Below are 57,671 nucleotides of genomic sequence, written 5' to 3'. Positions count from 1 at the left end.
AGCCAATATCAGATAATGGAGTACGGGTATCATTTATCTTCCTAGTGTTTATTTCTCTGATTTCATGTTGATAAGTTTTAGTCTGTCTTTAGGACTTGTCATAATCTGCTGTTTGATATCTTGGCGCTTAGAGCGGGTTACTCCACGATGCGCTAAGGTCACTGCAGATATTATTGCAACTAAAAGAAGAACCGCTGCAATTTCAAATGCAAGGACATAATCAGTATAAAGGACTAAGCCTATTCTTTCGGTATTAGACGGCGGATTTACCGGCGCTAAATAATTCTCATTGCTAGGTTGATAATTTTCTGTGGTCGGGCCTTTTTCAACGCCATTCGTAAAACTCCCCTCAGGTAAAGCAACAAGCAACAAACCGACAAGTAGGGCAACTAGGATGAGGGCGAAGGGTAAATATTTTAGAAAATGGGTTTTCATGGACTCCACATCAATATTGAGCATCATGACCACGAATAAGAACAAGGTCATCACTGCGCCCACGTAGACCAAAACAAGTATCAATGCGAGAAATTCAGCTTCTGCTACTATCCAAATTACTGCACTTGCGAAGAAAGTTACTACTAAAAAAAGTACGCAGCGTACCGGATTATTTTGAGTAATAACCATCAATGCCGACAGAATTGCTAATCCTGCGAATCCATAAAAAACAATCTGTAAAAATATGTCATGCATTTTCTAACCCCGTTAGCGCCATTCTTTATCGGCTTCTCTGTCTGCTGCTAATTTCTTTTCCATTAAATCACCTACGGCAAGCAATTTCTCTTTCGTCATTATATTTTGCCCACGTTCGCTTATATGATAATGGTGAATTGGTGTAACCACGATTGAATCAACTGGGCAAGATTCTTCACACAAACCACAGTTAATACATTTAAACATATCTATATCATAACGCGTAGTGCGCCGCGAGCCATCTGCTCTTGGCTCTGACTCAATCGTAATAGCTAGTGCGGGGCAGACTGCTTCACATAATTTACAGGCAATGCATCTTTCTTCACCATTAGGATAACGACGCAGCGCAAGTAACCCCCGGAATCGTGGTGACAAAGGAGTATGCTCTTCGGGGAATTGCACTGTTACTTTTTTCTTAAAGAAATATCTTCCTGTTACTTTCAAACCAGCTAATAGTTCCAGAAGCAGAAAGCTGCGAAGATAATGTCTGATGTATCGATATACTTTTTTCATTAGCCTGCTCAATTACTGGTTAAAACCACGGTTTAAGGTGTGTCATGACCATTAATGCTGTCACTACAATCCACACAATAGTCATAGGAATTAATACCTTCCACCCTAACCGCATTAATTGGTCATAACGGTATCTAGGGAAGGTGGCACGAATCCACAAATATACAAACAGAAAGAAAGAAATTTTTATTAATAACCAAACAAATCCTGGGACAAAAAAGAAAATATCTTGAAGTGTAGGTATTCCTTCAAACGGTGATAACCATCCACCAAGAAATAATATGGCCATGATTGTTGAAATAAGAATCATGCTGGCATATTCAGAAAGGAAAAATAGAGCAAACCCGATTGCAGAATATTCCACATGGAAGCCTGCCACAATCTCTGACTCACCTTCCGCTAAATCGAAAGGAGCTCGATTGGTTTCAGCGATTCCTGCAATCCAGAAAGTCATGAATAGAGGTAATAAGGGTAGAAACCACCAATGCCAAATACCGCCATGTTGTGACTCAACAATTTCACTCATGTTCAGGCTACCTGCGGCTAGTAAAACGCCAACAATCGAAAAGCCCATCGCAATTTCGTAGGATATAGTTTGGGCAGCACTTCGTAATGAACCGAACATGGCATATTTTGAGTTGGATGCCCAACCAGCAATCAGTACACCGTATACGCCTAAGGAGCTCAAAGCAAACAGGTAAAGAAGGCCAGCATTTATGTTAGCAAGAACGATACCTTGCGAAAAAGGGATTACAGCCCAACCCGCTAATGCCGGGGTCAATGCAAATAAAGGAGCTATCACAAAGAGATATTTGTTTGATTTTGTCGGAACAATAATCTCTTTTGTAATCAGTTTAAGTAAATCAGCAAAAGGTTGTAATAACCCTTTTATACCGACGCGATTAGGTCCTATTCGTACCTGAATATAACCAATGACTTTTCGCTCAGCATAAGTCAGGTATGCAACTCCAAGTAAAAGTGGAATCACAATGATTAGAATTTTTATAATTATCCACAGCAAAATGCCAATGTCTTGTAGCATATTTTTACCTGTTAGCGCTTGATTGTTATTGCAGCAAAGGAATAACCTAAGTCTGCGGTCTCCGGCATAGCATTTGCAACCCATATTACATCGGGTGCCATGCGCTCATCGCGTTTAAGCGGCAATGTTATCTCAATATCACCTTGAGATACAGTAGCAACTTCATCTAATTTCAATCGATTAGCCGTATTCGGATGTATTCTTATGCAGGCAGATTCCGCTGCAGCACAAGTTTGTAGTTCCTGTGCATGTCGCACTATCACATCGGCGCGATAGAGAGGCCATTCGCCGACACGAACTAGCTCTTGGTTATTAGCAGGAAGTGACTCGGGGAAGTAAGGCTCATATTTTGTTTCAGCAGTCATCGACGCTAACGACTTCATTTCATTGAGTATATCTTCTGAGGAAACATAATCAAAATCTTTGCAATGAAGCAAGTTGGCGATGACTCTTAAAATTTTCCACGCGGGTCGAGCTTCACCGTAGGGCTTTTGTGCACCTTTTACGGATTGCCATAGTTTGTCAACATTAATATAGGTTCCTGAGGTCTCTGCATAAGGCGCTATGGGTAAAATGACATCTGCATAATCATGCATAGACTCATTTTCAAAAGCGTTGAGCATAACCACAAATTCTGCTGCTAACATCGATTGTCTAGTACGGTAGGGATTAGCAAAATCAAACCCTGGCTCAACGGCTAACAAGAAATATCCTTTCAACTTAGCATCTAATGCTGCTTGTACATCGATGCCAGGGGTATTAACAGGCTTAGCCGCTGCTGTTCGATGAGGTAACATTCCTGCGAAACAAGCACCAGCACTGTTTGCCCCGGTTGTTAAGCGTAATACTTTGACCTGACTAGTTTCTTCGATGAGATGGACCAAAGTACGCAATAAGGAGGCATCAGGATGATTTTCGCAAAGGGCACCGGTAATTATTGCGGCATTAGGTTGTTTTAATGCTAGAGCAATAGCCTTCGTTGCCTTATCAGGCTCTAATCCTAGCAATAATTTTTGCACCTCTTCAGGCATGAGCTTAACGTCTTCTGTCATTGCAACAAGAAGCTTGGCTAGCTGCATAACCATTTCCTGTGGGGATACAATTAGCTTTTCACTGAGATCAAAACGGTAGTCATAATCAACTGGATTAATAGCATATAATTTTGCGCCATTTCTAAACGCTTTACGTGCACGAATGCCTGCTAAGGGTACTTCTCGATCAATATTACAACCTAAGATAAGGATTGCTTTTTGACTCTCCAGTTCACTGTATTTTAATGAGCTGCTAGGCATTGTTGCTTGGGTAGTTTGATCACGAAAATCAGTCTGCTGAATGCGGTGATCAAGATTATTCACCCCCAATTCGCGCATTAACTTTTGTAGTAAGTACTGCTCTTCAAGAGTCGACGAAGAAGATGAAAAGGCGGCAAATTGTTCAGGGCCGTGTTGTTTGATGACACGGCTTATCCCTTCTGCAGCAAATTTAAGTGCTGCTTGCCAATTTACGGTTTCCCATTGGCCATTTTTCTTGATTCTAGGTTGACTAGCTCGGGCATCAATATTAGTCAATCCCAAATAACTGAAGCGATCTCTATCCGAAAGCCAAGTTTCATTGATCTCTTCATTCTCCTTAGGAACTGCACGCATTAGTTCGTTGCGGCGAACATGTAAATAGACATTCGATCCTAGGCAATCATGTGGGGCCAGGCTGTCGTGTTGCGTCACTTCCCAAGCTCTTGCTGTAAAACGATAAGGCTTAGAAGTTAGAGCGCCCACGGGGCATAGATCAATTACATTACCAGAAACTTCTGAGGTGATGCTGTGCTGGATATAAGTTCCAATTTGCATATGCTCACCACGACCGGTAGCACCAAGCTCCCGTAATCCAGCAACTTCTTCTCCAAAACGGACACATCGTGTACAGTGAATACAGCGTGTCATTTCAGTGGCGATTAATGGACCAAGATTATCATCAGAAACAGAGCGCTTAGACTCTTTGTATTCTGAAGCATCATGACCAAAGCCCATGGAAAGATCTTGTAATTCGCACTCCCCACCTTGATCACATATCGGACAATCAAGAGGGTGATTGATTAAGAGGAATTCCATCACTGCTTGTTGTGAACGAACCGCTTCTTCTGACTTTGTAAAAACTTTCATGCCATTAGTAATTGGGGTGGCACAGGCAGGAACAGGCTTACGACTATTCTCTACCTCAACTAGGCACATGCGGCAATTTGCTGCAACAGATAATTTTTTATGGTAGCAGAAACGTGGAATATAAATTCCTGCCTCATCTGCAACCTCAATGATCATCTTGCCATTTTCTACTTCAAATGTTTTACCGTCGATTTCAATGGTAGCCATTGTTTAAACCTTCTCAATTATGCTGCGACGACCGAGCGTTTGTGCTTAATGAAATAATCAAATTCATGGTAAAAATGTTTGACAAAACTTTGTACGGGCCATGCAGCTGCTTCACCTAAAGCACAGATTGTTCGACCTTCAATTTTGTCAGCTACATTAGCAAGTTTTTCAATATCACCAGGCTCACCATGTCCTTCTTTTATGCGATGAATTAAACGCACTAACCAGCCCGTTCCTTCACGACATGGAGTACATTGACCGCATGACTCATCCATATAAAATTCTGAGATACGATACAGTGCATCAACCATACAAGTTGTCTCATCCATAATAATCACTGCACCTGAACCTAGACCTGAACCTGCTTTTTGAATGCTGTCGTAGTCCATATCAAGGTTCATCATGATGTCACCAGGTAGTACTTTCATAGAAGTTCCACCTGGAATTACTGCTTTAATCTTTCTACCTTCTCGTACGCCACCTGCCAGTTCTAACAGCGTTTTAAACGGTGTCCCAAGTGGAATCTCAAAATTTCCAGGCTTGTTAACATGGCCACTCACGCAAAAGCATTTTGTACCACCGTTATTCGGTTTACCTAAACGTAGAAACCACTCTCCGCCTTTTTCCATGATAACAGGAACAGAGGCAAAAGTTTCGGTGTTATTAATCGTTGTAGGTTTACCATATAAACCATAATTGGCTGGGAATGGTGGTTTAAAACGCGGCTGTCCTTTTTTCCCTTCAAGAGAATTCAATAGTGCAGTTTCTTCACCGCAAATATAGGCACCAGCCCCTAAGTGATTATATAAATCAAATCTAAAATCACTTCCTAAAATATTGTTACCTAATAGACCTGCGGCATAGGCTTCTTTTAGCGCGGACTCCATTCTTTCGTAAGGCAACCAAAATTCACCGCGAATATAGTTATAGCCGACAGTAGCTCCCATCGCATAACCGGCAATAGCCATACCTTCTATTAATTGATGCGGATTTCGGCTCAAAATTTCACGATCTTTGCAAGTGCCTGGTTCACCTTCGTCGGAATTACAAACTACGTATTTTTGTCCCGGTGAATTTCGATTCATGAAGCTCCATTTAAGCCCTGTAGGAAATCCTGCACCTCCTCGCCCACGTAGTGCTGAAGTTTTCAATTCTTCAACGATCTGCTGAGGCGGTGTTTGTTCTTTTAAAATACGGCGCCATGCACTATACCCACCTATGCTTTCATAAGCCTTAAGTGTCCAAGGTTCCTCTAAATGGAATGTTCGGTAACAGACTTGATTTTGTTCAACCATGACAACTACCTCTATCGTTCATTCGTACTGTTCCAAAACTTCGTCAACTTTTTCAGCAGTCAAGTTCTCGTGATAATTTTTATCAACTTGCATCATAGGTGCATTGACACAAGCACCAAGGCATTCAACCGACCGAAGAGTAAATCGACCATCTTTTGTTGTCTCGCCCAACTGAATGCCCAATTTTTTCTGTAAATGTTTCACGATTTCTGATGAACCAGTAAGTTTACAGGAAATATTTGTACATACATTAATTAGATGGCGTCCGATTGGCTTATGTTCATACATGGTATAAAAAGAGGCTACTTCATACACTGCAATCGGAGGCATTTCTAAGTATTCAGCAATAGCATCCATAAGCTCGGGCGTTAGATAACCTTTTTCTTCCTGAACTATTCGTAAAGCTGACATTACTGCCGATTGCTTTTCTTCTTTTGGATATTTTGCAATCCAAAGGTCAATTTCATCCACACTTGCAGATGATATTAATTGATGAAGTAACTGTGTTGATTTATCGGGCATTCTTTCTAACCTTTAATACGAATTAATTAAACGAAAAATCTCACTTGATTTATCGGTCAATTTCACCAAATACAATGTCTTGGCTTGCCAAGATTGCAACCCCATCTGCAAGCATATGGCCTTTCACCATTTCATCAAAACTGGATAAATGGGGAAAGCCTGGCGCACGAATCTTCATACGATAGGGCTTATTAGCACCATCCGAAACCAAGTAAATACCAAACTCACCTTTAGGCGCCTCTACCGCTGAATAAACTTCTCCGCGTGGTAAGCAAAATCCTTCAGTAAACAATTTAAAATGATGGATAAGTGCTTCCATATCATGTTTCATTTTTTCTCGAGTAGGCGGTGAAATTTTATAATCATCCACTTTTATTGGACCCGGATTATTGCGCAGCCACTCAATACATTGTCTTACGATCCGATTTGATTGGCGTAATTCTTCAACTCGAACCAAATAACGGTCATAGCAGTCACCCGTTTTTCCAACAGGAATATCAAACTCCACTTTATCATAAGCAGCATAGGGTTGTTTTTTACGTAAATCCCATGCGACGCCTGAAGCTCGCAGCATAGGTCCAGTATAGCCCCACTCCAGAGCTTGCTCTGCTGACATAACACCAATGTCAACAGTACGTTGTTTCCAAATACGATTCTCGGTAAGTAAAGCCTCATACTCGTCAACGCATTTCGGAAAACGTTCAGTAAACGCCCACAGGAAATCAAGCAATGAACCTTGGCGATGAACATTCAGTTTTTCAACCTCACGCTCGTCATGCCAGCGAGAAGGTTTATATTGTGGCATAGTATTCGGCAGATCTCGAGCCACCCCGCCTGGACGATAATATGTGGCATGCATACGAGCACCAGAGACAGCTTCATAGCAATCAAATAAGTCTTCACGCTCTCGGAAGCAATAAAGGAATACGGTCATTGCCCCGATATCTAAAGCTACAGCACCTAACCATAAGAGATGATTCAGTATTCTTGTTACTTCATCAAAGAGGGTACGAATGTATTTTGCCCGCAATGGTATCTCGATACCGAGCAATTTTTCGATTGCCATAACATAGGCATGCTCATTGCACATCATGGAAACATAATCGAGCCTATCCATGTAACCAATGCTTTGAATATAGGGTTTAGTTTCAGCTAACTTTTCGGTAGCCCGGTGTAATAAACCAACGTGTGGATCCGCGCGAACAATGGTCTCGCCCTCTAATTCCAGCACTAACCGCAATACACCGTGCGCAGCAGGATGTTGAGGACCAAAATTAAGGGTGTAATTTTTTAACTCAATCATTTTTCACCCCCTTGATGTTGGATATCAAGATAGCGGTTATCATTACGTATCACTTTAGGCACAAGTACTCTTGGCTCTATATCCACTGGTTCATAGATTACTTTTTGCAAGCTAGCATCATAGCGCATTTCAACATAGCCACTGAGAGGAAAATCTTTACGGAAAGGATGGCCAATGAAGCCATAATCGGTGAGAATTCGTCTTAAATCAGGATGATCTTCGAACAAAATACCATATAAATCATAAGCTTCTCGCTCAAACCAATTCGCCGCTTTCCAAATATTATGTACTGAAGGAACCACAAGCTGCGCCTCTTCGATAAATACCTTTACTCGTACACGCTGATTCAGTGTTGTTGATAATAAATGGTAAACCACTGCAAAGCGAGGCTTTGTCCTTGCATAGGCTTTGGCTTCTTGTCGCTCAACGCCGCGTGAAAATCCACTTTCGGTAGCGGATTCTGTTTCCCAATCGTACTCACCGTATAGTAAATAATCTACCGCACAAAGATCGATAAGTTGATCAAAGGCAAAGGCTTCATGCTGACGCAATTGATATAAAACATCTTTTAAATGCCCAACTTCACATTCTAGTGTAATCTCTTCCTTTTCCAAAGAAACACTAGAGATTTGCTCATTCAATTCTGTTTTTAATCGTTCAGCCAAGCTTGTTAATTTCGTCATCTGTTAGCACCTGTGCTGGTCTTATACTTCAATTACTTTTTTACGCCTGATCTTATTCTGCAGCTGAATAATACCGTAAAGCAAGGCTTCAGCAGTTGGTGGGCATCCAGGAACATAGATATCCACTGGTACAATTCGGTCACATCCACGTACTACTGAATAGGAGTAGTGATAGTATCCACCACCATTGGCGCATGACCCCATAGAAATAACCCATCGTGGTTCTGGCATTTGGTCATAGACTCTGCGCAAAGCAGGAGCCATTTTATTACATAAAGTTCCAGCCACTATCATAACGTCTGACTGACGTGGACTTGGACGAAAAATAATACCAAAACGATCCAAATCGTAACGTGCAGCACCAACATGCATCATTTCAACAGCGCAGCATGCGAGGCCAAAGGTCATTGGCCACATTGAGCCGCTACGTGCCCAACCAAGCAGCTTATCTACTGATGTTGTAACAAAACCAGTTTTCTGCAATTCAGCAACCGCCATAGCAAGCCTCTAAAAATAGTTTAAGTTAACAATAACAACTTGTGGGGCACTTGATAAAACTTTAACAGGAAATTAGAGACAATCACTCCCATTCAAGTGCGCCCCTCTTCCATTCAAAGATAAAGCCAATTACCAACAGGCCAAGAAAGATCATCATTGCGGAAAAGCCGAACCAATTAATCTTACGTAACACTACAGCCCACGGAACAAAAAAGGCAGTTTCTAAGTCAAATATAATAAATAGTATAGCAACTAGATAGAATCTTACGTCAAAAGGGATATGGGCATTTTCAAAGGCACCAAAACCACACTCATAGGGAGCGTTTTTTGCTTTATCTGGATTATGCTTACTCAATAACGCACCTGCACCCAGCATGACCAAGCCTATTATAAGGGCAAGTATGATAAAAATAAGTATAGGTAAATATAGTGATAGCATTTTTTTTCTCGGATTTAATGGTGCCGAAGGTCGGACTCGAACCGACACGGCTTACGCCACCGCCCCCTCAAGACGGCGTGTCTACCAATTCCACCACTTCGGCAATGTTAAGTTATTGTTTTCCGCTTGTACTGCTATCAACCGGTACTGGAACTTTTGATTCCGGTACAGTAGTTTGTTGAGGTATGACTTGTTGCCCTGTTTTTTGGTATTGAGAAGATACCAAATAAGACAGAGACAAGCTTGTAACAAAAAAAGTCAAAGCCAAACCACCGGTTAATTTAAATAAAAAACTTCCTGTTCCTTGGCTTCCGAACACCGTGTTCGATGCGCCAGAACCAAATGCGGCACCTATATCGGCACCTTTACCATGCTGTATTAATACTAATGCTATCAATACGATAGCTACCAGCACATGAATCATTAAAATCAATTGATACATTTTACGATTTCCACAAACTGTTGTGCATTAAGGGATGCACCACCAACCAAGCCGCCATCTACATCTGGCATAGCAAATAGTGAAGCAGCATTTTTTTCATTGACACTGCCGCCATATAAAATTGACAAATGGTGCGCATCGTCTTGGTCAAAGCCAGCTACTAGCGCTCTAATTGCCGCATGAACTTCCTGTGCTTGTTCAGGTGAGGCAGTTTGCCCCGTTCCAATTGCCCAAACAGGCTCATAGGCAATTACACAGTTTTTAAAACAATGCTTGCCTCTCTCTGTCACTGCAAGCAACTGTTTAGCAAGAACCTGCTTTGTAAGCTCTTGTTCTCGCTCCTCTTGGGTTTCGCCCACACAAAGAACCGGTATCATACCATGTTCTTTTACATGGTGGAATTTATCAGCAACAAATTTTTCACTCTCGCCAAATAAGTGTCTACGTTCCGAATGCCCTACTAAAACATAGCGGCAATCATAATCTCGTAGCATGGGGGCTGATAACTCTCCTGTAAACGCGCCAGCATCTTGGGGGTAGACATTTTGCGCCCCCCATTTAATCGAGCTTTCACATAAATATTCTTTAACCATGGGAATATAAATTGCCGGTGGGATTACCACACAATCGGCAGCTGTTTGCTGGTTCAATAAGCTCCGTAGCTGCTGTAATAAAGAACAGACCTGTTCGATACGGCCATTCATTTTCCAATTACCTGCTACAATTTTTTGCCTCATTCTACCCCCAGATTTGAGCCCACAGCTATCAAGTTAAATGCTTTTTGTCATTCAACTCTGTAGCCGCTGGATTACAGGTTGGGTCTTGGCCCAACATTTCACTCCAATGAGTTTCCCTATGGCTATAATCGGGCGGGACTATACAGCAAAGTTGTAGCAAATCCTAGCCTTCAGTAGGTTTTTTATCAATGACAAAGACCAGTCGCGCTTTATCAAAACGAACTGATCTTAATTAGGCCATTTTCCTGTTTATGTTTTGAGTTAAATGCTTTTCTCAAAATGAATAATCTCATTACTCAAGCGCTCTGCGTGAGATTGTACCTCTTTACTATTTTGCCCTTCAACCATCACTCTCAATAATGGTTCAGTACCTGAAGGACGCAATAAAACACGCCCCTCTCCCTCCAATTGATTTGACAGAATATCAACCATTTCTATCACTTTAGGGTTGGTTGCCAATAGATGTGCATTTTCTGTTTTGATATTAATTAAAGTTTGAGGCAATAAGTGTATCCCTTCACATAATTCTGCTAACGATTTTTCTTGTTTAACCATGCATGAAAGTACTTGTAAAGCAGCAATAATGCCGTCCCCAGTTGTTGTTTTATCAAGGCAGACGATATGACCGGAAGGTTCTCCGCCAATTTTCCAATCCCGTTCTTTTAAGGTTTCTAGAACATAGCGATCGCCCACTTTTGTGCGCAAAAACTGAACCCCGAGCTCTTTGATTGCTTTTTCTAATCCAAAATTACTCATTAAAGTTCCTACAACACCACCATGCAAATGTTCTCGCTGGTGGCGATCTTTCGCAATAATATAAAGAATTTGGTCGCCATCAACCAGACGACCCTCCGCATCGACTAAGATCACTCGATCGCCATCACCATCGAGGGCAACTCCAATATCCGCTTGGGTTTGTAAAACAAGTTGACGCATAGATTCCGGAGATGTAGAACCACATTTCTCATTGATATTAAACCCATCAGGCATATTACCCATGCTGATCACTTCGGCACCCAACTCACTAAATACATTAGGTGCAATGTGATAAGTTGCACCATTTGCGCAATCCACGACAATTTTTAAACCTGACAAACGTGTTAATGAAGCGATTGTTGATTTACAAAATTCAATATAACGACCGGGAGCATCTTTAATACGAGTTGTTTTCCCTAATTTAGCAGAGGTCACTGTTTGTAAGGGCTTTTCAATTTCTTCTTCTATCGCATGCTCCATCGTATCGGGCAATTTTGTTCCTTCCGCTGAGAAAAATTTTATTCCATTATCTTCGAATAGATTATGAGAAGCAGAGATAACAATCCCTGCATTGGCACGAAGTGTTTGTGTCAGATAGGCAATGGCCGGTGTAGGCATTGGACCTAACAAACTAACATCAATACCTGCAGCAGAAAGCCCTGCCTCCAATGCGGACTCCAACATATAACCAGATACTCGTGTATCTTTACCAATAATAATTTTTTTCCGATGGCCATTAGCAAGGACTCGACCGACAGCCCATCCAAGTTTTAAAACGAATTCAGGATTAATATTCGATAAACCGACTCGACCTCGGATTCCGTCTGTACCAAAATATTTTCTCTGACTCATTATATTGCCCTCGTCTTATTATTTTCACTCGCCTCATTGATAGCCTGCACCATGGTAAGCGCCTGATTAGTCTCAGCAATATCATGGGTTCTAATCATTGCGACTCCATGTAGTGCACTATACACGGCAATAGCCAGACCTCCGGCTAACCGCTTCTCGACAGAGCTATTTAGAATTACTCCAAGAGTACTTTTACGTGAAACACCAATCATTATCGGCAACTTATGCTGCTGAAATTTCGTCATTTGGTTAATTATGCGCATATTATGCTGAGGCGTTTTTCCAAACCCAAAACCTGGATCAAGTATGAGATTTTTACGCTTTATCCCAGCAGCTAAGCATGTTTCTATGCGCTGCTGAAAAAATAGATTAATTTCATCCACGACGTCTTGTGTATATTGAGGATTATTTTGCATATCCTGCGGAGCTCCTTGCATATGCATTAAACAAAGAGGCACATCCAACTCAACCGCCATCGCTAATGACCGATCAGACTGAAACCCCGATATATCATTAATTACAGACGCGCCTGCATGAATAGCTTCATGCATTACTTGTGCCTTTTTTGTATCAATTGATATACAAATGTCACTTCTTTTACGTATCTGCTGAATGACAGGAATTACTCTAGACAATTCTTCGTCGCAACTTATCGCCTGAGCTCCTGGTCTTGTGGATTCTCCGCCAATATCAATGAGGTCAGCCCCTTCGCCAATCATTTGCAGTGCTCGTTCTAGGGCATTTTCTGGTTGAAAATACAGTCCCCCATCAGAAAATGAATCAGGGGTAACATTAAGCACCCCCATAATAAGAGGCTTTTGTAGTTTATTAGTTAAGGCAAATGAACTATAGGATTCACACCATTGCTTAAATTGCGCTGTATTCACGGATTTCTCGACAACAAAAAACCATCAAGTTTGTTTTAGAAACTTGATGGTAATAATTAAAAATCAGAGTTCTAGGATGAGTGTTCACCAGCTGGGTGATCGATTGTTTTGCCATTGACCGGTTTAGACTTGGTGTCTTCGCCTTTTTTATCATGATCCAATTTCTTTGGCGCTTCCCAATCTTCTGGTGGGGAAGGAGCCTGTCCAGCCATAATTTCTGCTATTTGCTTGGCATCGATAGTTTCATACTTGATCAAACCTTCTGCCATTAAATGCAATTTATCCATATTGGCCAGAAGAATTTCTTTCGCACGTTGATAGTTTCTATCAACAATCTGTCTGACTTCTTCATCAATTTGCTGAGCAGTTTTATCAGAAATTTCTTTATGCTGGCTAACTGATCTACCTAAGAAAACTTCACCCTCTTCTTCACCAAAAGTAAGTGGTCCAAGATTAGAGAGACCCCAGGTAGTAACCATTTTGCGTGATATTTCGGTAGCACGCATAATATCGTTAGACGCACCGGTCGTTACACTTTCGCCGCCAAAAATCAATTCTTCAGCGATACGACCACCAAATAAACTAGACAACTGACTTTCCAAGCGTCTCTTAGAATGACTGTATCGATCTTGCTCAGGCAAAAACATTGTCACTCCAAGCGCACGGCCACGAGGAATAATTGTTACTTTATAAACTGGGTCGTGTTCGGGCACTAATAAACCAACAATAGCATGACCTGCTTCGTGGTAAGCCGTTAATTTTTTCTCATTTTCGTCCATCACCATAGAACGTCGCTCGGCACCCATCATGATTTTATCTTTTGCTTTATCAAGTTCAATAATGCTCACTTTTCGTTTATTCGCTCTTGCAGCAAATAAGGCTGCCTCATTAACAAGGTTTGCCAAATCAGCGCCAGAAAAACCTGGGGTTCCTCGAGCGATTGGTAAAATTTCAACGTTTTTATCGATAGGTACTTTTTGCAAATGCACTTTAAGAATCTGTTCGCGGCCACGAATGTCAGGTAAAGGCACAACAACTTGACGGTCGAAACGGCCTGGTCGCAATAAAGCTGGATCAAGTACGTCTGGACGGTTTGTCGCAGAGACTACGATGACCCCTTCATTCCCTTCGAAACCATCCATCTCAACAAGTAATTGGTTAAGGGTTTGCTCACGTTCATCATGTCCTCCACCAAGCCCTGCACCACGATGACGTCCTACAGCATCAATTTCATCGATAAAGATAATACAAGGCGCATGTTTTTTAGCTTGTTCGAACATATCACGCACGCGAGAAGCACCGACACCCACAAACATTTCCACGAAATCCGAACCTGAAATGGTGAAAAAAGGTACTTTTGCTTCTCCGGCAACCGCTTTAGCGAGCAAGGTTTTACCGGTTCCAGGAGGGCCAATGAGCAAAACACCACGAGGAATACGTCCGCCAAGATTTTGGAATTTAGTCGGGTCACGCAGGAAATCAACTAACTCCTTCACTTCTTCTTTCGCTTCATCGACACCAGCAACATCGGCGAAAGTGACTTTCACCTGGTCTTCACCCAATAAACGTGCTCTTGAACGGCCAAAGGACATCGCTCCTCGTCCACCTCCCCCTTGCATTTGGCGCATAAAAAATACCCAAACACCAATCAGGAGTAACATAGGGAACCAATTGATAAATAGATGCAATAAGAAGCTTTCTTGTTGTTTTTCTTGACCACTGACATCGACTTTAGATTTTAATAATTCGCCCAATAAAGCATCGTCTTGCATAGGCATATAAGTTACAAAGCGATGATTATTCTTTGTAACTCCTTTAATGACTTTGGAATCTTCGATGGTCACAGAGTTAACCATGCCTTGATCAACTTCTTTTAAGAATTGACTATAGGAAAGCTTTTCGGCTGAGGTATGGCGTGGGCCAAAATTACTGAATACCGAGACCAGTACGATAGCTATTATCAGCCATAAAAATAAATTTTTTACCATGTCGTTCAAAGCATTGACCTCAATTGTGACGTATTTCTACGACGTTAGAACGATAAAGTTACTATAAATTATAGCCCTTAGCCAGCAAATAGGTTTCGCGTGAGCGAGAACGTGAGGCTAAAGGCTTACGAATAACGACCTGCTTAAACTGAGAACGCGCTTGTTTAATGAGTTCGTCAAATCCAGCTCCGTGAAAAACCTTCATAAGCATGGCTCCCCCTGGTTTTAGCATTTTATTACCAAAATCGAAAGCCAACTCTGCTAAATACATAGCCCTTGGAATATCAACTGCAGCAGTACCACTCATATTTGGGGCCATATCTGATAAAAGCAAGTCTACTCCGTGTTCTGGTTCTAAATTTATTAATTCTTGGAGGACCGAATCCTCCCGAAAATCACCTTGGATAAAGCTAACCCCGGGTACAGCATCCATGGGCAGTATATCCAATGCAATAATGATACCACGACCATCTAGTTTTTCTGCAATGTACTGCGTCCATCCTCCTGGAGCAGCCCCCAAATCGACCACTGTCATACCAGGTTTTAGCAAACGCTCTTTCTCATCGACTTCTTTTAGCTTGTACACAGCGCGACTACGATAGCCTTCAGCCTGAGCTTTTTTAACATAGATATCATCAAAATGTTCGTGTAACCAGCGTTTACTACTTTTAGAGCGAGGCATAACGGTTATTATACAGATAAGAAATAGTGCATGATACTTAATTTTACTACCTTTTCCCAGAAAAACGTGCAATAATCCGCCATTTATACAATTAGCCCACATGAATACAGCATTTAAGCAAGCTTTAAAAGCTAAAGCACATCATTTAAAACCAGTCGTTCTAATAGGCGCCAAAGGTCTCACCGAGGCTGTTATTGAAGAAACCAATGTTGCCTTAATCGCCCATGAGCTTATTAAGGTCAAAATTAATGGGGCTGAAAAAGAGGATAGGCAGCATATGGCTACAGAACTTTGTACCCAATTGCAGGCTGAATTGGTTCAACTCATTGGCAATACGGCAATTATTTACCGCAAAAATGAAGAGAATAGTTAGTTCTTTGCCGCTCTTCAATTTGGTTAGGCTAGAGAAAACTCGTTTGTTCCTTGTACCTGTCAGCTGATCTACAGCCTCCTCTAGTTCCCTGCGGACGCAAGGCCTGTCTACCCGCAGGCTTTTGTAAGCAGGCATCAACCATCCATAGCACTCTTAAAGCACCTCCTTGTGCTTCAAAAGCCTGCGGGTAGACAGGCCTTGTTTATGGGCTATGGGGGTGTGGTTGCGATCTTGGGTCCACATCATTACAAGCAAATATACCAGGTTGAGAGGTTATTGCAGCTTGCAAATGATAATGATTATCATTTATATTTAATCCTATATCTATCTTTTGGAGTAAAATATGGCTTTAGCTTATGGTGGTTTCCAGGGTTTGAATCATCAATTGCGATTTCTATTATTCGAATTAGGGATTGGCCTTCCTCAACACTCCATCGATAGTTTTATCAGTACAGCGCATCGTCAATGTTTACAGCAATTGCGGCAAATTGCTGTGATTGAAGGTTTATCTGATGTGCTCCTACCTAGCCATCATGTCTATGATTTTCTTGCCCAATTGCAAAAACAACTTAAACAGGAAAATCCGGCTTCCTTATTTTTTAATTGGCAAGTTTTGCATGAGGAAATAGAAGCAGCCATTGCAAATGAGGCAATGGCTCAAGTATATCGGCAGCGCTGGCAAAGGGAGTTGAAGCGTCAAATAGGTACTGAGCGTAATTTTTGGGAGTGGCTCTGCAAAGACAATAATGCCCATGAAGCCTTTGAGCTTTTAGAGCAATGGGGTTGTATTGGCTTTACTTATTATCCAGGTTTAAAAGCAAAACTGGGGTTTAGTCGTCGAGAAGTCTTACAATATTCACCGGAATTCAATGCTCAACTGAGTTTACATTGGTGTGCTATCGATAAAGCAGCAGCAAATACTGACGCTGGGAAACTGGGTTATCAAGAGTTAATAAAACGGCAATTTTCTGAAGAGTACAAACTTTGGCAAGAAAAATTGAGATTTAAACAGCAAAATCCTGACAATTTTTACCCTTTACCTGTTCACCCTTGGCAATGGCGTAATCAATTACAACATTCTTTTGCTTCACTGCTTGATAATAAACAATTAATTTTGCTCCCCCATCATCAATCAGTGAAGCCGTCCTTAGCTATCTCTTCGATGATGCCGCAAGCTAAAAACGCTTCTTATCTCAATCTCAGTTTAGATCTGGATGGTTGCCAGCCAATTGCATCGATGGCTAATTATTCTAAAGAATTAAATCAGTTACTGGAAAAACACCAGCATTATCAGAAGAGTTTATTGATTGTGGAGAAACTCGCGGAATTAACAGTCGATGGTAATGCAATACCGAGTTATCAGCAGAAACAATTGGCTGTTGCCCTAAGTGAAAATCCCAACCAGAAGATACAAGAAGGGCAGCGCCTAGTTCCTCTGGCCGCTTTATTTGCTGATTCACCAAGTTCTGAGGCCCCTTTGCTGCTTGAAATTATCGCGGCCAGTAACCTCTGTCCTTTATCTTATTTTCAGCAATATTGCCAAAAACTCTTGGAAGGCCAACTTCATCTTTTATTGCAGTATGGTCTAGCCTTGGCTGGCGATTGGCAAACAACCCTTATTTTAATTCATGAGAATCAACCACAGGCCATAGTATTTCGCGGGTTTAATCAGTTAGCTATTTGCCAGCAACCAATCTACCAGCAACAGAGACTGGGCGCCCTTTCTTCCATGACAACAAGTACTCTCAAAGAAGTCTGCCAGCAATTTATACAAACCAATCTCCAAAATAACTTGAGCCTTTGGATAAACTGTTTGAGTCGATCTTATGGCTTAGAACCGCTCAAATTATGGCAAGTTGTTGCTTGTACTATTAAAAGTAACTTTGCGCGTCTGACTCGAGGCATTCCTGCTGAAGTATCCGCATTCCAATACGAACAGCTTATGTCAGCACCTAGGGAGCATATTTGTTTCTTATCGATGAAACTGCAAAGGAAACAACAGAAAATTCATCAATTAGTGCCTAATTTTTTAGATTACTGAGCTCCGATTTTGTTCAGAGCGTGACAGTGACGCCAGGATTGTATACACTTTAAGGACTGTCTCACTAAAGCTTAAATGCTAATGGTGCAACACTATACATTATTGCCCCAAAGCGATTAGCGTATTAAAAGTCGTTTACCTATGATATTGAAACATATACCTAATGCGCTTACTTTATTTCGGCTAGTATTGATAGCACCTTTTCTGGTGTTTCTTTACAGGCACGAATACGTCAACGCTTTTTACATGTTTATGCTAGCAGGACTTACTGATGGATTGGATGGTTGGCTAGCCCGATATTTCCATTGGCAAAGTCCGTTGGGCTCTTTTATCGATCCTTTGGCAGATAAACTGTTAGTCGCTTCGAGCTTTATTTCCTTAGCCTTACTTGGCGAATTACCCTGGTGGTTAGTTATTCTCGTTTTTATGCGTGATTTAACTATTTCTATAGGTGTAATGGCTTGGTTTTGGTTCGTGCAGCGTAAGCTCGATTTTGAACCCACTTTGTTAAGTAAAATTAATACAACCTTGCAATTAGCTCTCGTCACCTTCTGCCTTTTTGAGTTAGCTTTTTTTGCCTTCCCTTCTTATGTCATTAATACGCTTATGTTAATTACAGCGATTACAACCTCTGCATCCTACATTGATTATGTTTGTACTTGGGGTAGAAAAGCGTACTCCATTGATCATTTAGCAAAATGAATCGTCAGTTGGCTTTAGCAATTCAGCTTAATAATGAAGCAACCTTGACTGATTTTTGTTGGGGTTCTAATCAACTATTAGAGCAGCAAATAAAGAACTGCCTAGCAGGGACGGGTGAGCGACAACTCTATCTTTGGGGCCAGGTCGGCAGTGGTAAATCTCATTTGTTGCAAGCTTGTTGCCAAGCGATGCCTGATGCAACCTCAATTTATTTACCTTTACCTCTCCTTAAAGAATGGGGACCTGAGAGTCTCGATAATCTCTCTGAACAAACTTTAATCGCAATTGATGATATTGATGCCATCGCTGGCGATAAAATTTGGGAGGAAGCGCTGTTTCATCTCTACAATCGAGTACGAGACAATGGTAGAACCCTACTGTTAATGAGCAGCAGAAAATCGCTTTCCAATCTAAATATTCAACTTGCTGATCTTAAATCCCGCATAGCCTGGGGGATAGTCGCTCAACTCAATGAGCTGGATGATGATTTTAAAATTAAAACGATACAGCAACAGGCCAGTAAGCGTGGTTTTGAATTACCCACCTCTGTCGGACAATTTTTAATTAATCGCTGTGCGCGTAATATGCATGATTTACAACATATTCTTGATTCCTTAGATAAAGCATCTTTAGCCGCACAGCGCAAAATTACCGTTCCTTTCGTTAAAGCAACTTTAGGGATTTGACTTTTTGCAAATCTTCTTTTCTACTTAATTACTTAGTTTTTTTCTAGGAAGGGGAAAATGAGTAGTTCTTTAGCGTTACGGACAGAATTAATAGAAGTTGATACTTATTTACCCTTATCTGATAGTTTGGCTTTCGATCTTGAGCAATTTACGAGGAAACATTATCGCATCGCCAATCACCATCAATTCAATGAGCAAATTTTAAGCCCCGAAACAACAGGTTCACTGGGTGTTTTCTATGATCTTAATAATAAAATTGTTGGTTTTTCACGTATTTGCCGTCATTCACTTCAGGTACAAGACAGTGAATTTACCGCTTATATCGGAGGTACTTACTATGATCCCAGAATAGACCTTAGCTTCACTGCAGCAAGATTTTGTTTAGCAAAAGCAATACGCTATAAATTAGAGCGCCCTCACGAAAATATGGCTTATTTTTCACTAGTCAGCACACCAACCCGCTTCCAATTTTTATCAAAACTGAATAACGGTATCTATCCCAATGAAGAAACACCGATTCCTGAATTTGTTTTAGTGCTGGTTGAGCATTTAAAAAGACTCCATCATTGGGAAACGGATGCTAAGCATCCTATGCTGATCCATAATCAAATCCCCTTGCTTAATCCACCCATCCTAGAAGATGAAGCTGATCCTTTGATCAATTATTATCTTTCCTTAAATCCGAACTACTCTACCGGCACTTCCTTACTGATTTATCTGCCAATTAATTTAGCGAACATTAGTTTAGGAATTAAACGCGTGCTGATGAAAATGCGCCCGCCTCAAGCGTATTTACATGAGACAAAAGAAGTAACTTTTTCTTAAAGATCATGAATGGAGCGGTTTAATCGAGACGCAATTAACCACATTAAAAGGCCAATCGCCAGAGTGACTAAGCCAATATAAGCAAAAACCCGGGTATAGATGGTCAATGATTCAATGCCCGGGGTGACATTAGTAGGAAGAGCAGCAAAATTGGCGACAGTCGCGCCAATAAAACCGGCTACTGATGACGTTAAGAACCACATCCCCATCACAAAACCTGTAATTTGACTTGGTACTAACTGAGCAACCATCGCAACTCCCAGCGCTGAGACCAATAACTCCCCGGTACTCTGAAAAAAATAACTCGCCACCAACCACCATGAAGAAACAATACCCTGACCGTCATGCGAGTATCTAGCAAAGAACAGTAAGCTAAAACTTAAGCCGCAACAGAGCATTCCTGTAGCAAATTTATAAGGAATAGAAAAAGAATAACCTTGGCGATCAAGCTTATTGTACAAGATCGCCAACACAGGACTCATGATGATAATCCAAATTGAATTTAAAGCCTGAAAACTTTGTGGATTAAGAGGAACCCCTAAAAGAAAAGGGTTGACGTTATGAACGGCAAATAAATTTAATGAGGTGGGCATTTGCTGATATAAGGTGAAAAAAACAATTGCTTCAAGCATCAGAATTAATGCAACAAACATGCGTCTAAAAGATGATTTTTGCTCTCGGCGCATAAAAATAAAATAAATTCCCACAACAACAGCAGTAACTAACCAAACTAAATTTTTAGCAAGAATCACATGCTGTAAGAGATAAGCGGATATCAAAGTAATAACTATTATTCCAAGGATAACCAGAGCCCATTGCCAGTAAGGGACACGCTTATTATCTGAGGGTGTATTAATCTGGGCAACATGCTGACGCTGAAACCAATAATTGGCTAATCCAAGCAATAAGCCAATAAAACTACTGAAATAAGCATAAGAATAACCATAGTGGCTAGCCAGAGTGGGGCCTATCACTAAGGCAAAGGTAGAGCCTAAATTAATTGCCATATAATAAAGTGTAAAGGCTCCATGTAAACGGGGATCCTCTTTTTCATAACATTTAGCAAGTAAATTTGAAGGATTGGCTTTGAATAAACCATTACCTACACAAATAAGGCCTAAAGCTAAAAATACATGCTGCTTCTCCACCAAAGCTAAAGAAAGATAACCGAGAGCAAGGGTAATTAACCCTAAAACGATGGTGCGTTTAGTACCTAATACTTTATCACCGAGATAGCCGCCTATGGCGATCATCCCATAGACAAGCGCTGAGAAAGCACCAAAGGTAAAATAAGCATCTGTTTCATTAAAGCCTAAATAGCGAATGAAAAACAAGGTAAGAATGCCTTGCATGGTATAGTAACCATAGCGCTCCCAGATCTCGAGCATAAAAATCATATGGAAAGCACGGGGTTGTTTACGAAACAGAGAAAGCATCGATCACCTTGACGCCCTAAATGAATAGCTAAAACGCTATACTAGTTCAAAATGAAATGCAAATAACAGATTTTAAACAGTTTTTGCTTCGAGATTTGATTTGAAATCCATGTCTGGTAGAGGAGGTACACAGTAATTTAAAGCGTGCAGGGGTTGGACAAAATGAGCCGGCTGAGAATCCAAACCAGTGACTCCCCTTGCGATTAAAACCCAGGTTAATGGCCGATAGCTTAATAATTTATCCTCTTCCTCTTTAGCCACCTCACCATTGCACAAGGCGTCATTAAGTATCTGCAATGCTCGATTGGTGTGGGTGAAATAATCAAGGAAAATTTTTATATCTTCTTCGCTGGCTTGATGGGCTTGAGTATAGCTAGCCATCTCGCTAAAAAAATATATGATTTTGGGTACATCGCTTCTTTCTAGGTAGTCCGATAGATTGTTATCAATTTGTTTTAATCTTCTAAGATGTTGCTCTTGTTCGCTGGATTTTTTTTCCTCTTTCATTCCAGATAGCGTCAGCATTGCTATGCTCGTCGAGGCAAGACTTTTATCGTATTCCAGCCCATTATCCTCAAGCTGACCTATCTGAGTAATCTCCATAGCTGACTTAGCCCTAAATTTTTCAATGACAATCGGAACGAGGAGATAGGTCAGTAAGCCGATAAGATATAAACCACTCGTCGCAGCACTTATCGCGAAAAGGACTAAGCCAATATGGGGAAAAAAAATAGCTAAAGCTAAACCAATCACTGCTACAATAGCTAAGGCCATACCAACCTTTTTATCCCGTACAGCGCTCCCACTTAAATCCTTCATCAGTTGCATGTTTTCAAATTGCTTGTCATACAACTTTTGTAATTTTTCTTTTCGCCGCTGCAATTTAGTTTGCATTTTTTTAATCTGCTTCACGTAATCAGGATAATTTGCTACTTCTCCTGGATCATTAAGTAAAACAGATAATCGCTGCGCTTTTTCTACCAGATTTTGTAACTGCGACTCAGCCCTCTCGATATCTATAGTGCCCTGAATCAAGGCTTGCTTCGTTTGGGAACGATCGTAAAAATGTTTGACCAAAATAAAAACGCTAACCGCCAAGGCAAGGGATCCTGCGCATAATGCTATAATAGGTGCTACTGGGACAGGAGCTAATACGCCAGCTAAAGCTAAGCCTAAAACAACAGCAGAATAAAGCCATCGCCCTGCATGCGATAAAGTAATTGGTAACGGGCAGCCTAAAAGCCAAGCAGCATAAAACATCAAGGGAATACGGATAAAATCAATAAAGGCAATGATCACGCCAGCAACGCGAAAACCCGAGTTGATTGAACCTGCTAATTCCCTTCCTTCGATATAAGCCAATTTACTAATGGCTACGCCTGTTCCATCAACACTGCGTAAGAAACCAGAAAGGAAGGGAACTTTTTTAAATAACGCAATCGTTAAAACATCTTCAGGCGGTGGGTTAAACTGAAAACTAACCGGCTCTTGCATTTCTAAAGCTTGCTGGCGTGCTAATAAAAGCTCAGTCTCTGTCAATTCGAAACTCATAGGCTCTATCTCAGAGTTTTCTCTTGGCTCTAACTTACTTCTACTCATTCACAAGTACCGAAACATCATATTGCTGCGCAATTATACCACAACTTGCGAGAACAGTAGTCTTATAGTGCTCTCACTGACTCTTCTATCCTTGATTTGTATCCATCATTATTTTAAAGCTTGTGCCACTACAGAGAGATTCCTCTGCTATGCTCGAGATAGCGTGGCGTGGGGAGTTGCGGTTTTTTAATGAATTTTTCTGATAAAAACTGCTTGCCAGCTCCCTGTTTTGTCAACTATATTGCCCTAATCCCCCAAGAAAAATAAATTGACATGGCTAGTAGAAAAGCTCTTTTTTTGGCCGGAGGTGGAGCACGTGGCGCTTATCAAGCAGGAGTGTTGAAAGCCATTGGCCATATCTTACAAGTGAAAACGATTCCGTTTGAAATGATTAGCGGCGTCAGTGTTGGCTGCCTGAATGCTGCAGTGCTTGCTGAAATGGCACATGACTTTCCCACAGGATTGGAAAAACTTGAAGCGATGTGGGCGGAGATTCATTGCCATCACATTTTTAATGCCTCTAATTACGCACTTTCTAAATCAGTTCTCCGAAATATGAGTCATTTAATCGTCAGACAACGCCAATCAGGCAATCTACTGGATACTAGTCCTTTACGTGAATTCATCACTTCAAACATTGATTTTAATTTGATTGAAACCAACATCGCTGATCACCATTTGGAAGCCATGGAGGTCATCAGCCACTGCTATGAAACCCAACAGACGATTTCTTTTTATCGTCATGATTTTGCTGGGTTTGAAGATTGGCACTATCCACGGCATGTCAGTCAACAAACTAGCCTGAAGATGGAGCATATTCTCGCATCGAGCGCGTTGCCGCTCTTCTTTCCCACCGTCAATATTGACGGCTTTCATTATGGTGACGGCAGTATCGGTTTGGTTTCGCCCCTACGCGGGGCCTTACGTCTTCAGGTTGAAAAAATTCTTATCTTGGGTACGCGCCAATTACCGGTGTTCCATGATCCCGATCAATTACGCAACGGTGAAATTGGCTTTGCCCATATTCTCGGTGGGATGTTAAATGGTTTATTTCTCGATAATCTTGATCGTGATATTGAAATGGTCAATCGCATGAATGACATTGCTCGTCTATTATCTATGTGGAAAAAACGCCGCTCTCCCTGGCGTCCCATTGAAACACTTCATTTAAGACCAAGTATCGATATCGCTGACATTGCTCAAGCACAATACGCAACCATGCCTGCTTTGCTGCGTTTTTTACTGAATATTTTGGGTGCTAAAAATAAATCAGGCGATCTACTCAGCTTTTTATTATTCGAACCTGGCTTTACTCGCGAGCTTCTTGATTTAGGTTATCAGGACACGATTACCTCAGCCGATCAAGTTAACAAATTCTTTGCCAATTAGAATTAAAAATAGCGTGAATAAATGGCTAAATAGGTACCGTCATTTTCCATGGCATTCAAAGCGCTATTGATGCGAGCAATGAGTGGGCCTGAATTGAGATTAGCCATAATCCCATAGCCCAGACCAAAGGGTATTGCTGGACCAACTAGCTTAAACACCGTGGGATTGCTATTAACCCAATAGGACGCACTGATAAAGTCAAACATGATAAAGTCAACTTTTTGATCGGCCAAGTCTTGCAACATATCTTGTTGCTTACTGTATTCAATGACCTGAACGTTTTGAAAGCTCGTTTCTAGAATCATTTTATAGACAGTACCTGCTTCAATAGCAACGCGTTTGCCATTGACCGTGTTAATGTCCATACCCGAATTGACGGTGGTAAATAATTGGGCTTTGGTTTGTAAATAGGGTTGGCTAAATAAAAAATATTTGAGTCGTTCTCGGGTAATAAAAAAACCATCAATGCCTAAATCAACTTTTCCTGCTGCCACTGCTTTCATTATGTCGGCGAAGGTCATGGGTTCAAAGACACAAGTTGCATGAATCCGGCGACAAACCTCGTTGACAAGATCAATTTCAAAACCAGTAAATACATTATCCTTTGTCGCTTGACTTTCCATCGGCGGGTCAAAAGGTGAAGTGCCCACAACTAGTCTTTCAGCATAGGAGCTTGAGCATATCAAACAAGAGATCAGCAGTGCTACTAGTATCCTCATAAAGCAAATTCCTTATTATGCGCAGTTCGTAGTTTGTAATCACTTCTCAAAGTCTAGTCAATCAAAATCGAACTAGCTGTTTTTTCTTAATTGATGTAAAACGGCGCGAGCATCAGGTCGCAGACCATGCCAAATTAAGAATGCTTCCGCTGCCTGCTCCACCAGCATACCCAAACCATCTACTCCCGCAATTTTCTGTTCATGTGCCCATTCCACGAAGGGGGTATGCGCTTGAAGATTGTAAGCGAGGTCATAGCAAACTGTAGTTGATTTTAATAGCGAAGGCGCTAATTGTAGTTTCTCCTCAGCTAAACTTGCTGAGGTTGCATTGATGATTAAATCAAAATGGCCGGTTAATTCTGATAAAGAACTGCATTTTATTTGCGCAAAATCCGCTTTTAAGCGCTTCGCATTATCTTCGCTGCGATTAACAATAACGAGTTGGGCTATCCCTGCTTCTAATAAAGGATTAATAATTCCTCTGGCAGCACCTCCTGCTCCAAGGATAAGCACTTGTTTGTCTGCTAGATTAAGATAATGAGAAAGATCCCTGATTAATCCAATGCCATCGGTATTATCCGCATGTAATTGCCCCTCCTGCATCCATAGTGTATTGGCCGCTTTAGCTTGCTGGGCACGAAGTTTAGCAACAGCTGCCATGGCAAAAGCCCGTGGCTTAAAGGGAAGGGTGATATTTAACCCCTTCCCTCCTTGGGTAAAAAATTGAGCGACGCATGTTTCAAAATCACCCTCAGGCACTAAGATTTTTTCATAACTTAATCTGATGCCTGTTTGCTCAGCAAATTGCTGATGGATAAAAGGCGATAAGCTATGAGCGATAGGATTTCCCATGACGGCAAAATGATTTGTCATGCTTAATCCACCAAACTTTTCTCAACCACCTCACCTAAATCTCGCGATAAATCGAGTACCGCAAGTTGCTTAAGCTGCTCTTTCATGAACTGCTGCCGAGCCGAATCAAAACGACGCCAGCGCGTAAACGGCGTGGCTAAACGGGCGGCAATTTGCGGATTTATTTTATCCATTTGCTCTAAAATCTCGCGCAAGAAGACATAACCACTACCATCAGCAGCATGAAAATGACGGGGATTAGCTTGGCAGAAAGCACCGATTACCGCACGCACCTTATTAGGATTTTTCATGCTAAATGCAGGATGCTTAATTAACGTTTTGACCCGTGCTAAGCTGTCCTTTAATTCACTAGTGGCCTGAATAGAAAACCATTTATCAAGGACCAAGTCATTTTGCGACCATTGGCGATAAAAATTGTCAATGGCCTGCTCTCTTGCCGTGCCTTGCGAACAATTATTTAAAGCAGCAAAACTGGCAATTTGATCCGTCATGGTCTTCGCCTTGATAAATTGCTGTTGGCAAATATTTAGAGTATGGGCTTCATCCGCTTTCATCATTAATCCAAGACAAACATTGCGTAACTTCCTTTTGCCATAGGCTTTTGCGTACATACCATGGTCCTCTTCTTGCCAAAGAGCCAGATACATCATCTCTAAATATTCGTAAAGCTGTTTGCCTAATTCAACACGGAAAAAATCTCGGGCTTTCTCTACCCTATCCACATCCACAGAGGTCAAGGTAGCGGCTACTTCTTCAAAGCCTGGAGGGGTTAGTAAATCGGCTCGTAGAGCATAATCAAGGGATTCATCCTCTAAAACATGACGATAAGCATCAACTAATGCCTGAGGAATAGTCCATTTATTGATGGGAGTATTGAAATAATGATTGATGCAATCCAGAGCTAAGCGCTGGGCGGCGTCCCATTTTGCATAGCCATTAGACTCAAAGCGCAGCAAAGAAAGCAACTCGTCTTGGCTTAGCTGGCGCTTTAGCTTCACTGGAGCAGAAAAATCACGCAATAAGGAAATAATGGGTTTGGCCGTCAGACCAGAAAAATGAAAACTTTGTTGCGCTTCCCGCAGCCCTAAAACTTCTTGCTTAAGCGGCAATGAGTTACCTTTTTCATCAAATAAGGCAATGCGAATAGGAATATGAAAGGGTTTTTTCTCTTTACATTCCGGCGTTGGGGGGCAAGATTGCGTCAGGGTTAGTTCGAGATTACCTGAGTCATACTCAGTGGCTACCTGAATTTCTGGAGTACCGGCTTGACTGTACCAAAGTTTAAACTGCGTCAGATCTACTTTATTCGCATCTTCCATCGCGGCCACAAAATCATCGATGGTTACCGCCTGGCCATCATGACGTTTAAAATATAAGTCCATACCCCGGCGAAACCCCTCTTTGCCGAGCAAGGTATGTTGCATCCGAATAACTTCAGCACCTTTGTTATAAACCGTTGCCGTATAGAAGTTGTTGATTTCTTGATAAGACTCAGGTCTTACCGGATGCGCCATGGAGCCAGCATCTTCTGGAAATTGCGTGTTGCGCAGCACCTTAACGTCTGCAATACGATTGACGTCACGGGAATTCATATCACGTGAAAACTCTTGATCACGAAAGACAGTCAATCCTTCTTTTAAACTTAATTGAAACCAATCACGGCAAGTGACACGATTACCTGTCCAATTATGAAAATATTCATGGCCGATAACACCTTCCACATCGGCAAAATCTTGATCGGTTGCCGTATCCGGCCGCGCAAGGATGTATTTGGAATTGAACAGATTTAAACCCTTATTTTCCATTGCCCCCATATTAAAATCACTGACAGCGACGATCATATAAATGTTTAAATCATATTCGCGACCAAACTCTTCTTCATCCCAGCGCATCGCATTCTTCACCGACTCCATGGCATGGGCGCATTTGTCTTCATTACCTGGTTCAACATAAATTCTTAAATCCACGGTTTTACCAGAGCAGGTGGTGAATTTATCTTGGACACAAGCGAGATCACCGGCAACCAAAGCAAATAAATAAGAAGGCTTTTTGAAAGGATCTTTCCATTTGACCCAATGACGATCATGGTCTAAATCGCCAGAATCAATCAAATTTCCATTAGAAAGAAGTACAGGATATTTGTTTTTGTCCGCAGAAATGCACGTAGTATAGGTTGCCAAAACATCAGGTCTGTCGAGATAGAACGTAATTCTGCGAAATCCTTCGGCCTCACACTGCGTGCAAAAAAGTTGATGAGACCGGTAAAGACCAGACAATTGCGTGTTATCTTGCGGGCGAATGCGTGTCACTATTTCGAGAGTAAACGCCTCAGGGCAATTTTCTATAATTAAGTCATCTTTCTCTAAGCGATAGTCCTTTTTAGAAAGTTGTTTGTTATTCATCGCTATGCTGATAAGCTCTAATTCATCACCATAAAGATGCAGTTCGCCGGCACGTTGACGATGTAATTGCATGCGATTTTTAACCAAAGCATGGTCATCATGCAAATCAAAATCGAGGTCAATCGTATCCACTGTAAAATTAGGGGGCTGATAATCTTTGCGATATATGGTTTTTTTCTCTGGCATGAACATTGCTCCATCTTAAAAAAACTACAACATTAGTAATTTACTGATTTTTTTAATTGCATATGGGTTATACTAAAACTAAAAGAATCAAAAGAGTAGTAGAAAAACATAAGTAAAGGGGAAGGCTTATGAACACAAATGAATTTTTGGCGAACTATACAAAACGCTTTATTGACGATAAAGCCGAAGAATTAAGTCTAGATGAATACCTAGAATTATGTCGTTCTGATCCTTCTGCCTATGCGAATCCAGCTGAGCGCTTATTAATGGCAATCGGCGAACCTGAAATGGTTGATACTCGCCATGACCCAATACTCTCGCGTATTTTTTCTAATAAAATCATACCTCGCTATTCAGTTTTTGATGAATTTTATGGCATGGAAGAGCCTATCGAACAGATTGTTGGCTTTTTAAAACACGCGGCTCAAGGTCTTGAAGAAACCAAACAAGTACTTTATTTGCTGGGTCCGGTGGGCGGCGGTAAATCATCGCTAGCGGAAAAGTTAAAAGATTTAATGGAAAAAATTCCCTTCTATGCGATAAAAGGTTCACCCGTTTTTGATTCACCGCTTTCATTATTTAACCCGGATGAGGATGGCGAATTATTACTTGAGCGCTTCAACATCCCGACCCGGCATTTACGTTATGCCATGTCACCCTGGGCTGTTAAACGTTTACATGAATACAACGGTGACATTAGTCAGTTTCGCGTGGTCAAAGTTAAACCGTCCCGCATGAAGCAAATTGCTGTCGCCAAAACAGAGCCAGGCGATGAAAATAATCAAGATATTTCCTCTCTAGTCGGTAAAGTCGACATACGGAAATTGGAAGAGTTTTCTCAAGATGACCCCGATGCCTATAGTTATTCTGGTGGTCTCTGCCGCGCAAACCGCGGTTTGCTTGAATTCGTTGAAATGTTCAAAGCGCCAATTAAAGTCTTGCATCCGCTACTAACAGCGACTCAAGAAGGGAACTATAACGCGACGGAAGGCTTATCGGGCTTACCTTTCGAGGGAATTATCGTTGCCCACTCTAACGAATCAGAATGGCAAACCTTCCGCAATAATAAAAACAACGAAGCGTTTATCGACCGTATTAACATTGTTAAAGTACCTTATTGTCTACGCGTTAGCGAAGAATTGCGTATCTATCAAAAATTACTAGATAACAGTTCGTTGAAAGATGCACCCTGCGCACCTGGTACACTGGATATGCTGGCCCAATTTTCCGTATTGACTCGTTTAAAAGAACCCCAAAACTCAAGCATTTATTCCAAAATGCGCGTTTATAATGGTGAATCACTCAAAGATACTGATCCTAAAGCAAAATCCTATCAAGAATACCGTGATTTTGCCGGTGTGGATGAAGGGATGAGCGGCATCTCAACTCGTTTTGCTTTCAAAATTTTATCGAAGGTTTTCAACTTTGATCATTCTGAAGTCGCCGCTAACCCTGTTCATTTGCTCTATGTGTTAGAACGTCAAGTTGAACAAGAGCAATTCCCACAAGAGTTGCATGAAAAATATTTAACCTTTATTAAAGAGCATCTAACACCCAAATACGTTGATCTCATTGGTAAAGAAATTCAAACCGCCTATCTTGAGTCTTACTCAGAATATGGCCAAAACATTTTTGACCGTTACATTACCTACGCAGATTTTTGGATTCAAGATCAAGATTATCGCGACCCAGATACAGGTGAAATCTTTGATCGTCCATCACTCAACTTAGAGCTTGAGAAAATAGAAAAACCAGCAGGAATTTCTAATCCTAAGGATTTTCGTAATGAAGTAGTGAATTTTGTCCTTAGAGCTCGAGCCAATAATAATGGTAAAAATCCGGTATGGAACAGCTATGAAAAATTAAAATCGGTCATCGAGAAGAAAATGTTTACCAATACCGAAGACTTATTACCGGTGATTTCTTTCAATGCTAAAGCATCTGAAGACGATAAGAAGAAACACGAAGAATTCATTGCGCGAATGGTCGATAAAGGCTATACCCGTAAACAAGTCAGGCTATTGTGCGAATGGTATCTGCGGGTTAGAAAATCACAATAATCACTTCACTGACTTTAGCGGGCGCTGAATAAGGACGGAGGTTTATGTCGCAACTGATAGATAGACGGCAGAATGCAGGTAAGAAAAGCACAGTCAATCGCCAACGCTTCCTGCGCCGTTACAAAAGTCAAATCAAACGCGCAGTATCCGAGGCAGTAGGTAAACGAAGTATTACAGAAATTGATCAAGGAGAACAAATCAGTATCCCTGCCAAAGATATCTCAGAACCGCGATTTCATCGCGGTCAGGGCGGGCGAATTGAGCGGATTTTACCTGGCAACGATGAGTTTATAACAGGCGACCGAATTAAACGCCCCTCTGATGGCAGCGGTGGTAGCGGCAGTCAGGCCAGTGACACAGGCGAAGGCGAAGATGATTTTGTTTTCGAACTGTCACGTGAAGAATTCCTTGAATTATATTTTGAAGACTTAGAACTTCCTGATTTGGTCAAAAAAGAATTAGCGCGCCTCACCACGTTTAAAACCGTGCGAGCTGGAGTGAGTACCAGCGGTATTCCTGCCAACATCAACGTCGTTCGCTCCATGCGGCAAGCCGCGGGACGACGAATGGCCTTAGCCTCTCCTTATAAACGACAATTACGCGAGGCCGAGGAAGAGTTAAAACAACTAGAAGCCACGCCTAATCCCGACAACGTCGATTTAATGCGTTTACAACGGGACATCGAATTTTTGAAAAAGAAAATCAATACCGTGCCTTTTATCGACACAATAGATCTTCGTTATAATAACCGCATTCGCATTCCAGCCCCCTCAACCCAAGCCGTGATGTTTTGTGTCATGGATGTATCAGGTTCCATGGATGAGGCGAAAAAGGATGTGGCGAAACGTTTTTTTATTTTGCTCTATCTTTTTCTGACCAAAAACTATGAGAAAATTGAGCTCGTTTTTATCCGTCACCATACTTCGGCAAAAGAAGTGAATGAAGAAGAGTTTTTCTATTCTCGTGAAACAGGTGGAACCGTCGTTTCAAGTGCCCTGGAATTATTGCATAACATCATTGAAGCACGTTATCCGCCAGCTTCTTGGAATATTTACGTTGCTCAAGCCTCGGACGGCGATAATTGGAATGCGGATTCACCGTATTGCCAAGAACTTCTGCAAGAAAAAATTATGCCTTTACTGCAATATTTTGCCTATATCGAAATTATGCCTCGACACCACCAAAGCCTATGGGAAGTTTATCAGCAAGTGAAAAATAACTATCCAAATTTCGCTATGGAAAATATTGATAATGTCTCTGATATTTATCCTGTGTTTCGCGAATTATTTAAGAGGAAGACAGAATGAGGAGAAAAAAACCTTTGTCGACTGGTGCTGAGTGGACCTTCGAGCTTATCCAAGCCTATGACAAAGAAATTGCCGAGCTTGCAAAAGACTTCAAATTAGACACTTATCCTAATCAGATTGAAGTAATCTCCGCTGAACAAATGATGGATGCTTATGCCTCGGTGGGAATGCCAATCGGCTATCATCACTGGTCCTTCGGTAAACATTTTGTGGGCGTCGAGAAAAGTTATAAACGCGGACAAATGGGTTTAGCTTACGAATTAGTGATTAACTCCAATCCCTGTATTTCCTATCTTATGGAAGAAAATACTATGGCGATGCAAGCTTTAGTCATTGCTCACGCTTGCTATGGCCATAATTCTTTCTTTAAAAACAATTATCTCTTTAAAATGTGGACCTCTGCCGATGCCATCATTGATTATTTGGTTTTTGCAAGAAATTATATTAGTGAATGTGAAGAGCGCTTTGGCATTGATGAGGTGGAAACGATCCTTGATGCTTGCCATGCCTTGATGAATTATGGCGTAGATCGCTACAAGCACCCCACGAATTTATCCATGCAGGAAGAAAAAATTCGCCAACAGAATCGTGAAATTTATTTGCAATCACAGGTTAATGAGTTGTGGCGTACCATTCCTAAAGGCAAGCAGATCGATGAAAATGGGCGTAAAAAACGCTTTCCTGAAGAACCACAAGAAAATATCCTTTATTTTATTGAAAAGAATGCGCCTTTATTAGAATCCTGGCAACGTGAAATTGTGCGAATTGTTCGCAAAATAGCGCAGTACTTTTATCCTCAAGGTCAAACTAAAGTGATGAACGAGGGCTGGGCCTGTTTTTGGCACTATACCCTCTTGCATGGGCTTTATGATAAGGGGCTAGTCACTGATGAGTTTATGTTGGAAGTGCTGCAAAGTCATACCAATGTAATTATGCAACCTTCCTTTAATAGCCCTTATTTTAGCGGCATCAATCCCTACACCTTGGGCTATCATATGATGCAGGACATCAAACGCATTTGTGAAAATCCCAGCGACGAAGATAAACATTGGTTCCCTTATTTAGCGAATAGTAATTGGCTTACGAGTCTTGACCTTGCCATGCGCAATTTTAAAGATGAAAGTTTTATTGCTCAATATTTATCACCTCGTTTAATCAGAGAATTGAAGTTATTTCATATTGTCGATGACGATAAAAATCCGGACTTAATGGTCGGGGCAATTCATGATGAGCATGGCTATCAAATCATTCGTGAAGCCTTGTCGCGACAATACAATCTCGGTTATCTCGAACCTGATATCCAAGTGTATGCGGTAGACATAGAAGGCGATCGCTCATTAACCCTGCAATACGTGCAACATAATCGCGTACCTCTGGGTGAAAATACACAAGAAGTGCTTAAACATCTTTATAGTTTATGGAAATTTCCAGTGACTCTCCAGGCAATAGACCTGCAAGGGCAAATTACTGGCGAATACCATTGTCCCGCTTTGCCCGCCGGGAAAACGGCCGCGAAGGATGCGCCTACAACTTAACAAACAGCTATCCTTGCTGGCAAAAAATACATTTTCTCCGCTTTGCAATGTTGTTTATAACATTTCAAAGCGGAACGCTTGATAAGAAGGTGTTTCGTAGGGGTGAGCCTTTTTTAAAGCCGCAACAGCAGCCTGGATTTGTTCTTCAGTACAGGTAATTTCTACTTTATATTCAGCTACCCTTTCGAGTTGATTGACGTTTCCAATAAAAGCCTGGCTGCCAGCTAATGGCATAAATTGCCCCTCACCCAAGGTTTGCCAGGCACAATGCTGATAATGGCCAATACTCCCTGCCCCTGTAGCAAAGATAGCATTCTTAACAATTTCCAAATGCGCTTCTGGAACAAAAAAACACAGCATATACATTGGTATCACCTAGACCCTCGGCGGGTTCCTTGATAAAAAGATCCTGAGCTGAGCTGGCTTCAGCTCAGCGCTCCGCTCCAACCACGAGGCCTTGATGGACATTCCTTTTTATTTTTATCGCCGTTGCTAACTTTTCCAATAAATATTCCGTTTCTTCCCACGAAATACAAGCATCGGTAATGCTTTTTCCATAAACAAGTTCATTTACATTTTTTAAAGGTTGGTTCCCTTCAAGTAAATTACTCTCCAGCATAATTCCAGCAATCCCTTGGCTATTATTTTCAATTTGCTGACAAATATTATCAACAACTATACGCTGATTAACATAATTTTTTTGACAATTTCCATGGCTGCAATCAACAACTAACTTAGGACTTAATCCATTGTTTGAAGTTGCATTAAATGTTTGTAAAACGCAGTCTTCATCATAATTAGCACCACGGTATGATCCACGTAAAACAACATGAGAATCTTCATTACCACTTGTTTCAATAATTACCGCTTCCCCCTTTTCATTAATATCCAAAATATGATGAGTTTGTCTCGCTGAATAAACAGCATTAACAGCAACTTGTATATTTCCATCCGTATTATTTTTAAATCCAATTGCCATTGGTAAACCGGATGCTAATGCACGGTGGATTTGTGATTCTGAAGTTCTTGCACCAATTGCCCCCCAACTTATAAAATCGCTGATATATTTATGTATGAATGGATCAAGAAATTCTGTCCCGGCAGGCACTTTCATTTCAGTCATTTGAAGTAATAATTCTCTCGCCATCCTCAACCCATCGTTAATAGCATAAGATTCATTTAAATAAGGATCATTAATAAAACCCTTCCAGCCAACTGAGGTTCGCGGTTTTTCGAAATACACGCGCATGATGATAAGTAACTCTTGTTTATGGCGCTCTATCGCTTTTTTTAATAATTCAGCAAAATGCAACGCTAAGTTCGTATCGTGAATGGAACAAGGGCCTACTATGGCTATTAAACGATCATCTCTGTTATGAATAATGTTATTAATCTGCCGTCTTATCTCTTCAATAAAATAAGCATCATTTTTCATAAGTGGTAGTTGCTGCATTAATGTAGCAAAACTAATGAGAGAATGGCAATTTGTAATCCTCAGATTTGAATATTTTTTTTCTTTCATAAAAACCTCACAACAGTAAAAAATTACTCAATATCTATCAATAAGTTATGCTTCCTAATCCAATGATAATTAGGATAACAAAACTGGTAAATTGGCTATCTGTGATGCCCCCGTCATCAACTGTGTTAATATCCGATCAGGATCATTGCCTTCAGACGCTGAACAATTTTCTAGCGAAGCTACTGCAAATAATGCAGCTTTACCCGTTTCTATAGAACCATAGGTTTCATCAACAGCAAGTGCTTGAGCCCCATGCAAGGTAGCGCAGGCTAAGTAATTTTGCGGCGAAATATTTTCACCAACCTTATTATGCATATCCCAGGCAGCTTGCATTTCCTCCCAAATTGAAAGTGAAGGACAACTCGCCAAGCTGTCGGTCCCTAAACAAACTTTGATGCCTGAATCTAAAAATTCTGCTAATCGAAAACGCCCATTCATTAACTGCGTATTACTACGAGGACAGTGCACCACGGCTATGTGTTTGCGTCGCAAAAGTTTGATGTCATCCGTCGTTGCCTGAACACCATGAATAAGCAATGGCCGAGCATCAAGCACCTTAAGCTGGTGTAGATAAGTAATAGGAGAACAGCCTGGAATAGTAAAAGGTTGCCGTGGCCAGCCAGCCATTTGGTAAAGTTTATCAGGTATCGCCCCACTACCATCAAAAAGAAATTGAGTTTCATCCAATGATTCTGCAACGTGAATCGATAAAGGAACCTTATTCGATTGGCACCAACGAGCCGTGCTGGCTAATAATTCGGGCGATGTTGTAAATGGTGTATGTAAAGATAAGCCAAATCGTATGCTAGTTTCTTTAAAACATGTTTGCCATAAAGTGAGTTTTTGTTGCGCGTTTTTAAGAATAATTGGTGCTTTTTCAGGGTCTACACCCAAAAGCTCATAATAGACAATACCCGATAAACTATCTTGTGCTAATTGTTCAACGCTGCTATCAACTGTTGCAATATCACCTACAGCGGCTGTTACAAAAGATTTGACCATGTTAATACCCTGTTCTGCGGAACTAACAAAATCCTCTTGCGATAAAGCCTTTCGTGCTTTGACTAAAGATAAGATCCAATCCACAAAGGGTGTATTTTCAGGAATTGCATTTACAAGTGATGTAAGCTCAAGATGAGTATGTGCATTAATCGCGGCTGGCAAAATAACACTCTCACCTAAATCAAAAACTTCGCTATACGTGAATGATTTTCGTATATCCTGCCATGTTCCAACAGCCTCTATACGGTCATCACTAACAATGATGGCACCATTATGAATGGGTGGTGCGCTCACCGGAAAAATAAATTTAGCTCGCAATAGCTTGCGATTATCACTAATAATTCCCATTAAATTATTCCTTGCTTGTAGACAGTACATCCATGAACGGACTAACGGAAAAAACAGCTTTGCCTACACCTGCTTCACCATAACCAGGTGGTGGACCAAGACCATAGTAATTCACTTTATCCCTGTATTCCTCGAGTAGCCGTAAATGATACTCAAGCGGCGCCCCATCCGGGTTTGTGTCACCTAAAGGTGTCATTGGCTCAGGACACCAAGTTGTGAAGCGAGGGGCAATACCTTTCGACATGAAAAAATCCAACCCTTCTGCTGTTGAACGAATGGCTGATTCAACATCTTTGTATCCGTATGGAGCAGCCATCTCTATTCCTGCAACAAAATTAGGGATAATATTACTGGGCTCAAAGACTTCTGTTGCATCAATAATACGTCGAATCCAATTTTCCCTACCTATGTATCGCTGTTTTCCTGGACAAAACTTTGCAAAAAGTTCGGGATCCCAAATTTCATAATTGGGATGGTAAATTTGTGCACCTGCGTCCTTTAATGTTTTCACATCTTTGACGGGCCATGCCTGTGCTACTATCTTAGCAATCCAGCGTTTTGGAAATCGTTCCTGAATTGCTTTTATATACTGCGCATAGAATTCAACTTCATTTTTCCCTTGTAGACTTGAGGTCACACTTCCACCGGTGAGAGTATAAGCATAACTGGACGTATCGCTTTCCATGACAACTTCCAATGCGGCTAATATGTCCTCGATACTTTTAATGCCGGTATAAGGCCTCTTTTCTTTAATTTGTTGACGATAATTGTTATTAATGTCGCAATATTGGCATTCTTCTTTTTTGCCAAAATACTGACAGATGCGAAATACGGTTAGATAAAGCAAGTATCCCCACTCAATAGAAGGTGCCAACTCAGCGACAGGTCGACCGTCTGCTAATTTTTTTCCGTAGTAAGCGGGCATTTCGCGAAAATACACTTGTGCAAGCATCTCTTCACCTGCATATAACCATAATTCATCGTCTACACGTGTCACACGATAGATGGAAGCCGGATTCAAACGAACAGAAATAATCGTGCGCTGCAAATTATATTTTCCACCAAATAAAGCTATTTCTTCAGGAGCGCGCCACTTAGGAACATCATCTAATTCTTTTTGGGTGACCATATCAAAAGAAAAAATAAAGTAGGATTTAGGCTGATGTTTAACAGTGTCCGTATCTCGTCCGTCAACAAGTGTATCAGTATCGAAATTTAATCCTTTACGCAAAATATCGGCCTTAATAATAGCTTCTTTAGGTAATGAATCATGCGCATTAAAGTGTTCTTCTAATCGAATATTGTCAATCATAAGCGTTATCCTATTAATTAAATTTTATTCGCTAATTCTGCGCTCGACTTTCCTGTGAAAAATTGAACGAAAAGTTAGCTAGAGTCGCAAAGAAATTTAATGTTTTCCCAACGAAAACCTGCCACAGTTAACTCTAAAAATATTTTTAACCCACATAGATGCTTAAGGGTTAATTCATAGCTAATGTTTTTAAGATAATCTTTACAAGCAGAGTAGGGTAAATTGGTCTTTTGCATTTCTAATTTCGCCAATTCATCTAATGATATTTTTCCATAGCTTTTCGACTCATATAACAGTGACAAACACTCTGAATCTATCACCTGCTTTGCAATTTCTCGCCTCACTGCCCAAACACTATACACAAATGGATAATGTAACCAGTTGTTCCATTCTTGACCTAAATCATACATATAGGGAGTTCGCCCCCCAAAGGATCTTCTTAAGATACCCTCTTTAAATGCAGAGTCCCCAATAATCAAAGCAGCACTGTTTTCGTTAAGCATGACATCAAGGTTGGATTTTGATACGACAAATTGAGGGTTTATTTTGTATTTTTCATGACATAGTAACTTTAATAAGCCAACTGATGTTGCAGATTGATTAGTGATGGCAATATTGCGACCATCTAATTGATCCCAGCGATGATAATGTGAAAACAATAATACACTTCGAACAGGACCTGATGATGAAACCGAAAAATTTGGCAATAAGAGCCATTTATCACAATGACAGCCAAATGCAAAACTTGAGACATTTGCAATATCGACGCGACCATTTAGCAGTGCTGAATTAATTTGAGTTGGCACACCTTTGATGATCTTTATTCCATAATTTTTTTGTAAATTTTTTTCTTTCAATAATAAGCCAACGATAGGATGATTAATGAAATAGTCAATTATTCCGAGATTTATTTTATTATTTTTTGCTTTATCAATTAAATAATTATCAATCAAAGTATGAGATTTTTCAGTTGTTTTATAAGATTGAATCCTGTGAGCCATTACCTAATCCTCAACTAGCTAAAACCATACAACAAAACACAAAATGGTAACGCTAAAAATAATAACCATATTAATTAAAAATATAGATAAATTTTTCAAAAAAACAACTTAGATTTTAATCTTATAAATATTTGAAAATATCAATACGGAAAACATCTTCAGTCCATATATTTTATTTTATTGAAAAAAAACATGGAGCTTATGTGAATTATTAAGCTCAATAACTTATTATTATTTGCTTTTTTTTGTTAACTTTAAGGCTAAATTAAATAAAAATTATCGCGTATGAAATATTCATGTACTATAATTTTTATGGATTGATAGCAGTAGGAGTAAGGAGCAGTTATGACTACAACATCCTTATACGGAGAAATTTTAAACACGGAGAGAATAACCCCAAAACAAGCCTTAAAGATAATAGAAGTAATGCCATCAGAAGAATTATATGAGTTAGGCAATGCAGTACGTCAGCGAAATAAACCAGATAACGTCGTCACCTATGTCATAGACAGAAATATCAATTACAGTAACGTTTGTGCGTCAGTATGCAACTTCTGCGCTTTTTTTCGCAAGCCTGGTGCACCAGATGCTTATGTGCATAGCTACGAAGAAATTTACCAAAAAGTAGAGGAAATGCTTGAGTTAGGCGGCAGTGGTGTTCTAATGCAGGGTGGTTTGCATCCCAATCTTCCTTTTGAGTATTACTTAAACATGTTAAGGCAATTAAAATCACGTTATGGCATACATTTACATTGTTTTTCGCCGCCAGAAATTGATAACTTCGCGAAAATTTACAATTTAAGCTTAGAAGAAGTCTTAATCCAATTAAAAGAAGCTGGCCTTGATTCTGTACCCGGTGCAGGCGCAGAAATTCTTGTTGATGAATTTAGGAAAAAAAGGCGCAGTAAATGTACAGGCGAAGAATGGTTACAAGTCATGCGCGTTGCGCATAAACTCAATATACCAACCACAGCAACTATGATGTTTGGTATGGGTGAAAAAATTGAGCATCGCATTGACCATTTAGAAAAATTAGCTACATTACAAGATGAAACAGGAGGATTTATTTCTTTTATTCCTTGGACCTTGCAACCTGATAATACGGCTATTGGTAAAATTTATCCAGACCGTGTGCCACCAGAAGAGTATTTGCGATGGTTTGCTTTATCAAGGATTTATTTGCAAAAAATTCCTAATTCCCAAGTGTCTTGGTTAACGCAAGGGTTAGATGTAGGTAAAAAAGCATTGCACTGTGGTGCTAATGATTTAGGTAGTATTATGATTGAAGAAAATGTTATTTCACAAGCCGGCGCCAATCATAAAGCGACCGAGAGCATGTTACGCCATGCGATTGAAGACGAGGGCTACGTCCCTATTAAAAGGAACGCCGCTTACCTCCGCTTAGATCAATAAAATACCCTTGGCAAAACCAGTCTAATAAATGTTGGGCCAAGGCCCAACACTAAGCATCAACAAAATTAAGCAGATCTTCAACAACATCGAAACAAAGCTCGTCGTACTGCTCCAAATCTTGGTTTTCTTGGCGAATCGCTTGCATTTTGCGAATGGTTTCTTTGATTTCAATAGGTAAGTTTTCGTTAGGTGCCTGCCCTCCCGGCCAAGCTGCGTCGCGAGTTGCCTTATCTGGCCAGCGTGAATAGGCTAACCAAAGCCCATCTTCGCCTTTATGCAAACAGCAACCCATTGCACCGCGATGTTTTACAAAATAATTAACAATGGTGCGCCAATATTGCTGATAACTTTTCTCTTGCTGTGGTTTCAATTTAAAACGATAAATCACTGCAAACATAAGGATTCCTTGGTTGAATTATCCTTTTCACCTCTATCCGCCTGCCCTCAAGGTGTCAAGCACAGGCGATGGGCGGTACTGTTTACTTCGCTAATTCAATGGTGAATGCCAAGGCTAATTTGGTGAAATTGACCAAATGTTCGGTATTCAATAAGCTCATCGTATCTGCCGAACTATGAATATAGGGGTTATGCTCAGTAAAACTGGTTTCACAGGGGAAAGCAGCTGGGATCCCTGCAGCCATCCATGACGCATGATCACTACAGCCATAACCACATTTTGAATAGGCTACGGGAACCTTAATATAGGTTTGAATTAACTCGGCCAAAAAATGACTCAATTGCGGATCAGTATAATCACGGAAAATCCACATGGTAGGATCTGTTTCATCACTACGATAACCTGTCATATCAAACTGGATAGCTGCTTTCACTGGAATCTTTTTATTCATGAAATCTTCAACAACAAACTGAGAGCCCACTAAACCTCGCTCCTCAGCAGCATACCAAACGATATAGATGGGATGTTTAAACTTTACCGGCGATGCTAATAAGATACGCGTCATTTCCATGATGGTTGCCGAACCACTGGCATCATCCCCTGCGCCTGGCATACGACCATCCAAAGTATCCATATGGGCCCCGATAACAATAGCCGGTTCCTTGTTGTTTTTACCAATCACGGTGACAACTGAAGGTTGATTGTATAGAGTACCTGTAGCCACAAAATAAGTTTCAGTATCTTGTCGGCCGTATTCAAGCGCTAAATGCTCAAACTGTGATTTCAACCATTCTGCTGTTTCTACACCAGTCGGCTGGCTCGCAGAGCGATTGTAATAGTTTGTTAAATGAGTCACCGTTTGCCAAATACTGTCAGCATCAATTTTGGATAATGCTTCGTTAACAGCCGCTTCATGCTGGATTTTATAGCCTTGCTTTGATTTAAACTCTGTTTGAACCGCAGGTTTTGATAGTAGTAGCTTAGTTGCCAATTGTTGCTTTTTGACTCGATCTCGGGTTGCAAAATGATGAGAGAGATTGACAAAGCGCCCGCAACCAGCCTGGTCCGCTAATAAAACTAAGGGAGTAATTTCGCTTGAGGGTAGATCAATGATTTTAAACTCAGCGTTCTCCGCAAGCACAGGATAAGTTCGAGTTAATTTTGCGGCTAAACATTGAGGTAATTGGATTTGCTCAGTAGCCTGTGTTTGGGCAGATAGCAAGGGGCTTAAAGCCATGAGCAAACTACCAGTAAGGCATCTCAGCCTAGAAAAATAAGACATCTTATCTCCAGAAAAGGGATTAAAATTTGCACCGATCGTACACGAGAATGAAAAGGATACAATATTTACGAGACAAACTCCTGGTCGTTGTTAAGGGTTATCGCTTGCGGAGGGTCATGGCGTAACAAAGCTCGTTATTACAGGATTACTAAGTTTTTTTCACAATTTGATAATAGAATTTATTCTGATTGATTTTATTTAATTCATTATAGGGATTCATTTCTAAAACAGAGGTTAGAAAAATGGTTTTTTGCCAGATTTCCAGGTTATTAAATCGATATCGTTCTTTGGCGACTAAAATTAAAATTTTTCCTTCGGTTTCTTTAACATTTCCCCAATATTTATACATCAAACTATTAGTACCAAAAATATGCGAACCAATAATCGGGTAAATCGAATTGCTTTGTCCCTGTTTAAAAAATTTTTCCTGATAAAAAGCAAATTCACTACCAATATTGTAGGTATCCAAAGGTACTATAATAGGAGAGCTTTTAGTATTAAATTCTATATTTTTAGCAAGCGCTTGTATTTGAGAGGTCAAATTTTCCCAGGGTAATTGTTTGGCAAAAGCGTATTGATAAATTGCTTGCGGTTTGCCGGAGTAAACACAAAAAATAATGCTCGCATAAAAGAATAACAATCCGCTCAGCGTTAAGATCCAACTTTTTCTCATTGAAAAACGAGTTTTATAGTCTTCATGCATTAAAATTAGCAACCAGGGAATAAGGGCCAAAAGACTGGGGCCTATCCAATTCAGTTTAAGCTCGCGAAACAAACTAAATACGGAAAAAACAAGAAGAGGGACTAGGCTAAATAGTTTTAAAAACTGTTTATTATTATCCTTTATTTTTATCGCTGGTGAAAATTTATTGCTAATTAATTGCCAGCCGCCCCAAATACCTAGCGGAGTTAAAAAAACAATCAATAATCCAACTAGAGCATGGAAAGAAAAAACATAGTGATTTTCTAACCTTCGTTTACTTTGAAATAGAAATGAAGCCCAGTCATGAGTCCAATTCCAGTAAATGACTGGTATAAATAATAAGCTAGCGATTAACGCACATAAATAAGGCTCTTTACGCGTAAACCATTTTCTTGAAAAAAGAATCATATAAATGAGCGTTGAAAAACCTAGTAGCGCAATTGTATATTTCGATAAAAGCCCCAAACCAATCCATAACCCAGCCCAATACCAGCTACTTCGTTTTTCTAAAACGAGCGCTTGATACAGAAAATACAAGGTCGCAGACCAGCATGCAATAAGCGGAACATCGGGTGTAATAATTAAAGAATGAACGAAGAAAAAAGGTAGAATTGATAACAAAAGGATTGCATATTTTCCTGCACCTTTTTGAATTAATTCGGTTAATCGATAACTGAAAAAAACCGTCAATAACCAACAAGGAATCGTAGCGAAGCGAACACCTAATTCGTTGACTCCAAAAATTAAAGTGCCCCATTTTATGAGTAAAGCAACCATTGGCGGATGATCGAGATAGCTAAAATCCAAATGGTTAGCGTAATTCCAATAATAAGCTTCTTGTACTAATAAGTTGGCATTTAAAATAAAAAAAACTCTCAGCAAGACAGAGATAGTTATCAAGAGAATTGGAATTTTAAAATTGATTTTCATAGCATCACAAATACTTAAGACAAACTAATCAATCGTTTTAATTCGTTAAATCGTAAATTGCATAGCACTCGAATTGAATCAAAGATGCTGTAGGCAGGCAATTTACTTTTTCCTTTTTGCCTATCGATAAAATGAATTGGATATTCTAAAATAGAGAGTTTGTTCTTATGCAACAACCATAAAAGTTCTATTTTATAAGCATAATTTTGCGAAATAAATGCGGAAGGTAAGGCTTGAATAAGTGCATTTTTGCGCGTTACGCGAAAGCCGCTAGTAAAATCTTTATACTCCCTGGTTAACATCAAACGAGCAACCTGATTACCTAAAATGGATAACAATTTTCGGCTCCACGCCCAGTTTTCTGCAATGCTTCCTCCCATGATATAACGGCTACCAATGACTACATCATAGTGTTGCAGCGCTGCGAACATTGGCGGCAGATAAATGGGTTGATGAGATAAATCAGCGTCGAATTCAACAATAATATCCGCCTGTAATTCATTTAGAGCATAAGTCATCGCCTGAAAATAAGCGGAACCTAAACCTGATTTTGACTCTTCAGTTTTGACCTGTAATTGAGGGAAGTTTTTTTGCAGCTTGTAGAGAATATCCTGCGTCCCATCATTAGAATTGCTATCAAAAACTAATACCTGAATATCTAAATTAGACACATGGGCTACTTCGAGAAAAACTTTTTCAATGGTTTCCTCAATAATAGCGGCTTCATTGTAGGTAGGAATTATAATAACTGCTTTTTCTTTGTTCATTTTGGAGGATACTCAAACCTGATCCTTAGCTTTAATGGCTCATTATTTCTTTGTTAAAATTTATTGTCAATTTTTACCAGGTATAAATCATAAGAAACTCAGATGAACCCAGAGAATACGTCAAACCCCGACTGAGATACCCCCCTCTTTTTGAGTGTGAATTTGAGTTGATTATTCTCATTATGCTTAAATTGCCAGCCAATCGAGAAGGGGATGATGACAATACTTCATGAGGATACCTCAGATCTTGGGCGTAGCAACTAGCCCCGTGATTTTAGTGATACTCAAGAGTGAGCTATTACTGAATTTGCACAATGCCCTTTTTTTGATCTCATGGTTATTGATAATCATTTTCATTTGTTATAAAGTTTCACTTCCTTCAAAACTGCTTGCGTGGTGAACAATGAAATTAAGAAAAATACCTAATTATCTTCTTCCGTGGCTTCTTACCTTGGGCGCTAGTTTAATTATCGGTTTTTTAAGCTTTACAGGAATGCTTACGATTGTACCTCTTCTTTCTTTAGCGATTGCTGCTTTCGTTCTGTCCGTTGCTTATGAGGGAGAAATTTATCTACAAAACATTAAAAGCGCTCTTAATAAGTTATTTTTTAAGAGAGATTATTTGCAGAATCATCTGGCTAATGAATTTCTTATGAAGTCTTTTACTAAAGGACTTGTTGACACGGCAGATGAGAATTGTCCGCAATTTTTTAAAGATTATGAGGCTCAACTGAAGTTATTGCATAAGTTTGATCATAAGCGGTTGAATAAAGATTCTAAAAAAACCAAGAAGCAAATTAAAAAAACCTTGCGTGACATGGAAAAATGGTTTGCTTTGCAATTGTTTTCATCAGCTGATGAAACCGACCTGACTCTTTATGAATCAAAGCTGCGCGATTGGCTCAAAGAGAATGGTCAAGCAAATGTTCAAGAATTATTTCAAAAGCGGCAAAAAACGTTTAATGCTGTCAAAGTATTCAGCGTACTAGCTGGTATTTTTATGAGCATAGGTACGACCTATCTTTTAATCGACGCTTTTGCCGCCTTACCTATTCTTGCAGCCATCTCATTTACCGCTTTACCTGCGATTATTCTCCCTCTTGCAATTTTAGCGGGCGTGGCTTACGGCTTCCTCATTTATAACGCAGTAACCGATATGATTAATAACGATTCAGTGCGGAAATGGTCCAATAAAATAGTTAAGGATCTCAAAGAGGGAATCACTTTTCGTAGCGCCACCATAGCGGTTGCTGCTGTTGTTTTAGTTCTTTTAACAGGTGCCCTTACTTTCTGTACAGCAGGTACTTGGTGGACAGTTGCTAAAAATACTCGTCCACTCTTTGCTTGGATGAGTAAAATTCCCAATATCATTGCTAGTGGTCTGTTTGTCATTACTGGATCTGCTCAGCTTATCTTTAACCTGGAAAATGTCTTTAGCTCCTTGAAACTCATCCGTGATGCGTTTAAATCAGAAGACAGTATGTGGAGAAGGATTGGTCATATCTTTTCTAAAGAATTTAATGCCATGCGCAACAATGAGAATCTTTTGCAATTACTCAATTTACCGCGTTTAATTTTACTTCTGACCTTTGTACCTCTGCGTATGATTGTATTTTTAGGCCATTTAATTGGCATTGCAGTCTCTTCGGACAGGGTTCCTGGTATTCCTGAACTTGCTTCCTCAGGGCTTGGATTTACTAGCGAATTTTTTGAGGATTTCCATTATTTCTTCGGTGATCTTTTCCATACTCACAAACATGACCATGACACTAAAAGCCTTATTAAAGAGCGACTGAAAGAAGGTCATGGTCATGACCACAGTAGAGATATTCCAACTCAATTGCTTAAATTGCTCTTTGCTCCACTCTTTTACGCTGCAGCAGGCTGGGATTGGGCAGCAACTCGATTGGTGAGAAAACCTCGGCAAGAATGTGAGCTTTTGCAAATGGATACTAAGCCACATAAATTTAAAGAGTTAGGGCTAGAGGGCAAATCTGCAGTGATTTTATATAATGATGATCAGCTTTATTATGCCGACGCAAGCAAGAAAAAAGTCATAAAGATTAAGTTAAATGAAACAAATGAAGCGGCAATTGTAGGCCTCAAAGCAGCAATTGTAGAGCGCTCTCAACCAGCAAAAGCGAATGAACTTGATCTTATCTTTTCTCTAACCGGTCAGCACAACAGGGACACAAGTCTCTCCTGGAAAGATGCTTTGAGAAGACAAACAGGAGAAGCCAAAGAAGAGTCTGTGACCCTCAAAAAGAAAGCTCAACAACCCTCTGATGCTTGGAAAGTAGAACAGTCTGCTCTGAGAATTTCGAAATACATCGACAAGCATTTAAGCTCGGTGAGTTTGGATCCTCGTGGCCATGCGCCCAAGAAAATTGAACAGTTGAAACAACTGCGCAATGAGGTTCGTCATCTCGATAATCCAACTGAAGAAAATATTAAAGCTTGTATTGCTGCGGATGCTGAAAGGAATAAAGAGGGAGTTTATAACAAGCAGCGGCATGATTATCCTTTCTTCAGACCAAAGGCTAATACTAATACACGCACGCAGACTTTTCTTGAAGAAGATTTGCCTCAGCAAATTAGTGCAGCGCCTACGGCTTAATCACAGAATTGTCATCCCTGCAAAAAAGGGATGACAATAAATAGGCAAATCCCAGTTATAAATCTGTTTATGATGGCTCTAATAAATTCTTCAATCCCGCCAAATGCGATTTCGCTAGTGCTTTTGATTTGGCTTCATTCCGTTCACCTTTCCCAAACCATTCCAAATGATCCTGTGGTAATTCATCTAAAAAACGACTCGGCAGGCAATCCTGTAACTCGCCCAAACGCCGGCGTTGCTTGGCCAAAGTAAAGCATAAACCTTTTTGCGCCCGGGTAATGCCTACATAGGCAAGCCGGCGCTCTTCTTCAATTTGCTCAGCATCGATGCTTACCCGATGGGGTAATAGCTCTTCTTCCATACCCACAAGATAAACAAAGGGAAACTCTAAACCTTTTGAAGCATGTAAAGTCATCAGTTGTAAGGTTTCGGCATCCTGCTCATCGGATTGTTCTAAAATATCAATCAAAATGAGCTTGTTGACTACATCGGCCAAATTATGACTCGGATCTTTAGCGAGCAAGCGCCCTACCCATTCCACTAACTCCCAAACGTTATCCATGCGCTTTTGTGCTTTGGCGGGCGTGTCGCATTGTTCATAAATATAGGCTTCATAACCACTGTCCTCGATCATTTCACGTAAAACTTCGACAACAGTTTCAGTCTGAGTACGCACTTTAATCTGCTCGAACCATTTTTTAAATGCTTGCAAAGCCGCTCGCGGCTTATCAGCAAGGAGCTCGCCTAAGGCAAGATGCTCCGCACAACTGTATAAGCTTTGTCCTCTTGATTGCGCATAATGCCCTAAAGCATCCAAACTCGTTTCCCCGATACCCCGTTTTGGCGTATTGATAACTCTTAAGAAAGCAGCATCGTCCGCTTCATTACAAAGTAATTTCAGATAAGCAAAGATATCTTTTACTTCAGCACGGGCAAACCAAGATTGTCCGCCGCTAATGCGATAGGAAATACCATGATGACGCAGTACTTTTTCAAACACCCGCGATTGGTGATTACCGCGATAGAGAATGGCATAGTCGCCATATTGAGTACGCTGACGCAATTTATGACTAATCAAATCGGCCACCACTTGCTCTGCTTCATCGTTTTCATCTTTACAACAAAGCACACGTAATAATTCACCATGACCTAATTCAGACCATAATTTTTTGTCGAACAAATGAGAATTGTTAGCAATTAAATGATTCGCCGCATGCAAGATTCGACTGGTAGAGCGGTAGTTTTGTTCCAATTTAATTAACTTTAAGCGGGGATAATCTTGCTTCAACTGCGCTAAATTTTCCGGTTTTGCCCCGCGCCAAGCATAGATGGATTGATCATCATCACCCACAACCGTAAATTGCGCTCGCGCACCGACCAGCAATTTTACTAATCGGTATTGGCTAGTATTGGAATCTTGATACTCATCAACCAATAAATGACGAATTTTATTTTGCCAATATTCGAGAACTTCTGGATGCTCGGTTAACAGTTTAACCGGTAGACGAATCAGATCATCAAAATCCACTGCATTATAGGCTTTCAATGCTTGCTGATAACGTGGATAAATGAGTAAAACCTCATCCCAAAGCGGGGTAGTCGCTGGATAATGGGCAGCCTCTTCAGGCTCTAATAAATCATTTTTCCATTGAGAAATTTGATGCTGAACCTGCATGAGGTATTCGCGATCACTGGCTTTGCCCACTGGCAAAAAACTTCGCAAAAGCTGCTGGCAATCTTCGCTATCAAAAATGGAAAACCCTTTTTTTAAAGCGCAGAAGGCAACATTTCGTTTTAAAATACTCAAACCTAAGGTATGAAAAGTTGCCACTTTTAAACCGCGTCGGCTTGCTGCTGGTAATACTGAAGCGATGCGTGCGCGCATTTCATTAGCTGCTTTATTGGTAAAAGTCACTGCGCAAATCGTGCTCGCCGTGTAACCACATTGCTCAATGAGATAGGCAATTTTTTGGGTAATTACCCGAGTTTTACCACTGCCTGCTCCGGCCAATACCAACAATGGACCATCGATGTATTTAACCGCTGCCATTTGTTGTGAATTAAGCATGTCTTTGCCCGAACAAAAAAGGAGCATTATCGCGTGCCCAGCGCTAGCAGGCAATCTTTTATGATAGAATAGCCAGGTTAATTGATTTTGAAGGATTTAGAATTTAGAAGGCCACTATGAAAGAAACCGATTCCCTACAACGATTTATGTTTGAACATGCCAGCATCCGCGGTGAAATTGCCCATCTCAAAGACACTTATCAAACGATTTTAAATCAACGCCCCTATCCGCCAATGGTGAGAAATTTATTAGGGGAAGCATTGATTTCCTGTCTTCTTTTAGCAGGAAGTATCAAATTTGAAGGGGATATCAGTCTGCAGTTTCAGGGGGATAAACGCCTGCCTTTACTACTTGTTCAATGTGATAATCAATTACATCTAAGAGCCTTTGCACTTTATCAAGAGAATCTTGAAATCGCTGATTACGCGGAAGCTTTTTTAACAGGGCAAATGGTTTTAACGATCAACCAGCATAACAAAACTCAAGCTTATCAGAGTATGGTTCCGCTGCAATCGACCTCGATGAGTGAGAATTTAATGTATTATTTTGCGCAATCAGAGCAGGTTGCAAGTCGTTTGTGGTTAGCAGTTAATGACGACATGGCGGCAGGTATGTTGCTGCAATTAATGCCCGATCAAGATACAGTTCAACGTGAACAATTTTGGGAATATGCAGTTCAACTTGGTCAAACGGTCAGTGAAGACGAATTATTGAATTTAAAGAACGAGACGCTTTTACATCGCCTGTACCATGAAACAGAATTACGTATTTTTGATAGTCGCAGAGTCAGTTTCAAATGCCGCTGCAGTGAAGAGAAAATGAAAGAGGTTTTGAAAATTCTTGGCGAAGAAGAGGCGCAAAAATTATTGCAGGAAAAAGGCAAAGTAGAAATAAGCTGCGATTTTTGTAGTAAACAATATAGCTACGATCCTATTGATATTACGATGTTGTTTCGTAAGCCTTAAGTCTCTTATAAAGGCAGTTCGGCCTTCGTGGATTTGTTGTTCTGTCTGCAAAGACAGGGAGATCTTTCTCTGGAAAACTCTCCGCTTATCGCTGGTTAAAATCAGTGGTTGGCGGGGAGTATCTCGATTTAGACTAGTAGATAAACTACTGTAGGGGAAGATCTGGCGGAGAAATAATCACACTGTCCGCAGCTGAAAATTGAAAAAACTCATTACGCATTGCTCGTAGTACTTGTTGCATTGTTAAAAATTGTTTACTTAATTGAAAATATAACCCTGCCTGGCCTTCGTATAATTCCCCAACAGTTAAATAAGCTGCTTGCCCCATATCAGCAAAATAACTCAGACTGACATTGCGCTTTTTGGCCATACCTGGGAAAAGACCGCAGAAAAGCAAGCTTTTATCACCCACTTCACGTAGCACTTCAACCTGCCGATGCCTTGTGGTTTGTAGTGATTCAAGAAAATCGAGGGCGACAACTGATTCAATTAATTCACTACCTTGAGAAAAACGCATCAGCAGAAAAACCAGATAACTTTCTGTGTTTTCATTAAGCAGTAAATGAGTTGAAGCCTGTGCTTCATTCACCAATGCATGCCATTGGCTCATCTCAGTGGGATGTAAAATTAATTTTCCCATAATACCTCTCTGCCTGTACTACTTAAGTTTAGTGTAGCAAACTGCATACCAGCATTGGGCCGATATTTTTCCAACGATTAAAGGGCGGCCTGCTGAGGATCGCAGCTAGAAAAAATTTTCCATACCCATCACTTACTATTATCAGTTCCATTTAAGATCCCAGGTGTCGTATAGACAGTGCCATTACTATTTACATTATTCGGTACAGTATTGGGTCCGACTGAGCCGGGATGATAATAATGTACCCCGCTATCATTCACATTGTAGTGAACTGCATTTTTCTGTTGAGGTGAACCACTAAGAGGGGCGCTACCCGGTAAAGTCACTTGGGATGCATCTGCATTGGCAGCCGGTGCAAAAAAAACGATAACCGCTGTTACTAGGGCTATTAATACACCATAAAATAACCTGTTCATACCAACCTTCCTGAAGACTTGTTTCCCTATACTAAGTTTAGTTTCTTTTTTACTAAATGTAGGTAAGAACTTAGACCCATATTTCAACGAATAATGAATTTGTTGATCCTAACTGATTGAAATCATTCATAAGTCCATTCCCCAACCTCATCGACTAGGACTTTAGAGCCATCCGTCACTTTAAGATGGCCATCTTCAGAGATAAAATAGGTGGTATTGCCATTGCTGAATTCATAACCAAGAGAATGGCAGGGGGTTACTTTATCGGCACACATTTGCATGAGCCGCCTGCCAATTAAATGAATAGTTACCTTTTTTTCTTTATTAGTGCCCACATAACTAACCCGTTCACAACCCGCTTCAGACTTAGAGTCCAAGCAATTAACCACCACTCGAAAATGGGCTGTGTCTAAGGTTCGGGCTGCTGCTGTTCCACAAATAAGTGAACTCAGTAATCCAATGATTATTATTTTCATTTCAAATCCTTATAATTTATCGAATGGATATACTTATAGCCTAGTCTAAAACTTAACTTTTGCGGTTAAATCTCAATGGGCTCAAATAAAGAATAGCGAATTTGATTGCAAGGTTTTTCTAAGCCAATGGGCTCTACAAAACTAGCTATAAAGTGCTGCCAAAAATCATAATAGAGATGGCTTTGCAAAGGGTGCCCATCTGAGATTGGAAAACAGGGACCATGATTTGCTTCTAAAAGCCATAAATGGCCTTGATTATCTATCAGAAAATCAAAGCCATAAATCGCTAAATGACGACGTTTATGGCAGACAAAAGCTTGGGGAAATAATTGCTCCAATCCCTTAATAACGGAGGAGATCTGAGCTTTAATTTGTGGGTACAAGCTTGCGAATAACTCAAAACGTTGTGAAGGGATTTGAATCACATTAGACTCATCCTCTTCTAAATGCTCATTCGTTAAATGGGGTCGCAAATCGGAAAAATCCTTTGGCGTGAAGCGATGCATGGCCACATTAAAATAACCCTGTGGGTACAAATAAGCGCCGGCATAATTGCTGATAACAACAAACATGCGAATACTGTATTTGCGTTCATCCCTTAATAGATGAGGATTGCTAATATACTGCTGCAAAACATGCTCACCACCTAAGCGTTTACCACTCAAATAATGCTGCTCCAACTCACTTAATTGCTGAAAAATTTTAATTTCTTTTCCATTATTAAGAAGAGCTGGTTTTAAAATCCAAACTAAACCATCCATTTGGTTAGTGAATTGGCCATTGAGTAAATAATATTTATTGGCAATTTTATTTAAAATAACTGGCCAGTTTTCATCATTAATACAATAGGTTATTGGCATCACTTCCGGGCAATATTGTGCAACAAGCTTAGCCAATAAATGTTTAAACTCAAGTGACTCCGCTGCTTGTGCATCAAACTGCAGATTAATGTCACTAAAATTAACTTGTTTCGGAGAAGAACAGCTCTGCCAACCCCTCTCTTGCAAATAACGATGCAAATTATAATGCGTCGGTGATTGTAATTGATCTAAGCAAAAACGAAGTTTGCTATTCATCTTATAAAATTCCTATCAGGGCTATGAGTTATCTCACGATTTGATTATCGTCCCTGCGAAAGCAGGGATAACAAAGCATAGCAACTCAAATTTTAGCTAAATCTCGCTTAGCAGAAAGTATAGTCGAATTGATAAAATAGCCTAAAGTACCGGCTATTAGCCCCCAAAATGCAGCACCGATACCAAATAAAGTGATGCCTGAAGCGGATACCAGAAAAGTAATGAGTGCTGACTCTCGTTGAGAGTCATCATCAACTGCTAACTTTAAACTTCCACCAATTGCATTTAACAAGGCCAAGCCCGCGATGGCTAACACTAATTCTTTGGGAAAAGCAGCAAATAGAGCAACGACCGTCGCCCCGAAGATAGCAGTGATTAGATAAAAGACGCCGGCCCAGACCGCTGCACGATAACGTAGTTGAGGATCGGGATCGGCTTCTTTACCCATACAAATTGCCGCTGTAATAGCGGCTAAATTAAGCGCATACCCACCAAAGGGGGCAAGGATTAAATTAGCAAGCCCTGTCCAACTGATTAACGGTGAAATGGGTGGATTATAGCCTGAGGCATGTAAGGCCGCGACGCCAGGAATATTTTGCGAAGTCATGGTGACTATAAATAAAGGAATACCAATACTCATCAGTGCTTGCCAAGAAAATTCGGGTCTAACGAATTGAGGTGTTGATAGAGCAACATGAAAATTTGCTAAATTAAATAAACCTGCATAGCTGGCAATGGCAATACCTATTAGCAGAGAAAAAATAATGACATAACGTGGAAATAAGTGCTTGCCCACTAAATAACTGACGAACATGGCAATCACTAAGAGAAATTGATGCTCCATTGCTACAAATAGATTCATCCCGAACTGTAATAAGATACCAGCAAGCATTGCCGAAGTTAATGTGCGGGGGATGCGAGTCATTAGCTTTTCAAACCATCCGGTTAATCCCGATATAACTATAAGTAAGGCTGAAAAAATAAAGGCTCCTATCACTTCAGGCATCGACACGCCTGTCAAGCTAGTAGTCAATAGCGCAGCCCCCGGCGTTGACCACGCGGTTAAAATGGGGACGCGATAAAAAAGAGAGAGTCCAATGCTCGTTATTCCCATGCCTAATCCGAGAGCAAGCAACCAAGAACTCACTTCTGCAGAACTGGCGCCGGCTGCAGCAGCTGCTTGAAAAATAATTACTACGGAGCTAGTAAAACCAACCATGACCGTCACAAATCCTGCAGTTAGATTGGCAAAAATGAACTTATTGAACATAATGGTCTTCCCAAGTGGAAAAATTGTACGCTATAACGCACATTATATCTTAACACAGGATTGTGCGCTATAACGCACATACTCTTTTGGAGTTATTTTGAAAACTATTTCCCAACATATTGCCGAAACCTTAAAAAAATTACGCCAACAACAGGGCTGGAGTTTGGATAGAGCAGCGCAGGAAACGGGTGTCAGCAAAGCGATGCTAGGTCAAATTGAGCGCGGAGAATCCAGTCCCACAGTAGCCACACTTTGGAAAATTGCCAGTGGTTTTCAAACCTCATTTTCTTCTTTTATCGAGGACTTTCCTACTGAATCCGAAGGCATGATTTATCGCTCGGTCCAAACTCAACGTCTCAGCCATATGAATGAAAAAATTTACATTACAACGCTTTTCCCTTTTGATCAACAATTGCACTTCGAGCTTTTTTCGATTGAATTACCGCCCGGCTCTGAGCATTTATCAACAGCCCACGAACCTGGGGTAGTTGAACATGTTATTGTTGTGAGTGGAGAGATAGAAGTATTGTTGAATAATATTTGGCAAACTTTACAACAAGGCGATGCCCTACGTTTTACTGCTAACCAAGCACACGGCTATCGCAATAAAGGCTCTGTCAGCGCTGTTTTCCATAATATTATTCATTATCCTACTTAACCGAGAAACTCATTGTGGTGTTTTGTTCATAGTTAATCAGTGAACAATCAGGACGAAACTCCCTTTTATAGTTCTCATAAGCAGTACGAAAAATAACTTCTTCCAAGCGTGTTTGAAAATATTCAATAGCATCAGGATCGTGATAGCTAACGGCTAAATCAAGCCAATCAAACCCGACTGTCCAGTCTCTTTCAATATTAGCTTCATCAAAATTAACGTAAATATCTTTATCCATCACGGTTTTTAATGTTTTGATATCAGCAAAACCGATGAGAGCCACTTCAAATTGAGCACCACTATAACGCTGCTGGCGGCTCGAAATTTTGCGAATGCGTGTAGCCTCCCTAATCGCGTCATGAAGATAGTCATTAAAAGCTTGAGGTTCGACTTTCTTTAATTGACCAGAATTTTTAGATTTTTTAGAAATTTTAGGAGCTACTGGCTTTTTCTGACTAGGTCGGGCGCTTTTCTCGCCAAAAAAACCGACCTTTCTCTTATCTTTAGGCATTATGGACACTCGCTCAAAATTATTACAACTGCATATTTTAGGCCTGCACAAGCAGGCAATTTTAATTCATTTTTTGCAAATAACAATCATTTTTATAATACAGTTATCATGTGGGGCAGGTTTTTGCACCTCCGGCATACGATCCGTTGACGTCGTATTTACAAGAAGCATAACTTTTGCTCCCCGCCTCCTGTAGCGACCTCATAAAACTTGCAATTTGCACGCAAATTGTGTATAAAGGAGTTTGCCTGCAATTTATTTGTGCAATAAGTTAACAAAGATGAATGATTTATTACTGATACAACCCACTTTTTCAGTTATTCCAACCGAGGTAAGTACTCTCGCTGTTGTCGTCGTTGTTGTGGCCCCCGCGGCCATCTAACTAATCTCCTTTCACAATTCGCTTTTACCACCTAACCAAACAAAAAATTGGGAAACAGGACATGCAACAATACAAATCGATTTTGATCTACGGCTTCGCAATCTTCGCCATGTTTTTTGGCTCTGGCAATCTAGTTTTTCCATTACAAATTGGCTTTGCAGCCGGTGATAGCTGGGTTATGGGCTTCGTTGGTCTTCTCTTAACAGGTATCTTACTCCCCCTTATGGGCCTTTTTGTTATCAAACTTTATCAGGGAAATTACCATGCTTTCTTTGGCAGTGCCGGAAAGTTAGCAGGGATAGTTTTGCCTCTAATCATGCTTTCCCTGCTTGGCTCCTTTGGGGTCGTTCCCCGCTGCATTACTGTAGCTTACGGTAGTTTAAGTTATATTGTGCCACAGATACATTTAATGCCCTTTAGCCTTTTGTTCTGTTTTATCACCTTTTTCTTTTGCCTCAATGATAAGATGATGATCAAAATTTTGGGAAAATGGATGAGCCCCATCTTACTCATTACCCTAATTGTCATGATTGTTATTGCTGCAATGAAAGCACCTAGCCCCGAAAACCAGATCTTAGCGAATACGGCATTTCTGAATGGATTTACTACCGGTTATCAAACGATGGATTTATTTGCTGCTTTTTTCTTTTCAGCACTCATTTTTACGCAAATCCAGCAACAACTGCCGAAGGCAAGTAATCGAGAAATTCTTTTGTTTGCAATTAAACCAAGTATTTTGGGCGCCTCACTGCTTGCTTTAATTTATTTTGGTTTTGTTTTTTTAGGCTCACATTACACCTCACTCCTAAAAAATACCTCCCCTGAATTGATGTTACCCAGTATTGCCTCACAGGCCATGGGTACTTATGCCACTTTATTCATCGGCGTTGCTATGTTTTTTTCTTGTCTAACAACTGCAGTTGCCTTGAATAACTTATATGCTCGCTATCTTTGCTCTCTGTTCAAACTAAAAGAGGATAAATTTTATATTCTTCTTCTTATAACGACCGGCGTTTCTTTTGTTATTTCGCTCCTTGATTTTAGAGGAATTGCAGCCTTCCTTGCTCCTATTTTAGAGTTAACTTATCCTGGGGTTATCGCACTAACTATGCTGGCAATTGTGCTCAAAGAAGGGGATTTTTTAAAGAAAACGATATTTTATATGATGACCCTTTTTATGTGTGTTCCGATGGCTATTCATTAAAGGATTGCACATTATAATTTGTCCGGGCTCCGAGTTATCTCCACGAAATTAAATAGACTGTTTAGTTCATTGCTCGTCTTGTTTATCCCGTTCGCACTGAGGAAGCGTGCAGCGCGCTGTCTCGAAGTGCAAAAGCGCCCTTTCGAGAGCCTCAGGACAAGCCTTCGAGACGCACGCCATGTGTGCTCCTCAGGCTGAACGGATAAAATGAATACAAATTCCTTAGATCCTCATTTCGTCGAGGATACCTCAGCCCGAGGTATCTCCACGAAATTAAACAGACTGTTTAGTTCATTGCTCGGCTTGTTTATACCGTTCACACTGAGGAAGCGCGCAGCGCTGTCTCGAAGTGTGAAAGCGCCCCTTCGAGGCCTAATGCTCCGGAACTTGCGCTGTGACGCAAAAATGTAGCACAAATTTATTGCTAGTGATATTTATTAAGTCAATTAGTGCAGGGAGTTTAGCATTTTGCTTTGCCTAAAAATGGCCTCAATAAGCCTCATCGAGTTATATGTAGTTTATTAAGGCAATATCAATCCAATATCTTTATCGTTTTTGCGTCACAGCGCAAGTTCCGGAGCATTATGCCTATTAGAGCAAAAAGAACTTTTAGAGCAAGAAGTTTGGCAAAAGCAAGCCCTAATCAAGCAATACGCTGCTGCAAAAGGGCTCGGAAAAACAGCAGTTGCCAGCAAACTTGCTTTTCAAATCGTGACCGATTCAACATTAAAAAAAATGGCAAGAAATGAATTAGGTACCTCTGAAACGGGCATTCGGCAGGATGCACTCAAATTTGCAACCCTCAAACTACTAAACGGATTATCATCAGAAGAACGAGAAAAAATATTAACGGTTAAAGCCTATCTTAATAGTTGCCAGCAAACCC

53 protein-coding genes and 1 tRNA gene (1 of these 54 running past the window's edge) are annotated in these 57,671 nt (G+C 40.5%); 15 read left to right on the top strand and 39 right to left on the bottom strand.

Going from position 1 to position 57,671, the window contains the following annotated elements:
- From nuoK to rlmE, 18 genes are all read right to left on the bottom strand, one after another.
- On the bottom strand, positions 1-33 hold the beginning of the coding sequence (gene nuoK / locus Lnau_RS13870; protein WP_058505725.1) for an NADH-quinone oxidoreductase subunit NuoK. It extends 273 nt beyond the left edge of the window; only the first 33 of its 306 coding nucleotides appear in the window; the start codon lies at positions 31-33; its stop codon lies off the left edge, out of view.
- Between the two features lie 15 nt (positions 34-48).
- Entirely contained in the window at positions 49-690 is a 642-nt protein-coding gene (locus tag Lnau_RS13865; RefSeq protein WP_058505724.1) for an NADH-quinone oxidoreductase subunit J, read from the bottom strand.
- Positions 691-702: 12 nt separating this feature from the next.
- Positions 703-1,203 (bottom strand): NADH-quinone oxidoreductase subunit NuoI, encoded by a 501-nt coding sequence (gene nuoI, locus Lnau_RS13860; RefSeq protein ID WP_058505723.1) that lies wholly within the window; start codon positions 1,201-1,203, stop codon positions 703-705.
- 19 nt (positions 1,204-1,222) lie between these two features.
- Positions 1,223-2,245: an NADH-quinone oxidoreductase subunit NuoH gene (nuoH, locus tag Lnau_RS13855; protein ID WP_058505722.1), complete on the bottom strand. Its 1,023-nt coding sequence runs from the start codon at positions 2,243-2,245 to the stop codon at positions 1,223-1,225.
- An 11-nt stretch (positions 2,246-2,256) separates the two neighbouring features.
- Positions 2,257-4,611 (bottom strand): NADH-quinone oxidoreductase subunit NuoG, encoded by a 2,355-nt coding sequence (gene nuoG, locus Lnau_RS13850; RefSeq protein WP_058505721.1) that lies wholly within the window; start codon positions 4,609-4,611, stop codon positions 2,257-2,259.
- Positions 4,612-4,628: 17 nt separating this feature from the next.
- Positions 4,629-5,906, bottom strand: a complete 1,278-nt coding sequence (gene nuoF, locus Lnau_RS13845; protein WP_058505720.1) for an NADH-quinone oxidoreductase subunit NuoF — start codon at positions 5,904-5,906, stop codon at positions 4,629-4,631.
- A gap of 18 nt (positions 5,907-5,924) precedes the next feature.
- On the bottom strand, positions 5,925-6,428 hold the full coding sequence (gene nuoE / locus Lnau_RS13840) for an NADH-quinone oxidoreductase subunit NuoE (protein ID WP_058505719.1): 504 nt from the start codon (positions 6,426-6,428) through the stop codon (positions 5,925-5,927).
- Between the two features lie 49 nt (positions 6,429-6,477).
- On the bottom strand, positions 6,478-7,731 hold the full coding sequence (locus tag Lnau_RS13835) for an NADH-quinone oxidoreductase subunit D (protein WP_058505718.1): 1,254 nt from the start codon (positions 7,729-7,731) through the stop codon (positions 6,478-6,480).
- The gene (locus tag Lnau_RS13830; RefSeq protein WP_058505717.1) at positions 7,728-8,414 is read right to left on the bottom strand and encodes an NADH-quinone oxidoreductase subunit C; all 687 of its coding nucleotides are present in this window, start codon (positions 8,412-8,414) and stop codon (positions 7,728-7,730) included. Before Lnau_RS13830 ends, Lnau_RS13835 begins: the two co-directional genes overlap by 4 nt.
- A gap of 21 nt (positions 8,415-8,435) precedes the next feature.
- On the bottom strand, positions 8,436-8,912 hold the full coding sequence (locus Lnau_RS13825; RefSeq protein ID WP_058505716.1) for a NuoB/complex I 20 kDa subunit family protein: 477 nt from the start codon (positions 8,910-8,912) through the stop codon (positions 8,436-8,438).
- Between the two features lie 82 nt (positions 8,913-8,994).
- Positions 8,995-9,351 carry an NADH-quinone oxidoreductase subunit A gene (gene ndhC / locus Lnau_RS13820; protein WP_058505715.1) on the bottom strand — a complete coding sequence of 119 codons (357 nt, stop codon included), beginning with the start codon at positions 9,349-9,351 and terminating at the stop codon, positions 8,995-8,997.
- Positions 9,352-9,369: 18 nt separating this feature from the next.
- Positions 9,370-9,454: transfer RNA gene (locus Lnau_RS13815), tRNA-Leu, on the bottom strand.
- Positions 9,455-9,463: 9 nt separating this feature from the next.
- Positions 9,464-9,793: a preprotein translocase subunit SecG gene (secG, locus tag Lnau_RS13810; protein ID WP_058505714.1), complete on the bottom strand. Its 330-nt coding sequence runs from the start codon at positions 9,791-9,793 to the stop codon at positions 9,464-9,466.
- Complete coding sequence (tpiA, locus tag Lnau_RS13805) at positions 9,781-10,530, bottom strand: triose-phosphate isomerase (RefSeq protein WP_058505713.1); 750 nt, start codon at positions 10,528-10,530, stop codon at positions 9,781-9,783. The genes secG and tpiA overlap by 13 nt, the downstream gene beginning before the upstream one ends.
- A gap of 261 nt (positions 10,531-10,791) precedes the next feature.
- A complete protein-coding gene (gene glmM, locus Lnau_RS13800; protein ID WP_058505712.1) occupies positions 10,792-12,138 on the bottom strand; it encodes a phosphoglucosamine mutase in 1,347 nt (448 codons plus the stop codon).
- Positions 12,138-13,025 (bottom strand): dihydropteroate synthase, encoded by an 888-nt coding sequence (gene folP / locus Lnau_RS13795; protein WP_058505711.1) that lies wholly within the window; start codon positions 13,023-13,025, stop codon positions 12,138-12,140. Before folP ends, glmM begins: the two co-directional genes overlap by 1 nt.
- 71 nt (positions 13,026-13,096) lie before the next feature.
- Positions 13,097-15,013, bottom strand: a complete 1,917-nt coding sequence (gene ftsH / locus Lnau_RS13790; RefSeq protein ID WP_058505710.1) for an ATP-dependent zinc metalloprotease FtsH — start codon at positions 15,011-15,013, stop codon at positions 13,097-13,099.
- 61 nt (positions 15,014-15,074) lie between these two features.
- Positions 15,075-15,695, bottom strand: coding sequence for a 23S rRNA (uridine(2552)-2'-O)-methyltransferase RlmE (rlmE, locus tag Lnau_RS13785; RefSeq protein ID WP_058506014.1), 621 nt, complete (start codon positions 15,693-15,695; stop codon positions 15,075-15,077).
- Positions 15,696-15,795: 100 nt separating this feature from the next.
- Here rlmE and yhbY point away from each other — a divergent pair, with 100 nt between their 5' ends.
- The 5 genes from yhbY to Lnau_RS13760 all read left to right on the top strand — a co-directional run bounded on the left by yhbY (position 15,796) and on the right by Lnau_RS13760 (position 20,322).
- The gene (gene yhbY, locus Lnau_RS13780) at positions 15,796-16,068 is read left to right on the top strand and encodes a ribosome assembly RNA-binding protein YhbY (protein WP_058505709.1); all 273 of its coding nucleotides are present in this window, start codon (positions 15,796-15,798) and stop codon (positions 16,066-16,068) included.
- A 343-nt stretch (positions 16,069-16,411) separates the two neighbouring features.
- Positions 16,412-18,109, top strand: a complete 1,698-nt coding sequence (locus Lnau_RS13775; RefSeq protein ID WP_058505708.1) for an IucA/IucC family protein — start codon at positions 16,412-16,414, stop codon at positions 18,107-18,109.
- A 141-nt stretch (positions 18,110-18,250) separates the two neighbouring features.
- The gene (locus tag Lnau_RS13770) at positions 18,251-18,811 is read left to right on the top strand and encodes a CDP-alcohol phosphatidyltransferase family protein (protein WP_058505707.1); all 561 of its coding nucleotides are present in this window, start codon (positions 18,251-18,253) and stop codon (positions 18,809-18,811) included.
- Positions 18,808-19,497: a DnaA regulatory inactivator Hda gene (gene hda / locus Lnau_RS13765; protein WP_058505706.1), complete on the top strand. Its 690-nt coding sequence runs from the start codon at positions 18,808-18,810 to the stop codon at positions 19,495-19,497. The genes Lnau_RS13770 and hda overlap by 4 nt, the downstream gene beginning before the upstream one ends.
- Positions 19,498-19,554: 57 nt before the next feature.
- Positions 19,555-20,322 carry a hypothetical protein gene (locus Lnau_RS13760; protein WP_058505705.1) on the top strand — a complete coding sequence of 256 codons (768 nt, stop codon included), beginning with the start codon at positions 19,555-19,557 and terminating at the stop codon, positions 20,320-20,322.
- Here the strand turns inward: Lnau_RS13760 and Lnau_RS13755 are convergent.
- Both Lnau_RS13755 and Lnau_RS13750 read right to left on the bottom strand, forming a co-directional pair.
- Positions 20,319-21,758: an oligopeptide:H+ symporter gene (locus Lnau_RS13755; RefSeq protein WP_058505704.1), complete on the bottom strand. Its 1,440-nt coding sequence runs from the start codon at positions 21,756-21,758 to the stop codon at positions 20,319-20,321. The genes Lnau_RS13760 and Lnau_RS13755 overlap by 4 nt on opposite strands.
- A gap of 72 nt (positions 21,759-21,830) precedes the next feature.
- Positions 21,831-23,357 carry a hypothetical protein gene (locus Lnau_RS13750; RefSeq protein ID WP_133134848.1) on the bottom strand — a complete coding sequence of 509 codons (1,527 nt, stop codon included), beginning with the start codon at positions 23,355-23,357 and terminating at the stop codon, positions 21,831-21,833.
- 273 nt (positions 23,358-23,630) lie between these two features.
- Between Lnau_RS13750 and Lnau_RS13745 the strand changes: the two genes are divergently transcribed.
- Positions 23,631-24,746, top strand: coding sequence for a patatin-like phospholipase family protein (locus Lnau_RS13745; protein ID WP_058505702.1), 1,116 nt, complete (start codon positions 23,631-23,633; stop codon positions 24,744-24,746).
- Between the two features lie 2 nt (positions 24,747-24,748).
- Here the strand turns inward: Lnau_RS13745 and Lnau_RS13740 are convergent, their stop codons facing one another.
- From Lnau_RS13740 to pepN, 3 genes are all read right to left on the bottom strand, one after another.
- Positions 24,749-25,465: a transporter substrate-binding domain-containing protein gene (locus tag Lnau_RS13740; RefSeq protein WP_058505701.1), complete on the bottom strand. Its 717-nt coding sequence runs from the start codon at positions 25,463-25,465 to the stop codon at positions 24,749-24,751.
- 72 nt (positions 25,466-25,537) lie between these two features.
- A complete protein-coding gene (aroE, locus tag Lnau_RS13735) occupies positions 25,538-26,338 on the bottom strand; it encodes a shikimate dehydrogenase (protein WP_058505700.1) in 801 nt (266 codons plus the stop codon).
- A 2-nt stretch (positions 26,339-26,340) separates the two neighbouring features.
- Positions 26,341-28,926, bottom strand: a complete 2,586-nt coding sequence (gene pepN / locus Lnau_RS13730) for an aminopeptidase N (protein ID WP_058505699.1) — start codon at positions 28,924-28,926, stop codon at positions 26,341-26,343.
- 128 nt (positions 28,927-29,054) lie between these two features.
- Here pepN and Lnau_RS13725 point away from each other — a divergent pair, with 128 nt between their 5' ends.
- Genes Lnau_RS13725 through Lnau_RS13715 form a run of 3 tightly spaced genes read left to right on the top strand, consistent with a single transcriptional unit; the run spans position 29,055 to position 33,828 of the window.
- Positions 29,055-30,986, top strand: a complete 1,932-nt coding sequence (locus tag Lnau_RS13725) for a PrkA family serine protein kinase (protein ID WP_058505698.1) — start codon at positions 29,055-29,057, stop codon at positions 30,984-30,986.
- A 44-nt stretch (positions 30,987-31,030) separates the two neighbouring features.
- Positions 31,031-32,293: a YeaH/YhbH family protein gene (locus Lnau_RS13720; protein WP_058505697.1), complete on the top strand. Its 1,263-nt coding sequence runs from the start codon at positions 31,031-31,033 to the stop codon at positions 32,291-32,293.
- The gene (locus tag Lnau_RS13715) at positions 32,290-33,828 is read left to right on the top strand and encodes a SpoVR family protein (protein WP_058505696.1); all 1,539 of its coding nucleotides are present in this window, start codon (positions 32,290-32,292) and stop codon (positions 33,826-33,828) included. The genes Lnau_RS13720 and Lnau_RS13715 overlap by 4 nt, the downstream gene beginning before the upstream one ends.
- A gap of 54 nt (positions 33,829-33,882) precedes the next feature.
- On the opposite strand, the gene Lnau_RS13710 is transcribed toward Lnau_RS13715, so the two are convergent.
- The 5 genes from Lnau_RS13710 to Lnau_RS13690 all read right to left on the bottom strand — a co-directional run bounded on the left by Lnau_RS13710 (position 33,883) and on the right by Lnau_RS13690 (position 38,965).
- Positions 33,883-34,194: a YqfO family protein gene (locus Lnau_RS13710; RefSeq protein WP_058505695.1), complete on the bottom strand. Its 312-nt coding sequence runs from the start codon at positions 34,192-34,194 to the stop codon at positions 33,883-33,885.
- A 64-nt stretch (positions 34,195-34,258) separates the two neighbouring features.
- Positions 34,259-35,350 (bottom strand): 3-deoxy-7-phosphoheptulonate synthase, encoded by a 1,092-nt coding sequence (locus Lnau_RS13705; protein WP_058505694.1) that lies wholly within the window; start codon positions 35,348-35,350, stop codon positions 34,259-34,261.
- A 69-nt stretch (positions 35,351-35,419) separates the two neighbouring features.
- Positions 35,420-36,700, bottom strand: a complete 1,281-nt coding sequence (locus tag Lnau_RS13700) for an amidohydrolase family protein (protein ID WP_058505693.1) — start codon at positions 36,698-36,700, stop codon at positions 35,420-35,422.
- A 4-nt stretch (positions 36,701-36,704) separates the two neighbouring features.
- Positions 36,705-38,012 carry a radical SAM protein gene (locus Lnau_RS13695; RefSeq protein ID WP_058505692.1) on the bottom strand — a complete coding sequence of 436 codons (1,308 nt, stop codon included), beginning with the start codon at positions 38,010-38,012 and terminating at the stop codon, positions 36,705-36,707.
- 74 nt (positions 38,013-38,086) lie between these two features.
- Positions 38,087-38,965, bottom strand: coding sequence for a menaquinone biosynthetic enzyme MqnA/MqnD family protein (locus tag Lnau_RS13690; protein ID WP_162263207.1), 879 nt, complete (start codon positions 38,963-38,965; stop codon positions 38,087-38,089).
- A gap of 393 nt (positions 38,966-39,358) precedes the next feature.
- On the opposite strand from Lnau_RS13690, the gene mqnC reads away from it, so the two are divergent.
- Complete coding sequence (gene mqnC / locus Lnau_RS13685) at positions 39,359-40,426, top strand: cyclic dehypoxanthinyl futalosine synthase (RefSeq protein ID WP_058505690.1); 1,068 nt, start codon at positions 39,359-39,361, stop codon at positions 40,424-40,426.
- Between the two features lie 49 nt (positions 40,427-40,475).
- Here the strand turns inward: mqnC and Lnau_RS13680 are convergent, their stop codons facing one another.
- The 4 genes from Lnau_RS13680 to Lnau_RS13665 form a co-directional block, all read right to left on the bottom strand.
- Entirely contained in the window at positions 40,476-40,823 is a 348-nt protein-coding gene (locus tag Lnau_RS13680; protein WP_058505689.1) for an antibiotic biosynthesis monooxygenase family protein, read from the bottom strand.
- A gap of 82 nt (positions 40,824-40,905) precedes the next feature.
- Positions 40,906-42,105, bottom strand: coding sequence for an aminopeptidase LapA (gene lapA, locus Lnau_RS13675; RefSeq protein ID WP_058505688.1), 1,200 nt, complete (start codon positions 42,103-42,105; stop codon positions 40,906-40,908).
- Between the two features lie 148 nt (positions 42,106-42,253).
- Positions 42,254-43,738 (bottom strand): glycosyltransferase family 39 protein, encoded by a 1,485-nt coding sequence (locus Lnau_RS13670; protein ID WP_058505687.1) that lies wholly within the window; start codon positions 43,736-43,738, stop codon positions 42,254-42,256.
- Between the two features lie 14 nt (positions 43,739-43,752).
- Positions 43,753-44,505 carry a polyprenol monophosphomannose synthase gene (locus Lnau_RS13665; protein WP_058505686.1) on the bottom strand — a complete coding sequence of 251 codons (753 nt, stop codon included), beginning with the start codon at positions 44,503-44,505 and terminating at the stop codon, positions 43,753-43,755.
- Positions 44,506-44,908: 403 nt separating this feature from the next.
- Here Lnau_RS13665 and Lnau_RS13660 point away from each other — a divergent pair, with 403 nt between their 5' ends.
- Positions 44,909-47,122: a hypothetical protein gene (locus tag Lnau_RS13660; protein WP_058505685.1), complete on the top strand. Its 2,214-nt coding sequence runs from the start codon at positions 44,909-44,911 to the stop codon at positions 47,120-47,122.
- A 67-nt stretch (positions 47,123-47,189) separates the two neighbouring features.
- Here Lnau_RS13660 and Lnau_RS13655 read toward each other — a convergent pair whose 3' ends face one another.
- Positions 47,190-49,190 carry a UvrD-helicase domain-containing protein gene (locus tag Lnau_RS13655; protein ID WP_058506013.1) on the bottom strand — a complete coding sequence of 667 codons (2,001 nt, stop codon included), beginning with the start codon at positions 49,188-49,190 and terminating at the stop codon, positions 47,190-47,192.
- A 116-nt stretch (positions 49,191-49,306) separates the two neighbouring features.
- Between Lnau_RS13655 and hslO the strand changes: the two genes are divergently transcribed.
- A complete protein-coding gene (gene hslO, locus Lnau_RS13650; protein ID WP_058505684.1) occupies positions 49,307-50,155 on the top strand; it encodes an Hsp33 family molecular chaperone HslO in 849 nt (282 codons plus the stop codon).
- A gap of 145 nt (positions 50,156-50,300) precedes the next feature.
- Here the strand turns inward: hslO and Lnau_RS13645 are convergent, their stop codons facing one another.
- The 5 genes from Lnau_RS13645 to Lnau_RS13625 form a co-directional block, all read right to left on the bottom strand.
- Entirely contained in the window at positions 50,301-50,795 is a 495-nt protein-coding gene (locus Lnau_RS13645) for a hypothetical protein (RefSeq protein WP_058505683.1), read from the bottom strand.
- A gap of 128 nt (positions 50,796-50,923) precedes the next feature.
- The gene (locus Lnau_RS13640; protein WP_058505682.1) at positions 50,924-51,211 is read right to left on the bottom strand and encodes a hypothetical protein; all 288 of its coding nucleotides are present in this window, start codon (positions 51,209-51,211) and stop codon (positions 50,924-50,926) included.
- Between the two features lie 122 nt (positions 51,212-51,333).
- Positions 51,334-51,687, bottom strand: a complete 354-nt coding sequence (locus Lnau_RS13635; protein WP_058505681.1) for a hypothetical protein — start codon at positions 51,685-51,687, stop codon at positions 51,334-51,336.
- Positions 51,688-51,752: 65 nt separating this feature from the next.
- Positions 51,753-52,763 (bottom strand): ATP-grasp domain-containing protein, encoded by a 1,011-nt coding sequence (locus Lnau_RS13630; RefSeq protein WP_058505680.1) that lies wholly within the window; start codon positions 52,761-52,763, stop codon positions 51,753-51,755.
- A gap of 85 nt (positions 52,764-52,848) precedes the next feature.
- On the bottom strand, positions 52,849-54,033 hold the full coding sequence (locus Lnau_RS13625; protein WP_058505679.1) for a benzoate/H(+) symporter BenE family transporter: 1,185 nt from the start codon (positions 54,031-54,033) through the stop codon (positions 52,849-52,851).
- Positions 54,034-54,130: 97 nt separating this feature from the next.
- Here Lnau_RS13625 and Lnau_RS13620 point away from each other — a divergent pair, with 97 nt between their 5' ends.
- Entirely contained in the window at positions 54,131-54,691 is a 561-nt protein-coding gene (locus tag Lnau_RS13620) for a helix-turn-helix domain-containing protein (protein ID WP_058505678.1), read from the top strand.
- Here the strand turns inward: Lnau_RS13620 and Lnau_RS13615 are convergent.
- Positions 54,684-55,199: a hypothetical protein gene (locus Lnau_RS13615; protein WP_238585982.1), complete on the bottom strand. Its 516-nt coding sequence runs from the start codon at positions 55,197-55,199 to the stop codon at positions 54,684-54,686. The two genes, Lnau_RS13620 and Lnau_RS13615, sit on opposite strands and share 8 nt — an antisense overlap.
- Positions 55,200-55,642: 443 nt before the next feature.
- Here Lnau_RS13615 and Lnau_RS13610 point away from each other — a divergent pair, with 443 nt between their 5' ends.
- Together Lnau_RS13610 and Lnau_RS13605 are read left to right on the top strand one after the other, a co-directional pair.
- Complete coding sequence (locus tag Lnau_RS13610) at positions 55,643-56,785, top strand: branched-chain amino acid transport system II carrier protein (protein WP_058505677.1); 1,143 nt, start codon at positions 55,643-55,645, stop codon at positions 56,783-56,785.
- Between the two features lie 555 nt (positions 56,786-57,340).
- A partial coding sequence (locus Lnau_RS13605; protein ID WP_193786821.1) for a hypothetical protein occupies positions 57,341-57,671 on the top strand: 331 nt, incomplete at its 3' end.

Source organism: Legionella nautarum (assembly GCF_001467895.1).
Taxonomy (GTDB): domain Bacteria; phylum Pseudomonadota; class Gammaproteobacteria; order Legionellales; family Legionellaceae; genus Tatlockia; species Tatlockia nautarum.
Note: the sequence above shows the minus strand (reverse complement) of the source record. Positions and strands in the feature narration are given on the sequence as shown.

Coding starts and splice junctions, on each gene's coding strand:
- nuoF (WP_058505720.1), bottom strand. CDS start 5,906: ATGGTTGAACAAAATCAAGTCTGTTACCGAACATTCCATTTAGAGGAA.
- Lnau_RS13635 (WP_058505681.1), bottom strand. CDS start 51,687: ATGAAAATAATAATCATTGGATTACTGAGTTCACTTATTTGTGGAACA.
- Lnau_RS13830 (WP_058505717.1), bottom strand. CDS start 8,414: ATGACGAAATTAACAAGCTTGGCTGAACGATTAAAAACAGAATTGAAT.
- Lnau_RS13770 (WP_058505707.1), top strand. CDS start 18,251: ATGATATTGAAACATATACCTAATGCGCTTACTTTATTTCGGCTAGTA.
- Lnau_RS13655 (WP_058506013.1), bottom strand. CDS start 49,190: ATGCTTAATTCACAACAAATGGCAGCGGTTAAATACATCGATGGTCCA.
- nuoE (WP_058505719.1), bottom strand. CDS start 6,428: ATGCCCGATAAATCAACACAGTTACTTCATCAATTAATATCATCTGCA.
- nuoG (WP_058505721.1), bottom strand. CDS start 4,611: ATGGCTACCATTGAAATCGACGGTAAAACATTTGAAGTAGAAAATGGC.
- glmM (WP_058505712.1), bottom strand. CDS start 12,138: ATGAGTCAGAGAAAATATTTTGGTACAGACGGAATCCGAGGTCGAGTC.
- tpiA (WP_058505713.1), bottom strand. CDS start 10,530: ATGAGGCAAAAAATTGTAGCAGGTAATTGGAAAATGAATGGCCGTATC.
- Lnau_RS13725 (WP_058505698.1), top strand. CDS start 29,055: ATGAACACAAATGAATTTTTGGCGAACTATACAAAACGCTTTATTGAC.
- Lnau_RS13710 (WP_058505695.1), bottom strand. CDS start 34,194: ATGTATATGCTGTGTTTTTTTGTTCCAGAAGCGCATTTGGAAATTGTT.
- Lnau_RS13720 (WP_058505697.1), top strand. CDS start 31,031: ATGTCGCAACTGATAGATAGACGGCAGAATGCAGGTAAGAAAAGCACA.
- Lnau_RS13660 (WP_058505685.1), top strand. CDS start 44,909: ATGAAATTAAGAAAAATACCTAATTATCTTCTTCCGTGGCTTCTTACC.
- Lnau_RS13670 (WP_058505687.1), bottom strand. CDS start 43,738: ATGAAAATCAATTTTAAAATTCCAATTCTCTTGATAACTATCTCTGTC.
- Lnau_RS13645 (WP_058505683.1), bottom strand. CDS start 50,795: ATGGGAAAATTAATTTTACATCCCACTGAGATGAGCCAATGGCATGCA.
- secG (WP_058505714.1), bottom strand. CDS start 9,793: ATGTATCAATTGATTTTAATGATTCATGTGCTGGTAGCTATCGTATTG.
- aroE (WP_058505700.1), bottom strand. CDS start 26,338: ATGACAAATCATTTTGCCGTCATGGGAAATCCTATCGCTCATAGCTTA.
- Lnau_RS13750 (WP_133134848.1), bottom strand. CDS start 23,357: ATGAGTAGAAGTAAGTTAGAGCCAAGAGAAAACTCTGAGATAGAGCCT.
- Lnau_RS13755 (WP_058505704.1), bottom strand. CDS start 21,758: ATGCTTTCTCTGTTTCGTAAACAACCCCGTGCTTTCCATATGATTTTT.
- Lnau_RS13705 (WP_058505694.1), bottom strand. CDS start 35,350: ATGAAAGAAAAAAAATATTCAAATCTGAGGATTACAAATTGCCATTCT.
- Lnau_RS13630 (WP_058505680.1), bottom strand. CDS start 52,763: ATGAATAGCAAACTTCGTTTTTGCTTAGATCAATTACAATCACCGACG.
- ftsH (WP_058505710.1), bottom strand. CDS start 15,013: ATGGTAAAAAATTTATTTTTATGGCTGATAATAGCTATCGTACTGGTC.
- Lnau_RS13695 (WP_058505692.1), bottom strand. CDS start 38,012: ATGATTGACAATATTCGATTAGAAGAACACTTTAATGCGCATGATTCA.
- Lnau_RS13640 (WP_058505682.1), bottom strand. CDS start 51,211: ATGAACAGGTTATTTTATGGTGTATTAATAGCCCTAGTAACAGCGGTT.
- Lnau_RS13700 (WP_058505693.1), bottom strand. CDS start 36,700: ATGGGAATTATTAGTGATAATCGCAAGCTATTGCGAGCTAAATTTATT.
- lapA (WP_058505688.1), bottom strand. CDS start 42,105: ATGTCTTATTTTTCTAGGCTGAGATGCCTTACTGGTAGTTTGCTCATG.
- nuoH (WP_058505722.1), bottom strand. CDS start 2,245: ATGCTACAAGACATTGGCATTTTGCTGTGGATAATTATAAAAATTCTA.
- Lnau_RS13615 (WP_238585982.1), bottom strand. CDS start 55,199: ATGCCTAAAGATAAGAGAAAGGTCGGTTTTTTTGGCGAGAAAAGCGCC.
- pepN (WP_058505699.1), bottom strand. CDS start 28,926: ATGCCAGAGAAAAAAACCATATATCGCAAAGATTATCAGCCCCCTAAT.
- nuoI (WP_058505723.1), bottom strand. CDS start 1,203: ATGAAAAAAGTATATCGATACATCAGACATTATCTTCGCAGCTTTCTG.
- Lnau_RS13625 (WP_058505679.1), bottom strand. CDS start 54,033: ATGTTCAATAAGTTCATTTTTGCCAATCTAACTGCAGGATTTGTGACG.
- Lnau_RS13665 (WP_058505686.1), bottom strand. CDS start 44,505: ATGAACAAAGAAAAAGCAGTTATTATAATTCCTACCTACAATGAAGCC.
- yhbY (WP_058505709.1), top strand. CDS start 15,796: ATGAATACAGCATTTAAGCAAGCTTTAAAAGCTAAAGCACATCATTTA.
- Lnau_RS13825 (WP_058505716.1), bottom strand. CDS start 8,912: ATGGCGGTTGCTGAATTGCAGAAAACTGGTTTTGTTACAACATCAGTA.
- hslO (WP_058505684.1), top strand. CDS start 49,307: ATGAAAGAAACCGATTCCCTACAACGATTTATGTTTGAACATGCCAGC.
- Lnau_RS13835 (WP_058505718.1), bottom strand. CDS start 7,731: ATGATTGAGTTAAAAAATTACACCCTTAATTTTGGTCCTCAACATCCT.
- Lnau_RS13760 (WP_058505705.1), top strand. CDS start 19,555: ATGAGTAGTTCTTTAGCGTTACGGACAGAATTAATAGAAGTTGATACT.
- Lnau_RS13740 (WP_058505701.1), bottom strand. CDS start 25,465: ATGAGGATACTAGTAGCACTGCTGATCTCTTGTTTGATATGCTCAAGC.
- hda (WP_058505706.1), top strand. CDS start 18,808: ATGAATCGTCAGTTGGCTTTAGCAATTCAGCTTAATAATGAAGCAACC.
- Lnau_RS13715 (WP_058505696.1), top strand. CDS start 32,290: ATGAGGAGAAAAAAACCTTTGTCGACTGGTGCTGAGTGGACCTTCGAG.
- Lnau_RS13865 (WP_058505724.1), bottom strand. CDS start 690: ATGCATGACATATTTTTACAGATTGTTTTTTATGGATTCGCAGGATTA.
- rlmE (WP_058506014.1), bottom strand. CDS start 15,695: ATGCCTCGCTCTAAAAGTAGTAAACGCTGGTTACACGAACATTTTGAT.
- Lnau_RS13610 (WP_058505677.1), top strand. CDS start 55,643: ATGCAACAATACAAATCGATTTTGATCTACGGCTTCGCAATCTTCGCC.
- ndhC (WP_058505715.1), bottom strand. CDS start 9,351: ATGCTATCACTATATTTACCTATACTTATTTTTATCATACTTGCCCTT.
- Lnau_RS13775 (WP_058505708.1), top strand. CDS start 16,412: ATGGCTTTAGCTTATGGTGGTTTCCAGGGTTTGAATCATCAATTGCGA.
- mqnC (WP_058505690.1), top strand. CDS start 39,359: ATGACTACAACATCCTTATACGGAGAAATTTTAAACACGGAGAGAATA.
- Lnau_RS13745 (WP_058505702.1), top strand. CDS start 23,631: ATGGCTAGTAGAAAAGCTCTTTTTTTGGCCGGAGGTGGAGCACGTGGC.
- Lnau_RS13680 (WP_058505689.1), bottom strand. CDS start 40,823: ATGTTTGCAGTGATTTATCGTTTTAAATTGAAACCACAGCAAGAGAAA.